The sequence below is a fragment of the Haloferax sulfurifontis ATCC BAA-897 genome, assembly GCF_000337835.1.
GTDB lineage: Archaea > Halobacteriota > Halobacteria > Halobacteriales > Haloferacaceae > Haloferax > Haloferax denitrificans.
Genome location: NZ_AOLM01000006.1, coordinates 1 through 55556, shown reverse-complemented (window position 1 = coordinate 55556; position 55556 = coordinate 1). Strand labels below are relative to the sequence as shown.

The 55556-nt window shown below is 56.5% G+C and carries 64 protein-coding genes and 1 pseudogene (1 of these 65 running past the window's edge); 25 read left to right on the top strand and 40 right to left on the bottom strand.

Annotation, left to right across the window (positions count from 1 at the left end; translation table 11 throughout):
* Positions 1–68: the start of a DUF2178 domain-containing protein gene (locus C441_RS04070; RefSeq protein WP_007273928.1), read on the bottom strand. 331 nt of this gene lie to the left of the window's left edge; only the first 68 of its 399 coding nucleotides appear in the window; it begins with the start codon at positions 66–68; its stop codon lies beyond the left edge, outside the window.
* 235 nt (positions 69–303) lie between these two features.
* Here C441_RS04070 and C441_RS04065 point away from each other — a divergent pair, with 235 nt between their 5' ends.
* Positions 304–1395, top strand: a complete 1092-nt coding sequence (locus C441_RS04065; protein WP_161618811.1) for a saccharopine dehydrogenase family protein — start codon at positions 304–306, stop codon at positions 1393–1395.
* A gap of 8 nt (positions 1396–1403) precedes the next feature.
* Here the strand turns inward: C441_RS04065 and C441_RS04060 are convergent, their stop codons facing one another.
* From C441_RS04060 to C441_RS04050, 3 genes are all read right to left on the bottom strand, one after another.
* On the bottom strand, positions 1404–2009 hold the full coding sequence (locus C441_RS04060; protein ID WP_007273926.1) for a TetR/AcrR family transcriptional regulator: 606 nt from the start codon (positions 2007–2009) through the stop codon (positions 1404–1406).
* A 64-nt stretch (positions 2010–2073) separates the two neighbouring features.
* Positions 2074–3543, bottom strand: coding sequence for a fluoroquinolone export ABC transporter permease subunit (locus C441_RS04055; protein WP_007273925.1), 1470 nt, complete (start codon positions 3541–3543; stop codon positions 2074–2076).
* Positions 3544–4482: an ABC transporter ATP-binding protein gene (locus tag C441_RS04050; RefSeq protein ID WP_007273924.1), complete on the bottom strand. Its 939-nt coding sequence runs from the start codon at positions 4480–4482 to the stop codon at positions 3544–3546.
* A gap of 181 nt (positions 4483–4663) precedes the next feature.
* Between C441_RS04050 and C441_RS04045 the strand changes: the two genes are divergently transcribed.
* From C441_RS04045 to C441_RS04035, 3 genes are all read left to right on the top strand, one after another.
* Positions 4664–5068 carry a DUF1648 domain-containing protein gene (locus tag C441_RS04045; protein ID WP_007273923.1) on the top strand — a complete coding sequence of 135 codons (405 nt, stop codon included), beginning with the start codon at positions 4664–4666 and terminating at the stop codon, positions 5066–5068.
* Positions 5069–5637: 569 nt separating this feature from the next.
* The gene (locus tag C441_RS04040; protein WP_152420688.1) at positions 5638–6123 is read left to right on the top strand and encodes a hypothetical protein; all 486 of its coding nucleotides are present in this window, start codon (positions 5638–5640) and stop codon (positions 6121–6123) included.
* Between the two features lie 96 nt (positions 6124–6219).
* Positions 6220–6864, top strand: coding sequence for a helix-turn-helix domain-containing protein (locus tag C441_RS04035; protein ID WP_007273921.1), 645 nt, complete (start codon positions 6220–6222; stop codon positions 6862–6864).
* Positions 6865–7360: 496 nt separating this feature from the next.
* Here the strand turns inward: C441_RS04035 and C441_RS04025 are convergent, their stop codons facing one another.
* The 6 genes from C441_RS04025 to C441_RS04000 all read right to left on the bottom strand — a co-directional run bounded on the left by C441_RS04025 (position 7361) and on the right by C441_RS04000 (position 12020).
* Positions 7361–7936 (bottom strand): hypothetical protein, encoded by a 576-nt coding sequence (locus C441_RS04025; protein ID WP_007273920.1) that lies wholly within the window; start codon positions 7934–7936, stop codon positions 7361–7363.
* On the bottom strand, positions 7933–8691 hold the full coding sequence (locus C441_RS04020) for an ABC transporter ATP-binding protein (RefSeq protein WP_007273919.1): 759 nt from the start codon (positions 8689–8691) through the stop codon (positions 7933–7935). Before C441_RS04020 ends, C441_RS04025 begins: the two co-directional genes overlap by 4 nt.
* Complete coding sequence (locus C441_RS04015; RefSeq protein ID WP_049920427.1) at positions 8688–9578, bottom strand: ABC transporter permease; 891 nt, start codon at positions 9576–9578, stop codon at positions 8688–8690. Before C441_RS04015 ends, C441_RS04020 begins: the two co-directional genes overlap by 4 nt.
* Before the next feature lie 327 nt (positions 9579–9905).
* The gene (locus tag C441_RS04010) at positions 9906–10352 is read right to left on the bottom strand and encodes a hypothetical protein (RefSeq protein WP_007273917.1); all 447 of its coding nucleotides are present in this window, start codon (positions 10350–10352) and stop codon (positions 9906–9908) included.
* Positions 10353–10476: 124 nt separating this feature from the next.
* A complete protein-coding gene (locus C441_RS04005) occupies positions 10477–11190 on the bottom strand; it encodes a hypothetical protein (protein WP_049920426.1) in 714 nt (237 codons plus the stop codon).
* 2 nt (positions 11191–11192) lie between these two features.
* Positions 11193–12020 carry a DUF6159 family protein gene (locus tag C441_RS04000; protein ID WP_007273915.1) on the bottom strand — a complete coding sequence of 276 codons (828 nt, stop codon included), beginning with the start codon at positions 12018–12020 and terminating at the stop codon, positions 11193–11195.
* A 120-nt stretch (positions 12021–12140) separates the two neighbouring features.
* On the opposite strand from C441_RS04000, the gene C441_RS19820 reads away from it, so the two are divergent.
* From C441_RS19820 to C441_RS20615, 9 genes and pseudogenes are all read left to right on the top strand, one after another.
* A complete protein-coding gene (locus C441_RS19820; protein ID WP_007273914.1) occupies positions 12141–12314 on the top strand; it encodes a hypothetical protein in 174 nt (57 codons plus the stop codon).
* Positions 12315–12455: 141 nt separating this feature from the next.
* A complete protein-coding gene (locus tag C441_RS03995; RefSeq protein WP_007273913.1) occupies positions 12456–13127 on the top strand; it encodes an SdpI family protein in 672 nt (223 codons plus the stop codon).
* A 68-nt stretch (positions 13128–13195) separates the two neighbouring features.
* Positions 13196–13980, top strand: a pseudogene (locus C441_RS03990) (ABC transporter ATP-binding protein).
* Positions 13977–15602, top strand: coding sequence for a hypothetical protein (locus C441_RS03985; RefSeq protein ID WP_007273911.1), 1626 nt, complete (start codon positions 13977–13979; stop codon positions 15600–15602). The pseudogene C441_RS03990 and the gene C441_RS03985 overlap by 4 nt, the downstream one beginning before the upstream one ends.
* Before the next feature lie 116 nt (positions 15603–15718).
* Positions 15719–16033: a hypothetical protein gene (locus C441_RS03980; protein ID WP_239640805.1), complete on the top strand. Its 315-nt coding sequence runs from the start codon at positions 15719–15721 to the stop codon at positions 16031–16033.
* A 215-nt stretch (positions 16034–16248) separates the two neighbouring features.
* A complete protein-coding gene (locus C441_RS03975) occupies positions 16249–17073 on the top strand; it encodes a hypothetical protein (RefSeq protein ID WP_007273909.1) in 825 nt (274 codons plus the stop codon).
* Positions 17074–17312: 239 nt separating this feature from the next.
* Positions 17313–17660, top strand: a complete 348-nt coding sequence (locus tag C441_RS18905; RefSeq protein ID WP_007273908.1) for an ArsR/SmtB family transcription factor — start codon at positions 17313–17315, stop codon at positions 17658–17660.
* Between the two features lie 109 nt (positions 17661–17769).
* Positions 17770–18498 (top strand): AzlC family ABC transporter permease, encoded by a 729-nt coding sequence (locus C441_RS03970; RefSeq protein WP_049920425.1) that lies wholly within the window; start codon positions 17770–17772, stop codon positions 18496–18498.
* On the top strand, positions 18491–18802 hold the full coding sequence (locus tag C441_RS20615) for an AzlD family protein (RefSeq protein ID WP_007273906.1): 312 nt from the start codon (positions 18491–18493) through the stop codon (positions 18800–18802). The genes C441_RS03970 and C441_RS20615 overlap by 8 nt, the downstream gene beginning before the upstream one ends.
* Before the next feature lie 22 nt (positions 18803–18824).
* On the opposite strand, the gene C441_RS19815 is transcribed toward C441_RS20615, so the two are convergent.
* Complete coding sequence (locus C441_RS19815; protein WP_007273905.1) at positions 18825–18989, bottom strand: hypothetical protein; 165 nt, start codon at positions 18987–18989, stop codon at positions 18825–18827.
* 133 nt (positions 18990–19122) lie between these two features.
* Between C441_RS19815 and C441_RS03965 the strand changes: the two genes are divergently transcribed.
* Entirely contained in the window at positions 19123–19554 is a 432-nt protein-coding gene (locus tag C441_RS03965; RefSeq protein ID WP_007273904.1) for a DUF7534 family protein, read from the top strand.
* Positions 19555–19739: 185 nt separating this feature from the next.
* Here C441_RS03965 and C441_RS03960 read toward each other — a convergent pair whose 3' ends face one another.
* The 4 genes from C441_RS03960 to C441_RS03950 form a co-directional block, all read right to left on the bottom strand.
* Positions 19740–20078, bottom strand: a complete 339-nt coding sequence (locus C441_RS03960) for a hypothetical protein (RefSeq protein ID WP_083874876.1) — start codon at positions 20076–20078, stop codon at positions 19740–19742.
* A gap of 228 nt (positions 20079–20306) precedes the next feature.
* Positions 20307–21125, bottom strand: a complete 819-nt coding sequence (locus C441_RS03955) for an ABC transporter permease (protein ID WP_007273902.1) — start codon at positions 21123–21125, stop codon at positions 20307–20309.
* Entirely contained in the window at positions 21122–21931 is an 810-nt protein-coding gene (locus tag C441_RS18895; protein WP_007273901.1) for an ABC transporter permease subunit, read from the bottom strand. Before C441_RS18895 ends, C441_RS03955 begins: the two co-directional genes overlap by 4 nt.
* Complete coding sequence (locus tag C441_RS03950; RefSeq protein ID WP_049920424.1) at positions 21928–22842, bottom strand: ABC transporter ATP-binding protein; 915 nt, start codon at positions 22840–22842, stop codon at positions 21928–21930. The genes C441_RS18895 and C441_RS03950 overlap by 4 nt, the downstream gene beginning before the upstream one ends.
* Before the next feature lie 98 nt (positions 22843–22940).
* Here C441_RS03950 and C441_RS03945 point away from each other — a divergent pair, with 98 nt between their 5' ends.
* Positions 22941–23696 carry a hypothetical protein gene (locus C441_RS03945; RefSeq protein WP_007273899.1) on the top strand — a complete coding sequence of 252 codons (756 nt, stop codon included), beginning with the start codon at positions 22941–22943 and terminating at the stop codon, positions 23694–23696.
* A 282-nt stretch (positions 23697–23978) separates the two neighbouring features.
* A complete protein-coding gene (locus C441_RS03940) occupies positions 23979–24755 on the top strand; it encodes a CPBP family intramembrane glutamic endopeptidase (RefSeq protein WP_161618810.1) in 777 nt (258 codons plus the stop codon).
* A gap of 235 nt (positions 24756–24990) precedes the next feature.
* Here the strand turns inward: C441_RS03940 and C441_RS19810 are convergent, their stop codons facing one another.
* The 5 genes from C441_RS19810 to C441_RS18885 all read right to left on the bottom strand — a co-directional run bounded on the left by C441_RS19810 (position 24991) and on the right by C441_RS18885 (position 28130).
* Complete coding sequence (locus tag C441_RS19810; RefSeq protein ID WP_007273897.1) at positions 24991–25164, bottom strand: hypothetical protein; 174 nt, start codon at positions 25162–25164, stop codon at positions 24991–24993.
* 200 nt (positions 25165–25364) lie between these two features.
* Complete coding sequence (locus C441_RS19455) at positions 25365–26402, bottom strand: DUF4350 domain-containing protein (RefSeq protein ID WP_152420687.1); 1038 nt, start codon at positions 26400–26402, stop codon at positions 25365–25367.
* Positions 26399–27334, bottom strand: a complete 936-nt coding sequence (locus C441_RS18890; RefSeq protein ID WP_007273895.1) for a S49 family peptidase — start codon at positions 27332–27334, stop codon at positions 26399–26401. Before C441_RS18890 ends, C441_RS19455 begins: the two co-directional genes overlap by 4 nt.
* 110 nt (positions 27335–27444) lie before the next feature.
* Positions 27445–27783, bottom strand: a complete 339-nt coding sequence (locus C441_RS03930) for a DUF7521 family protein (protein WP_049920421.1) — start codon at positions 27781–27783, stop codon at positions 27445–27447.
* Positions 27783–28130: a winged helix-turn-helix domain-containing protein gene (locus tag C441_RS18885; RefSeq protein ID WP_007273893.1), complete on the bottom strand. Its 348-nt coding sequence runs from the start codon at positions 28128–28130 to the stop codon at positions 27783–27785. Before C441_RS18885 ends, C441_RS03930 begins: the two co-directional genes overlap by 1 nt.
* A 443-nt stretch (positions 28131–28573) precedes the next feature.
* Here C441_RS18885 and C441_RS19450 point away from each other — a divergent pair, with 443 nt between their 5' ends.
* The 3 genes from C441_RS19450 (at position 28574) to C441_RS03915 (ending at position 30353) form a co-directional block, all read left to right on the top strand.
* Positions 28574–29227: a hypothetical protein gene (locus C441_RS19450; RefSeq protein WP_152420686.1), complete on the top strand. Its 654-nt coding sequence runs from the start codon at positions 28574–28576 to the stop codon at positions 29225–29227.
* A 233-nt stretch (positions 29228–29460) separates the two neighbouring features.
* A complete protein-coding gene (locus C441_RS03920; protein ID WP_152420685.1) occupies positions 29461–29811 on the top strand; it encodes a hypothetical protein in 351 nt (116 codons plus the stop codon).
* A gap of 119 nt (positions 29812–29930) precedes the next feature.
* Positions 29931–30353, top strand: coding sequence for a hypothetical protein (locus C441_RS03915; RefSeq protein WP_007273891.1), 423 nt, complete (start codon positions 29931–29933; stop codon positions 30351–30353).
* A gap of 140 nt (positions 30354–30493) precedes the next feature.
* On the opposite strand, the gene C441_RS03910 is transcribed toward C441_RS03915, so the two are convergent.
* A complete protein-coding gene (locus tag C441_RS03910; RefSeq protein WP_007273890.1) occupies positions 30494–31261 on the bottom strand; it encodes a hypothetical protein in 768 nt (255 codons plus the stop codon).
* Between the two features lie 126 nt (positions 31262–31387).
* Complete coding sequence (locus tag C441_RS19675; RefSeq protein ID WP_338041844.1) at positions 31388–32113, bottom strand: TFIIB-type zinc ribbon-containing protein; 726 nt, start codon at positions 32111–32113, stop codon at positions 31388–31390.
* 380 nt (positions 32114–32493) lie between these two features.
* Here C441_RS19675 and C441_RS03900 point away from each other — a divergent pair, with 380 nt between their 5' ends.
* The gene (locus C441_RS03900; RefSeq protein ID WP_049920419.1) at positions 32494–32679 is read left to right on the top strand and encodes a hypothetical protein; all 186 of its coding nucleotides are present in this window, start codon (positions 32494–32496) and stop codon (positions 32677–32679) included.
* Between the two features lie 33 nt (positions 32680–32712).
* Here the strand turns inward: C441_RS03900 and C441_RS18880 are convergent, their stop codons facing one another.
* The 6 genes from C441_RS18880 to C441_RS03880 form a co-directional block, all read right to left on the bottom strand.
* Complete coding sequence (locus C441_RS18880; protein WP_007273888.1) at positions 32713–33120, bottom strand: SWIM zinc finger family protein; 408 nt, start codon at positions 33118–33120, stop codon at positions 32713–32715.
* A 65-nt stretch (positions 33121–33185) separates the two neighbouring features.
* Positions 33186–34115, bottom strand: a complete 930-nt coding sequence (locus C441_RS03895; protein WP_007273887.1) for an ImmA/IrrE family metallo-endopeptidase — start codon at positions 34113–34115, stop codon at positions 33186–33188.
* Positions 34116–34188: 73 nt separating this feature from the next.
* Positions 34189–34527 (bottom strand): hypothetical protein, encoded by a 339-nt coding sequence (locus C441_RS03890; protein ID WP_007273886.1) that lies wholly within the window; start codon positions 34525–34527, stop codon positions 34189–34191.
* 98 nt (positions 34528–34625) lie between these two features.
* Positions 34626–35021, bottom strand: a complete 396-nt coding sequence (locus C441_RS03885; protein ID WP_049920418.1) for a DUF7567 family protein — start codon at positions 35019–35021, stop codon at positions 34626–34628.
* Between the two features lie 155 nt (positions 35022–35176).
* The gene (locus tag C441_RS18875; protein ID WP_083874872.1) at positions 35177–35437 is read right to left on the bottom strand and encodes a hypothetical protein; all 261 of its coding nucleotides are present in this window, start codon (positions 35435–35437) and stop codon (positions 35177–35179) included.
* 18 nt (positions 35438–35455) lie between these two features.
* Positions 35456–35947 carry a hypothetical protein gene (locus tag C441_RS03880; RefSeq protein WP_007273884.1) on the bottom strand — a complete coding sequence of 164 codons (492 nt, stop codon included), beginning with the start codon at positions 35945–35947 and terminating at the stop codon, positions 35456–35458.
* 549 nt (positions 35948–36496) lie between these two features.
* On the opposite strand from C441_RS03880, the gene C441_RS03875 reads away from it, so the two are divergent.
* Both C441_RS03875 and C441_RS03865 read left to right on the top strand, forming a co-directional pair.
* Positions 36497–38146: a sensor histidine kinase gene (locus C441_RS03875; RefSeq protein WP_007273883.1), complete on the top strand. Its 1650-nt coding sequence runs from the start codon at positions 36497–36499 to the stop codon at positions 38144–38146.
* A 1146-nt stretch (positions 38147–39292) separates the two neighbouring features.
* Complete coding sequence (locus C441_RS03865; protein ID WP_007273882.1) at positions 39293–39577, top strand: PadR family transcriptional regulator; 285 nt, start codon at positions 39293–39295, stop codon at positions 39575–39577.
* 256 nt (positions 39578–39833) lie between these two features.
* Here C441_RS03865 and C441_RS03860 read toward each other — a convergent pair whose 3' ends face one another.
* The 7 genes from C441_RS03860 to C441_RS18865 form a co-directional block, all read right to left on the bottom strand.
* Positions 39834–41633 (bottom strand): cation:proton antiporter domain-containing protein, encoded by a 1800-nt coding sequence (locus tag C441_RS03860; protein ID WP_007273881.1) that lies wholly within the window; start codon positions 41631–41633, stop codon positions 39834–39836.
* Between the two features lie 862 nt (positions 41634–42495).
* Complete coding sequence (locus tag C441_RS20675) at positions 42496–42699, bottom strand: hypothetical protein (protein WP_007273880.1); 204 nt, start codon at positions 42697–42699, stop codon at positions 42496–42498.
* A complete protein-coding gene (locus tag C441_RS03845) occupies positions 42696–44243 on the bottom strand; it encodes a TrkH family potassium uptake protein (protein WP_049920414.1) in 1548 nt (515 codons plus the stop codon). Before C441_RS03845 ends, C441_RS20675 begins: the two co-directional genes overlap by 4 nt.
* 37 nt (positions 44244–44280) lie before the next feature.
* Entirely contained in the window at positions 44281–44970 is a 690-nt protein-coding gene (locus C441_RS03840; RefSeq protein WP_007273878.1) for a potassium channel family protein, read from the bottom strand.
* Positions 44971–44975: 5 nt separating this feature from the next.
* Positions 44976–47252 carry an amino acid permease gene (locus tag C441_RS03835; protein WP_007273877.1) on the bottom strand — a complete coding sequence of 759 codons (2277 nt, stop codon included), beginning with the start codon at positions 47250–47252 and terminating at the stop codon, positions 44976–44978.
* A gap of 61 nt (positions 47253–47313) precedes the next feature.
* Entirely contained in the window at positions 47314–47733 is a 420-nt protein-coding gene (locus C441_RS18870) for a universal stress protein (protein WP_007273876.1), read from the bottom strand.
* Between the two features lie 2 nt (positions 47734–47735).
* Positions 47736–48191, bottom strand: a complete 456-nt coding sequence (locus C441_RS18865) for a zinc ribbon domain-containing protein (RefSeq protein WP_239640804.1) — start codon at positions 48189–48191, stop codon at positions 47736–47738.
* Positions 48192–48544: 353 nt separating this feature from the next.
* Between C441_RS18865 and C441_RS18860 the strand changes: the two genes are divergently transcribed.
* Both C441_RS18860 and C441_RS18855 read left to right on the top strand, forming a co-directional pair.
* Positions 48545–49288, top strand: coding sequence for an Lrp/AsnC family transcriptional regulator (locus tag C441_RS18860; protein WP_007273875.1), 744 nt, complete (start codon positions 48545–48547; stop codon positions 49286–49288).
* Between the two features lie 87 nt (positions 49289–49375).
* On the top strand, positions 49376–49552 hold the full coding sequence (locus C441_RS18855) for a zinc ribbon domain-containing protein (RefSeq protein WP_338041843.1): 177 nt from the start codon (positions 49376–49378) through the stop codon (positions 49550–49552).
* Between the two features lie 706 nt (positions 49553–50258).
* Here C441_RS18855 and C441_RS03820 read toward each other — a convergent pair.
* Both C441_RS03820 and C441_RS20670 read right to left on the bottom strand, forming a co-directional pair.
* Complete coding sequence (locus C441_RS03820; RefSeq protein WP_007273873.1) at positions 50259–51638, bottom strand: sodium/calcium exchanger membrane region; 1380 nt, start codon at positions 51636–51638, stop codon at positions 50259–50261.
* Positions 51639–51899: 261 nt separating this feature from the next.
* Positions 51900–52457 carry a DUF502 domain-containing protein gene (locus C441_RS20670; RefSeq protein ID WP_007273872.1) on the bottom strand — a complete coding sequence of 186 codons (558 nt, stop codon included), beginning with the start codon at positions 52455–52457 and terminating at the stop codon, positions 51900–51902.
* Between the two features lie 137 nt (positions 52458–52594).
* Between C441_RS20670 and C441_RS18845 the strand changes: the two genes are divergently transcribed.
* The gene (locus C441_RS18845; RefSeq protein WP_007273871.1) at positions 52595–52783 is read left to right on the top strand and encodes an HVO_2922 family protein; all 189 of its coding nucleotides are present in this window, start codon (positions 52595–52597) and stop codon (positions 52781–52783) included.
* A 66-nt stretch (positions 52784–52849) separates the two neighbouring features.
* Here C441_RS18845 and C441_RS20725 read toward each other — a convergent pair whose 3' ends face one another.
* The 3 genes from C441_RS20725 to C441_RS03810 form a co-directional block, all read right to left on the bottom strand.
* Positions 52850–53224: a DUF7521 family protein gene (locus C441_RS20725; RefSeq protein WP_449271540.1), complete on the bottom strand. Its 375-nt coding sequence runs from the start codon at positions 53222–53224 to the stop codon at positions 52850–52852.
* Positions 53217–53639 carry a winged helix-turn-helix domain-containing protein gene (locus tag C441_RS03815; RefSeq protein ID WP_049920411.1) on the bottom strand — a complete coding sequence of 141 codons (423 nt, stop codon included), beginning with the start codon at positions 53637–53639 and terminating at the stop codon, positions 53217–53219. Before C441_RS03815 ends, C441_RS20725 begins: the two co-directional genes overlap by 8 nt.
* Positions 53640–54310: 671 nt before the next feature.
* Positions 54311–55210, bottom strand: a complete 900-nt coding sequence (locus C441_RS03810) for an SOSS complex subunit B family protein (protein WP_007273869.1) — start codon at positions 55208–55210, stop codon at positions 54311–54313.
* Positions 55211–55556: the final 346 nt, after the last annotated feature.

Genomic DNA, 55556 nt, shown 5'->3' with positions numbered 1-55556 from the left:
CCGGAAAGCGCCCAGAGGCCGATATACAGGAGTCGATACGTGCGTTCGGTGCTGGTATTCGGGGACATGATGGATGTTTCGATCGAATGTAAAGCTTGCTTTACAGTAAAGTATACTTTACATCTTCTATTGAATCTACCGGTTGTCTCCCGACGGCCTCGGCGGGACCTGCCCATCATCTTACGTTGAGAACACGAGAACAATTTGTTTCCAACGTTTTATACCTTCTCCTCACGCGCTCTCGGCTATGGACCCTCACAAGACGTTCGCCCTCGGCACACGTCACCTTCCACGGGTGGTTCGTTGACCTACGAAGTCCTCGTCGTCGGTGGCTACGGCGTCGTCGGCCGTACCGTCTGTCGGACGCTCGCTGACCGTGGCGGCTATCGTGTAGTCACCGCAGGTCGCTCACCCGACCGGGCAGCTGCGTTCGCCGCCGATCACGACGGTGTCGTTCCGGGAACGGTGGATCTCAACGCCCCCTCAACGTTCGGCCCGGCGCTTGAGAGTGCGGACTGTGTCGTCGTCTGTGTGACGACGGATGACACGGCCTTCGCCAGAGCAGCGCTCGAACGCGGCGTCGACTATGTCGACCTCTCGCCGTCCGACGAATTCCATCGCGCGGTGGAGGGACTCGACGAGGTGGCCCGCGAGGGGGACGCGACGGCCGTCCTGAGCGTCGGGCTCTCACCGGGTGTGACGAACCTCCTCGCAGTGGACGCCGCCAACCGTCTGGACGACGTCGAGCGTGTCAGACTGGGTGTCCTCCTCGGTGTCGGGGAGGACGTGGGACGGGACACGTACGAGTGGGCGGTCGACCGCTCGTACGGGAGGTTCGCGATCCGCGAGAACGGCACCGACCGTCTCGTGGCCGCGCTCTCGGAGCCGTGGACGGTGACACTCCCCGGCCACGGCCGACGACGGCTCTACCGCTACGATCTCGCGGACCAGCACGCGCTCGCTCGGACGACCGGGTTCCCCTCGGTAGGAACGTGGCTCTGCTACGACTCGCGGCTGGCGACAGCGCTCCTCGTCGCCGGCGCTCGGACGGGGGTGACCGGAACGCTCGTCGAGCGGTTCGGCCGTAATCGTGTGGTCGATGGACTGGTGACGGCGGCCGACCGCTCGCCGCTCGGTGGCGACCCGTTCGTCGTGGTGGCGGCTGTATCCGGAACCAACGAGGGCCGTCAGAGCACCATTCGCAGGTGGGTCCGCGGCCACGACCAGGGACGGGCAACGGCGCTCGTTGCGGCCGCATTCACCGCGGCGCTTCTCGATACAGAGTACCCGACAGGTGTCGCTCACGGGCACGAACTGTTCGACGCGTCCACAGTCAAGCGGACGCTCCGCAATTATGGCTTTCGCGTCGGCGAGGAGTCGAGAACCCTCGACTGAATACTCCCCTACTCTTCGCTCACTGCCAGCCCCCGCGCGAACGTGTCGATGACGAAATCCCTGACCTCGGGGTAGTGGTCCACCCCGATATCCTCTTCGTGGAGGGTAAGGTACGGCACCGCGCCGACGGCACGCGCGACGAGTTCGGGGTCATCACCGTGGACCGCGCCGGCCTCCACGAACGGGTCTGTGAACGCCCGAATGGCTGCCACCTCCTCGGCTCGCTCGATCTCGCGTTCCTCGGGCGTCCGGTACTCGCGTAGCCGGTCGAGTTCGTCGGAGACGATGAGCTGGCGGACCAGCGGGTTTGTCTCAATCTCGTCGAACAGGAAGCGCAGAAACTCTCGGACGACGGTCTCCGGGTCGTCGCCCTCTGTCACGCCTTCCTCGGTCAGTCGGCGGGCGATAGCCTCACCCTCCGCGTCGAGGACGGCGAGATAGAGCGCCTCCTTCGAGTCGTAAAACTGGTAGAACGTACTCGTCCCGATGCCGACCTCGCCGGTCAGGTCGGCGATAGTCGTCTTGCCAAGCCCATACTGCGCGAACAGTGTACGCCCGGCGTCAAGCAGGTCTTCCTGGATGCGCTCGCGTTGGTCGTCGGTGAACCCCTTCATATCTCATTCCACGAATCAGGAACGGATATGTCCTGAGTTTCCGACCGGGGAGTCGTCTCCGTCATCAATCGGCCCGTCGGAGAAACAGCCGGAGGAGGCCGGCGATTAGTGCCACCTGAACGAGGAGGACGACTGCGAGGTAGCTCCCGATCGCGCCGAGCGCCGCACCGCCCAGCACCGCGACGGTCGCCTTCGCGGCCCAGTACGGCGGGAGAACGCCGGCAAGGAACTGAAGCGGTTCGGCGACGAGCGCAATGGCCGCGACGGGCGCGATGATGAGGAATCCGAGGAGTTTGCTCACGCCGACACCCTCGACGGTGTTGGCCGCGAAGCTCGCCATCAACAGGCCCGCGACCGCGGTGTGCAACGAGGCGACGAGCGCGATAGCAAGGTACGGGACCAGCGGGAGCGTCCCGAGGTTGACCAGCGGCACCATCACAAGCGTCGAGACGAACGCAAGGCCGAGGAACACTGCGCCGCGGTAGGCGAGGTAGCCCCGTCCAGTGAGCGGCGTTGCTCGGAGTGCCTGGAGGACGCCCTGCTCGCGGTCTTCGAGCATGAAGAAGCCGGCCGCGAACCCGAGCGTGCCGGCGGGGGTGAACAGGAACGCGGCGAGTATCTCGTCCGAGTAGGCGGCAAGGTCGACGAAGCCGACGGCGGCGTCTATCGGCGCGACGCCGAATCGAGCCAGCAGGCCGAGGAGGAACGGCGAGAGCCCGATGTAGACGAGCAGCGGGTCGCGGATCCAGTTGCGGAGGTCGGTCACGGCGAGCGTGGCGACGGGGCCGAGCGACCGCCCGGCGAGCAGACTCCCTCGTTCCACCTCTGCCGTCGGTTTCCGTTCGGTCTCACGAACGATATGGCGCTCGAAGGCTCGACGCGCCAGCACGTAGGCGACGCCGATACCGACGAGGAGGTAGCCGACGGCGTATGCCAGTTCCCACGCGGGCGTCGCCTCGAATGCCGCCCCGATGAGGACGAGCGAGGCCTGTGTCGGAAACAGGTAGAACAGCGCGCTCTCGACCACCGCGAAGTGGTCGAGGAGCGGGAGCGAAAGCGGGACGATGTAGACGATGGCAGTCAGGAAGTAGGCGTTCAGCGAGTCGAATCGGGCGACGGCGACGAAGCCGACTAGGACGAATAGCCCCGCGGTCAGCCCCAGCCCGAGCAGAAACCAGACGGGCTGGAACGCCGAGCCGTGGACGAACAGCGTGATGACGAGCGCGCCGAGGTTGGCGATGAACGAGAGTGAGAGCGTCTTCGAGACGAGATACTCGTCCGCACTCAGCGGGGATGACACCAGCGCGTGTAGCACCCCCTCGTTCTTCTCGAACAGGACGAGTGCACCGACGAAGTAGAACCCGAGGAAGCCGGGGTCGGCGAACAGCACCATCACCAGTGTGGCCGTCCGCACCGACTCAGGGAGGCCGCTCAGGCCTAATCCGAACAGCATCGTGACGATGGCGTAGACGGCGTAGAAGCCGTAGCGGAATTGCAGGCGGCTGTCCCAGCGCAGCATCGTGGAGACGGACATCTACACCAGCTCCCGGCCGGTGACCGCGATGAAGACATCCTCCAGCGTGGCCTCACTGGAGTGGATGCGTTCGACCCGTGTCGCGGCCAGCAATCGGTCGAACGCGGTGTCGGTCCCGATGGTCTCAAGATCAAACTGTGCCGTCTCCAGCACGCCATCGCTGCGGTACTCCACCTCGACCAGTGGCGCGCCGTGGCGCTTCTTCAGCGCGGCTGGCGCGTCCACGACGGAGATCTCTCCGTCGACGATGAACGCCACCTCGTCACAGAGGTCGTCGGCGACAGTCATGTCGTGGGTCGTGAGGAACACCGCCGTCCCGTTGGCCTGCAGGTCGCGGACGATATCGCGGACGTTCCGGGCGTTCGTCGGGTCCAGCCCCGAGGTCGGTTCGTCAAGGAACAGTAGGTCTGGGTCGTGAACCAGCGCCCGGACGAAGTTCAGGCGCATCCGCATCCCTTTCGAATAGGCCTCGACACGCTGGTCGGCGGCGTCGAGCAGCCCAACCATCGAGAGGAGGTCCTCCGGTTCGCGCGTCTCGCCGTCATACAGCGCCGCGAACAGTTCGAGATTTTCCCGCCCGGTCAGTTTCAGATACTGGTTCGGCGACTCGGAGGAAACGCCGACGCGTTGATAGTACGCCCCACCCCACTCGCTCACCTCGCGCCCGAACACGCTCGCTCGCCCGTCGTAGTCCTCCAGCAAGCCGATTAGGACCTTCTGTGCGGTACTCTTGCCGGCCCCGCTCGGGCCGAGAAAGCCGAACACCTCGCCCTCCGTGATAGTGAAGTCCAGTCCCCGCAGGGTCGGTTCGTCGTTCCCCGGATAGGTGAAATGCAGGTCCTCGACAACGACGGCCGGCGGCCCGCCACGGCCCGTGTCGTCGTCCGTCGTGTCGGCTACCGCACCGTCCGCCGCCGTCTGTGCGTCGGGCATAGTCATCAGTCACTTTCAAAAATACAAAACATTATCGTTCTCAAGTTCTCAATTACAGTATGAGACTCGTTAGAGCCGTTTCGACGCTCGGGATCGGCCACCGGCCTCGTAAGCATCAAGATCGACGACACCGCGACTCCCCACAGTTGCAGAAACGCCTATTCACCGCTCGAACCCTCCCGCGACCATGAGTACAGGCACTCTCCGGCTGGCCGACGTCGGGTCGCTCACCGCGGTCGCCCTCTCGCTCGTCCTCGGACTACTCACGCTCCCGGTGCTCCCCGCAGAGGTGGCCATCCACTGGGCCGCCGACGGCTCTCCGAACACCGTCGTCCCGGCACTCCCTGGTGTCCTCCTGACACCCGCCATCGCCCTTCTCGCGTTCGGCTACTTCCGTGGTGGGACCGTGATCGCAGGGTGGGAGGTCCGACTCGGCCCACGGGCCGGCTTGAGCGTGGTCGCGGGCGTAGCCTACCTCCAGGTCGCACTCAACCTCAGCCTCCTCGAGAACCCACTCCTCGCCATCGCGCCCGGCGCCGTGGCCATCCTCGTGGCGACGTACGGCGCACGTATCGGAGCCACCACTGGATGACCCTGCGAGGCGTGTACCGCAGGTGACCAGACCCGCTGGCCGCAATGGCATCCTCTCCAGCACGTTGCAGGAGTCTATCATTGTCACGCAGCACCCCGGATGGGGTCGTCAACCACCAGTTCGTCCGGGATTGGTGGCTGGCACGCAGCATCCACCGACCGAGTTCCTGTCTGCGTACCGTACCGCTGTTCGTTCCCGATCGACACCTGCCAGCGGTCGTACGTAAGGTGGACCCACTCGCTCCCCAATCCGGTGTCCCTTCCACATCAGCAAGCCAGAGAGCGCGAGCGCCGGAAACACCAGCACCTGTACCACGAGTTCGACGCTCGGGACGTCTCCCACCGGCGAATAGAGGTACACTCCCAACACCGTCGCCAGGACGAGGTGTCCGAGTTGCTGGCGCGAGCGCGACCAGATACTTCGTACGCTCATCAATCCATCCCGAGTACGCTACTGCCGTTGTTACTCATCGTCACACCTACCCAGTCCGTGAGCAGGCGTTTCCAGATTCACCCAACATGTTGGGCTAACATTCTCACCGAGATGACCGAACGATTCATATGGACAAGATGACCCGAACGACCCACTCGAACCGATCTGCCGAGACGTCTCCCGAGACGGCCACCAATACCCCGCAGACGAGCACTCTCGGCCCGCGTGCGTACCTCGTGTTCGCCGTGGCGACGCTCCTCGGACTGACCCACCACCTCGACCATGTGATACGGGGCAACCACGTCGGCTGGCCTATCACTCCCGAAGTGAATCCGTTCACCTACAGCCTCGCCATCTACCCGCTGGTGGTGCTGGGGTTCACGCTCTCGCTCACCGGCCGGGCCAGCGCGCGCTATTGGACCGTCGTGATGACGCTCGGTGCCGGGATGCTGGTGTTTTTCCACCTCTCACCGTGGGCGGTCGAACCGCCGGGGGACGTGATACTCCCCTACGCGAACCCGCTGTTTGGCTACCTCGCGTTCGCCGTCTTGCTCGCACTAATACTCGTGGTCGTGGTCGGGGCGCTCTACTCAGTTCTACTCTGGAGGCGAGAACTGGCGTAACGACTTGCCGCCCAACGGGTGGACAACTGCTATACGCCGCCGCTACCACGCAGGAGGTGTGACGTGTGAGCAGCCAGTCGACACGAGGGACAGCCGGTGATTCAGGCTCGGTTCCGCCTGTGGCTCCGCGAAGAGCTCTGGATCACTGAAGTGTCTCGGGCGTTCCCGGACGCGACCCTCCGGCTCCTCACGGGCGTCCCACTGGACGACCGGACGCTCGAACTCGGTGAGACGCAGGCCGAAGATCCGATGGCAGTCACCGAGGCTATCTGCGATCACCCGGACATCCTCGAACACGAACGGCTGCACTGCGACGCCGAGCGTGCGCTCTCGAAGTACGTGACGCGCGATCAGGCACTCTTCGAGTTCCTCGGGGCGAGTTCACTCCTCCCCGAGTTCCCGCTGGTCGTCGAGGACGGTGTGATGACGTTCGGCGTTACCGCGACTCGAGAGGAGTTCGACGCATTCGGCGACCGCCTGGACGTGAGTGGGTTTTGCTACGAACTGCTGTCGGTCACCCATCGTGAGGAAGGGGGAGGCCCGCTCACCGGCCGGCAACTGGAGTGCCTCACGGTTGCCGAGCGGATGGGCTATTTCGAGGTGCCACGAGAATGTACGCTGGCCGAGGTGGCCGACACGCTCGGGGTAGACCCCTCGACAGTCAGCGAGACGATTCGACGCGGGGCCGCACGGGTGCTAGAGCAATTCTTCATGGAGCAGCACCACTCGGGATGCCGGTGACCCCTGGAGCCAATCGTTCGAGACGGTGGGTGAGTAGCAGCTTTAATAGGTTGTCTGATCGCAGAAAATGAGCGTAATTGCGGCCCAGATAACCGCGAATATCATTATCCCAACCCCGAACAGATAGTACGGATTGGTAAAACCGGGACTGTTGAGGAACATCAGCAATGCAAACCCTGCTCCTAACAATATGACAACTGTACCCCGAACATTCGGGTGATTGGCTTCCTCCAAATAGTCCCGAACTGTCCCCATGACAATAGGATACTCATTATTTCCGATACCGATTGTGGTCTGTGAGATCTGGATCCTCTCTCAATTCGAGATCTGCTTGAACAGATTCTGACGCAACCTCGGATCGCGGCCATTTAGTCGAGAATTCACTAGAACGAAGTGCGACCGACTGCTGAATACATCTCTCTGTAGGTTGAACCCACTTCTTGTCAATACCCGAACCACGCGGGTAGATTGCTCGAACCATACAGAGTGGGCCATTTCAGAGGTGGCCGGTCTTCTCGAGGGTGACCGTGACCTCCGGCAGGAACGACTGCCACGCTTCGGATTCTTGGGTCGAATATTCGAGGATCGGAGGCTCGAACTCGCCCCGAACGTACCTGGTTCCCGCCCCACGGATGTCGTCACCGTGAAGTTCGTACGTCTCGCTGGCAGTTCCGCCTGGTTCGAGTGTGTGGATCAGCGGCGTGTCCTCCGTGCCGTAGTTACTGCGACTCGTTGCATCGACGTACTGACTCTCCTCGTATCGACTCGTCCAAAGGAGCGTCCCCCCGGCCTCTTCGGTCTCGAGCGAGGGGACGAGTTCCAGTAGTCCGAACGGCCAGATACCCGTGTTCCGTACCCGTATTGGCGCTTCTCCTTGATTCGTGACCGTGAATTCGAGACGGGCAGGGTGCTCAATGACGGCGTTAGGCTCCGTGATACTGACATCTAGTCCGACGGGAGCTGATGACTGACCCACCCGAACGTCCGTAACGGTGTACTCGGTCGCCCCCAGACAGCCCGAAAGACTTGCCATCGACGCGGCGGCAGCGCCGAGCAGCGTCCGTCGCCTCATCGGTCGGCCTCCGTGATTTCCTCTACAGGAACGTGTCCGTCCGTCACCGAGACGAATATCTCCTCAACCGTCTCGTCTGGTCCGACGCCCGTTTCAGTACGGAGTTCCTCGATAGAGCCCTCAGCGACGAGCCGCCCCTCGTGGAGAATACCGATCCGATCGCAGACAAGTTCGACCTGCCCGAGCACGTGACTGGAGAAGAACACGGCGACCCCACGTTCGTTCTCCTCGTGGACGATCTCCCGGACGGTCCGGACGCCGTGTGGGTCGAGCCCGGTGAACGGTTCGTCGAGGACGAGCAGTTCCCGCTCGCCGACGAGCGCCATCGCGAGCGCCAGTCGCTGCTCCATCCCTTGTGAAAACGTTGCCACGGACTGGTCGACCGCGTCCTCCAGTCCCACTCGATCGAGGAGCGTCTCCGGGCTATCACCGGCCCGTTTCGTGTCGATGATGAACTCCAGGTGTCGACGCGCGGTGAGGCCGTCGTAGAGGCTGTATCGATCGGGTAGAATGCCCAGCCGATCGTGGACGTCGACGACGTCTGTCAGTGGATCACGGCCGAGGACGCGGACACGGCCATCGGTGGGTCGGATGTAGTCCATGAGGATACCGATAGTCGTGGACTTTCCAGCCCCGTTGGGACCGAGGAAGCCGTAGATCTCGTCACGCTTGACGGCGAGATCGAGGTTCTCGACGGCGGCCATCGATCCGTAGCGCTTCGTCAGCCCCTCGGTTAGAATCGCGACGTCGCTCACACCGCATCATCTCGCGTAAAGAGGTGGCGAGCGAGTCCCAGCGGGACGACCAGCCAGGCGAGGAGTACGAGGAGACCGACGGCCTCGTGGAGGTAGACTGGGGCCGTACCGGGAGGGAACGTCGCCTCGACGACGTACGCGTTCGTCGACGTCTGAGGCTGGAGTTTCGTGAGGACGTGGCTGTACATGTTCGCGGAGTTGCCGACGCCGAGTAGCCAGTTCGAGACGACGTGATACGCACCCGCCGGGGAGAGCCGAAGTAGGAAGAACAGCGGCCCCGAAGCCGGCGGTTCGAAGGGATTGACGGGAATCCCGGTCATCTGCGTGAACACAGTCGTACTGATTCGTGTCCAGAACAGGACGAGCGGGAGGAAGACTCCCGCGAAGACGGCTCCGGCGGCCGTCACCGCTCTGCTGACGACGGCGGAGATTGAGACAGCTAGCGAGACGAGTACACCGATGTACAGGAGTGTCACGATGACAGTACCGAGGAACAGGAACGGATCGAAGAGTCCGTGGTCGACCAGTCCGATTCCAGCTATGACGAGAAAGGCGACGGAGACCGGCCCTGCGATACCGGCCGTCCGTCCGACGACTTTTCCGAGGAGCACATCAGTCCTCGTCAAGGGGAGTCCGAGAACGAACTTGACGCTCCCGGAGGTTCGTTCACCGACGATCGACTGGTAACTCAGGAGGAGAACGCCGAGCGGGAGGAGCACTGTTCCCGCGACCTGGACGTATCCAGCGGTTATATTCGACCCGAGGCCATCCCAGCCGACGTAGCTGGGCCGATAGCCCCAGAGGACGAGGAGGACGGCGAGCAGCCAGACGCCCTTGGAGGTCGCGACTGTTCGGGCTTCTTTGCGAGCAAGCGGGGACCAACGCATTAATCTGTCTAATTCTACATGAGTGATATATCTTGTCGAGTGTGCCTCATCGAGGGAAACGACGAGGCACTCGACCTGTACTATCCGTAAGAGACAGCTCTACGGATAAGCAAGACGAGTGCTTCGGGGTCAATCCCCGAGGTGGTTCACGGGAGATATGTCGCAAGAAAATTGATTAGGCGGTCGAGTGGTTTGTTAATCTGCGCATCGTCATTCTCATCTTCGTCCGACTGGAAGTCCGAATCTGAACGTTCCATACTTCCCAATTGGATTGTAGCTGGCTGTATCTTGTGTTGTCGGCGGGGTATATCGTCTCCACGACGCTCCTCAGCCGGGATAATACGCCAGAAACCACGCGAACGCGAAGAGAGCGGCAAGGATCAGCGTGCAGACGACGTACCAAATTGCCGTTACAGCGAGGACGATTCGACCGTCCAAGCCAGATTCGGTCGGTTGCCACCAGCCGTATCGCGGAACTACAACACTCCCAATTATCCACCCGCCGCCAGCGAGAACGAGTGTTACTCCGAGAAACCACCAACTGATCTGCACCCGTACGACGTAGTTCACGAGAGCACCAGCGAAGATGAGGGCGACGTGGATGAAGGTGAAGACACCCATTCCTCCGACGTAGTTGAAGACGATGTAGTCGAACGGCCCTGAGTCGAAGAGTCGTCGACAGTTCGAACTCACCAGCATCGGCGAGCAGAGAACGCCCATCCCGACGCACAATCCGACGAAGCTCCCGATCGCAACCGAGAGAATGGAGGGCATTACGAACGAAACCGGGAGTAGTCGTCAGAAACCACCCGCTCTGGCATCTCTATCGTTCCGTGGTCAATTGAGCAGGGTAATCGGTACGAGGCAGGATTTTCGCTGTGCATCCCTGAGAATCCAATCATCGACCACTCCCAAGTGCCGCTGTTAGCGCCCGAATTTGTCCCCAGCCGTTCTGCAGGAGTGCTGCGGGAAACCGCCGTCGCGCTCCAGCGAGTGCGTCTGTGAGGGCAGTCGGTGCGTTCTCGAACAGTCCGGTTCCATGCCCGACGAGAATTCGTTCGGGTGAGACATCTTCGAACGCGCCCCGGGGTGGAAAGAGACGACACAGGAGGTACGTCCCCAGTCGCTCCTCTCCGACAGTGAACAACGGTGCTGTTCCCAGCACGTCCGGGACGTACAGCGTTCCGTCAGCTTCGCGGTACGCGATAGCCTCGTCCCACCCAGGAAACGGCGCACAACGACGGATCTCGAATCCAGAGGTTCCGATATTCTCGACCACGTACTCGGAGGGATTCTCGATTTGCTCGGCTACACGAGAGAGCCACTGGGGGAGGAAGACCGGAACGTCGTGGCGGGCAGCGAAGGTATCGGCATCGCGGGCGTGGTAGTTCGAGAGAACGACGACGCCAGTCACCTCACCGAGCGTCTCGAGTTCGTCGTCGATTCCGGGGGCGTCCAGCGGGTCGACGACCCAGACACCGCCGTTGTCTCCGACGAACGCGTGACTTGCTCGCATCCCGGTTTCATCGGGGTATGCGAGCCATCCGAGGCCGCCGGACCACCGATCGATGATCACGGGATCTTCCGGCGCTCCCCGATCGTACATCGGCATCGTCACTTCTCGGGGAAGACGGAAGCCGGCTCTCGCGCTTCGAACGGCCCGACGCGCTCACCCGTCGTCGCGTAGCGATACAGCGCCGTCCTGACGATAGCCGTAACGGTCTGAGAACCAACAATTGCGGCGACGACGATGAGCCCACCGACGACGAGGGCGCCTGCTGCGATGGCTCCGTGAAGCACGAAGTAGCCGACGGCCAAGAGCACGAGGCCGGGGAGGGCTGCGATGAGGAAGATGAGACTGACGCCGAGCGTTGCGGAGACGCTCTCACCCCACGTATCCGTGAAGAGGGAGCCGCTTCGGCGGAGCTGTCGCCGAATCCCCGTCTCGTGGTCCAGAACGATGACGGGGACGATGAAGTACGTCAGGAGCGCCCACGCGAGATCGAACACGAGTCGTGCAACGCTGCCGATTGCTCCGAACTTCTCGTCGAGGATGTAGAGCACAGTGCCGAGGGTCGCCGCGACGACCGCCCAGAGCGCAATCTGCCGCCGGACACGCCACGCAGCAGTGAGCCCGTCTCGGACAGACGTCTGCTCGCCGTCGAAGACCCGTGACGCACAGTGGACGACGGCCGCGTTGAAGAACGTCGCCACGCTCGAGGAGATCGCAAACGCGCAGAACAGCGCTCCGTACTTGTAGAGGTCGTTGGTGAACAGCGAGTCAACAATACCAAACTGGAACGCGACGGCGGTGAGGACGGCGAACGCACTGCCCACAGCGAGCAGGCTTAGGGCGGGGAGTACCGCAAGGCTCGTATGCTGTCTGAACACGTCGAGGCTCTCGGTCGTGATGTCGAGACTACGTCTGTACTTGGAGGGCATGGTGCTGGCTACTCGTTTTCACGAGATAAATCACGGGGAGAGAACGCTGCCCGGCGGAGCACCACATTTCTGTGCTGCGTAGCGAGTAGTATTTCGTAGTACTCTCCGTCATCGGTGCTAATGGGCTCAGACGAAGCGAACGACAGCGTGGATGGGAAGATGATGGGTGTGGGTATTGCGATTGGGGCTGGTATTGGCGTTGCACTCGGAGTTGCGATGGACAATATTGCATCGGGTATCGCCATCGGGATGGGCATCGGTATCGCTATCGGCGCCGCGTTGGCGAGCCGGTAGACAGGGACATCTCCAGAGCGGTAGAGTGGTGTTGTGACCGTATCTACGCCGGGTCGTCTTCACACTCCTGACCGCCCCGCCCCACAATCGAATGACCCGTCCAGGACGCCAAGTTATCTGTGACGCTGTCGTACCACTCGTATGAACACTCGAGGTCGGTTCGCGCTGGCAGCCGGGTTCGTCATCCTCTCGGGCCTCGTGAGTCTCATCGCGGCGCCGTCACTTCCCGACCAGGTTGTCTCGAACTGGAACGCGACCGGCGACCCGAACGGAACGATGTCAAAGATGGTCGCACTGTGGCTCATTCCCGCACTGACGGCGGGCCTCGTCGTCGTGTTTGCCGTCATCCCCCGAATCGATCCACTTCGAGAGAACATCACCGAGTTCCGTCCCTACTACGACTGGTTCGTCGTCATCTTCACAGGGTATATGTTCCTCGTTCACGCCGGGATCGTCGCGTTCAATCTCGGGTACGAGTTCGACTTCGTCTACCTGATTCTCGTCGCAGCCGCCGGCCTTCTCTACTACAGTGGTGTCCTGGTGACACACGCGAGACGTAACTGGTTCGTCGGTATCCGCACGCCATGGACGCTGAGCAGCGAAGAGGTCTGGAGTCGGACGCATGCACTCGGAGGACGACTGTTCAAGCTCACCGCGATACTGACGCTGATCGGACTCCTGTTCGGTGACTACGCCATCTACTTCCTCGTCGTGCCGGCCCTCCTGACCGCCGCCACGACGGTAGTCTACTCGTATTACCTGTACGAGCGGATCGAGCAGCGTGGGGATTCGCCATCTGAGGCGGAGGTCTGACCTCAAACCGGTATCCTCGATGTCCGTAACGTATAGGGGGCGCTTCTCAGAACTATCCTGTAGTCTCCATGCCCTCCACAACTAGTTCGGTCGCCATCGAAGCGATCGATCTGACGAAAATCTACGGCTCCGAGACCGCACTCGACGGAATCTCGCTATCCATACCGGCCGGAACGGTCTATGGTTTTCTCGGACCGAACGGCGCCGGGAAGACTACTACCATGCGTCTCCTGACCGGGCTCTCAACTCCTACTTCAGGCGAGGCTCGTATCTCCGGGACGCCCGTCGAGGATCGCCGTGCACTCGTTCCACACGTCGGCTATCTCCCCGAAACACCACCGCTGTACGAGGAATTCAGTGCCCGCGAGCAGCTCGAGTACGTCGCCGACCTCAGAGACATTCCCCCTGAAGCTGCTCGGAAACATATCGATTCGCACCTCGATCGCTTCGAGCTCACAGACGATGCCGGGAAGCGAATCAGTTCGTACTCAAGGGAATGAAGCAGAAAACAGCGTTTATCCAGAGCGTCCTTCACGACCCGGACGTTCTCTTTCTCGACGAACCGACGAGTGGGCTCGATCCCCGGGCCGCACGAACCATCCGTCAGTCGATCACCGAGTTCGCCGACACGGGAACGACCGTTTTCCTCTCGACACATATTCTCCCCGTCGTCGAGGAAGTTGCAGACACTGTCGGCGTTCTCTTCGAAGGGCGACTCGTCGCCGAGGGCACGCCGGACGAAGTGAAAGAACGTGCCGAGACCGGAGCGGGCAGTACGCTCGAAGACGCCTTCCTCGCTGTCACTAGCGACGTCGACGTCGCCGCCGGGGCGACAGCCGAGGGTGACGGATGAATCTGCGCCAGGATCTTCGCCACGGCGGACGCATCGGGCGTGCTGAATTCATTCGAAGCGTCCGTGGTTATGCCCGAGACACTAGACGAATCCTCGGTCTCGCCGTTGCCCTCCTGTTCTTCGGCGGGAACCTGCTCTTTCTGCTTCCCCCGATCTACGTGCTCGGGCGGAGCGCCCGGTCAATTGCCACAATACCGTACTTCGAGCCAGCGGCGACACTCCTCCCGGTCGGTCTCTTCCTGCTCGGTGCGTTACGTACCATGGAGCGTCTCGGTAGCGTCGATACCGAGGATCTCCTCCTCACAACCGTACATCCCCGAGCCGTCGTCGTCGGTCTCATCACCGCGGAAATCGGGAGGCTGTTGCTCTGGTTCGGAATTCCACTCGTCGCGATCGCCGGAGCGTTCGCGGTCGGCCTCGGCTCACCGATCTTCCTCGTCACGGCGGGCATCGTAGTCGTACCGATTGTCTGTTGTATGGCCGTCTGGGGCTACGCCGTGGGTATCGGTGTTCTCCGCGTTCTCCGGCGACTGCCGACCGTTCGTCGCATGCTCAAAGTAGGCGGTGTGCTCGCACTCATCAGCATCGTCATCCTCTCGCAGGTCGCGGCGCGATATCTCGTCACCGGGACTGTTTCAATCGAAACCCTGCTGTCTCTCCTCTCGTTCGCCCCGCTAGTCGACTACCTTACTCTCAGCTTGATCGGTACACCGGTTTCGATCACGGTCACGCCGATGGCAGTGGTCGTCCTCGTGACGTGGATCGCGCTCACACCGGTCGGTCTGGCTGTCGCCGAGCGCCAAGCGACAGCACTCTGGTTCACCGATGATCCGGTTCGCACTGGCACAACGGACACGTCGTCGGAGACGGCCGTATCGTCGGGGGGATTCTCACCCCCGAAACCGTTCTCGTGGACCAAGGCGGGCCGCATCGCCTGGGGATACCTCCTTCGGGCCGTCCGGCATCCGCAGGAGTTCTCGCACCTGCTCATGCTGGTCTTCCTGGTGGGACCGATGGCCGGGACGTTCTTCCAGAGTTCATCGGGCGAGCGCTTCCCGCTACTCGTTGCAGGAACGGGCGTTCTATTCGGGGTGTACTTATCTGGAGCAACGTTCGGACTGAATCCCCTCGGTGACGATCGCCCGCAGTTCCCGCTGGTGCTCCTCACCGAGACGACTCCCCGAACGTTTCTCCGCGGACGGGTGCTCGCAGGCCTCGCTGTCGGCCTACCGTTCGCCATCCTCGTTCCGCTCGCCAGCATCGCAGCCGGAACACGACCACTCTACGGGATTACATTCGCGACCGTCGGGGCTTGGTTCAGCCTCATGGCTGCATTGTTCGCTCTGGGACTCGGCTGTGCGTATCCGATCTACGAGGAACGTGAACTCTGGGGCGCAGAGACCGTCGCTCCGTCGACGCTCGTACTCATTGCGTATTCGTTCGTCGTGATGGGGGGAACGTTCATCGGGCTCGGGATTACTTGGTTCGGGCTCACTGGCAATCTGATCGTGACTGGGATTCTTGTCGTTGGGCTCAGTGTGTACCTCCTTCCGACGGTCGGTCTTCCCATCCTCTCGTACTGGTATTCACAGCGGATATATCGACGCTACGTCCTCGATTGACCCCTCTCAGGGACTCGAAATCAACCTCCGAGAGAAGCTCTTATCACTCGACCGTCGAATTGTGTTCACTACCTGTGAATAAGCGATTATCGTTGGTTTCCGGAGTCGGAGTCGGTGTGTTGCTCGGCTACAGTTTTGGTTTCAAGCAGGGTGATCTGTGGATCGGGATCGTTCTCACGCTGGTTTGGACGATCAGTGGCTACGGGTTTCTCGCATTTCCACAATATCGGACCCGGTGGTCAGGTTCTCACAATAAATTCTGGTATACGATCCTCGGAGTCCTCACCCCGATCATAATGCTGTTTCCGCAACACAGTTCGCTTCTCACTGAAGGATTGACAGTAATGCTTCTCTTAGGTGGAATCTGGATTGGCGGTGTCTATGCGGGGATCGCCCTTGAACAGACATCGACTGCAGCCCCCGAGACGTGAATAACAGTACAACTCCAGGGTGTCATAGAAGCGTTGCCACGGTGATTTAATTTCACGATCTCAGAGGCAAATCAGCCGTGAGACTCTGCTCGCACGTTGAGCTACGGCGGTGACGCTGGTGGTGGCAAGGACGGCTGATGTGAACTGGCCGAACGGGCTCCCTAAGGGATTCCTTCCCCCAATATATAAAGTACATCCAAGCGGTGCAGACGAATATGGTTGAAGCGGTGAGTACTATTGTCGGGATACTTCTACTTGCTACCTCTTTGTGGTTGGGCTACCGAGCCATCACCGCCGGGATACTCTACCGATCTGTGTCGGCAATCGAAGACGAGAGTCCATCAACGCTCGTCGATGGCGAGACCATCGCCATAGAGGGGACGGTAAACGTCAGGAACTCACCGCCACTAAGCAACTCTTTTCCGATCAATGAGGCGAAGTCGATTGGTGCGTACGTGTGGCGGCTCAAGGAATCCGAGTCCTATAACTACAATCTTGATGCCGAAGAGCCCGGAGCAGATATGAATATGATTACGTATGCATCCGGGATTGAGGCCGGAACGTTTTCGGTCGACGATGGTCAGCGCGAGATTCGTATCAACACAGACTGGTTGGCTGAGACCCACGACAGCGCCGATATCACAACAGTGTCTCCGGAGTGGACGGTATCGACCCGGTTGTCGGAGCGTAGCTGGAGATCGCAATACATCCATCTGGAGGACCACTGGATCGCCAACTCCGTTGCCGATGTAGAGGGTCTCTTCGGTGCAGATGCCGCCGCCGAGAGCCGAGACGATGAGTATTTCGAGGCGAGAGCTATCCTTGACGGTGAGATGCTGGCGGTCTGCGGGGAAGTCACGGTTGATCAGGGCACCCCCGTGCTCCAGGGAAGCGACGAGACCCCGCTATTACTTTCGGATCAAGGGTTTGCTGAATTCAGTAGAAGTCTTCGCCGGCAGCTCCTAAAGTACGGACTGGCCTCGGGTGGGTTTGCGGTTATCGCCAGCCTCTCGCTGGCAAACGGATTGGAGATTGTATGAGATGCGCCGCTGTCGGTTGCTCAGCGAGAGACGGTGACACAGGAGCGCCACATACAGACGGAACACACGCGGCTGCTACTGGTACTGGTATCGCCCCTCACGATTTTACACCAAGAGAGTCCGTGCTGGTTCTTACCAGACTCTGCTTTGAACGATCCCTGTGTAGGTGTGAGAAGTCTTCTATGACACCCTCGTAGAACTCTGATAAATTTATAGTGTTTCAAAAAATTGCTCACATTATGGCAATTCCAAACTGGCTCTGGCCTGATGGTGAGTTAGGAACGGAGGTCCAATCGGATAATGTCATAGATCCCTCCGAACTTAAAGGCGCAACCGACACTTTCGCTGTTCTGTCACACCCCACTCGGCTTGAAATTCTCACACATTTATTTGACCAGTCGAGACCGGTTTCATACACGGAACTACGGAAATCAATTGCAATTCAGGATAAGGGTAGGTTCAACTACCATCTTCGACAGCTGGAAGATCTTGTGCGTCCTTGTGAAGGAAAGTACATTTTATCTCAACGTGGTGCGGAACTCGTCCAGAGTGTTCTGAGTGAGAAACGGCTTCTCACAGAAGAATAGCCACCACTGGAGAAACCAGTTTCTCCGAATCTTTACGGTGTTTTTCTTCTTCACAGATCTACTATGGTCGTTCAATCTATCAACTGGAGCCTCCACCAAAGGGATAGATATGGGTACTGATACTACGACATCGTCATCTACTACTGTCGATGAAGCCGTTCAATTTTCTCTAGAGGGTATTCGAGCTGGCTTTCTCGAATGTATCCCTGTCGCTCTTGGCGTGGCTGGTTATGGGATCGTCTTTGGAGTCCTTGCTCGACAAGCAGGATTGAGTATTGCCGAGTCCGGACTTATGAGCGCAACTGTCCTCGCAGGCGCAGCACAGCTGATCGCTATCAAGCTATGGGAAACCCCTCTTTCGGTGAGTACAGTTATCGGAACGACAGCTATCGTTAACCTTCGCTACGTGCTTATGGGAGCGGCACTTCGTCCTTGGTTCAAGCAGCTGTCTCCTCTCAAAGCCTATGTGAGCGTCTTCTTCACAGCCGATGAAAATTGGGCACTCACGATGGGGAAGCTCAAGTCCGGGGAACAACAGGGCGCCTATCTTCTCGGAAGTGGCCTCACAATCTGGTCGTTCTGGATACTCGCAACGATAATCGGTGCTGTTGCAGGTGGAGTTATCGGTGATCCAACCGAGTATGGACTTGATTTCGTTCTGACTGCTGTCTTCGTTGCTATCGCCGTAGAACTCTGGGAGGGGCGATCAAGCGTACTTCCATGGGGAACGGCGTTCACTATCGCTGTTCTTAGTGCGCAGTTTCTACCGGGACGTTGGTACATCCTTCTCGGCGGATTCGCTGGATTTTTGCTGGAGGTGATTCGATTCGATGACTAATCTTCAATTGGACCCATTTGTTGTCGCTGTAATCGTCGGAATGAGCGTCACGACATATTTGACGAAAGCAGGTGGATTGTGGTTGCTTAGCCGCATCAACCTCTCACAGCGGCTCGAATCAGGACTCGAAATACTGCCTGGTGCGATAGTACTCTCCATTCTCGGCCCAGAGTTAACTACATCTGGACCAGCAGAATGGAGTGCCGCCGCTGTTGTCCTCCTCATAGTGTGGCGAACAGAGAACGTGTTTCTCGCACTCGTCTGTGGAGTGGGGTCTGTTCTACTATTCCGAAATTTGATTTGACGAGATCGGGAGTACAGGGCAACTATGAACCGGATATTTCAGTAAGTATCGTCGGAATGACGACGCCGACACCAATGAGTATCGCCCACTGAATCCATTCGCTGTCGGTGAATTGGCCTGAAATGAGCCAGAGAGTCGTCCCTAAGACGACAAACAGGAGGGTGAGGCGGGTATCTTTGAGGACCATGGTTTCTCGACCTGCTTCAAGACATATGAATTTTGTACATTAAGTTGTCGTCTCGAACTATAACGTACCACGCAAGCGACTGAGTCTACTTTTTCACAGAAAGTCTATCCTTGTCTAAGGACGACGGTGAATCGTGCAACTCGTTCCGATCCTTATTGAACCATCCTTGTTGGGTGTGGCTTTCGCGCTGACAGCCGTTATCTACGTCGGGAATTTGGTCGCGTTGAGCTACTGGGCCCGCGCGGAGGCCAGGACACGTAATGGGTCGGCGCTCTGGACATTCATATTTCTCGTCGCAGGTATCGGACTGATCTACTACATCTGGATTCGCTATGTTCGGAACGACTGGGAGTCACGGACGGAACCAACCGACCGGCGTGAACGGTTGGTCACCGCCTACTCGCTAGCTGTCCTGCTTTCGTTTGTGGTCGGCGTATTCGTTACGCCGCCAGACCCGGTGACGCAGGTCATGGCTCTTCCACCGCTATTCGTCGTCTCGTTCGTCGTCTCATATCTGCTTGTCACGCAAGGATCGGTCGGCGGTAGCGGCGAAACTTCTGTCTAAGCCGTGAGGGTGTTACGTAGTTCGTGGAAGTGGATCAGCTAGCACTACCAGTCACCGACAAGACAGAGCGACGGAATGGACCTCTGGTTTTGTGGGATTTACACCCACACCGAGCAGTAGATTCGTGGTATCACTACCGAAAAGAACGAACTGTTGATCTGCGTCTACACAAGGCTGAGGGATTGTCAAACAATATCGGCGGAGCGCCCCGTCACGCGCTCGTAAGCGAGCTCAAGGACAGAGATGGAACCAATCACGACCAATGCTGCGCTCACGAGATTCCAACCCTCACTCGTCATTTCAGCGAGGCCGAAGATACCGATATAGACGCCGAGAAGTCGGTTATACGACGGAATACCCTCGCGGATATTGATAGACATCCCAGCCGCAAAGACAGCAACACCGAGCAGGAGGGCTAATGTCCTCGAAAGTGGGGGCTGCGCGAGCACGAGTATCAAGACCAGTACCAGTACGACGAACGTAGCGATGAGACTCCAGTAGTCAAAGCTGTCGTGGAGGGCCATACCAAAAATGCCGAAGGATGCGATATAAAGTGTTAGGTTCATACTTATGTTACCCACAGTTTCAATAGGATATGTGTCGGATCGATGGGGCTCAACAGAGCCTTCTCGGTGGCTTAGAGATGAAATCGGTGAGAATTCCTGGTTGCAAACTCGGCCAAACCTGGGAAATCAAGGAGAGATTTAGGATGATGAGTTTCCCTGCTCGTGAGAAACTCTTTCTCCCAGTTTTCACAAATCGCTTGTTTTGAACCGTAGATAGCCGAGTCCGATTGGACCGAAGCACCACAGAGCTAGCAATAGAATCGCCATCCACCAGTCCACGTAGAACGGCGCGCTACTACCGAGGTACCGTTCTGCCTGTCCAGTGTCGAACCCGAGTCGTAAGAGTCGGTAGTACGATTCACCGGGTTTTAACAGCTGGAATAGTAGGGCCCAGTTCGGCATATCACTCAATACAGTAAGGTCGAATCGATGAAGGATTAGCAGCGTCAGCGAGTGAAATCCGTTCCAGAATAACACTAGGAGAACGTAACTACCAACCGATCCGAGAGTAATCCATCGGTCGACGGTTGTAGACATCGAGAGTCCGATAGCGATCCCGATAAACGCCGTCCCGTAGAGTGCAGTTGCGAACAAGAACCACGGATAGAGGAGTGCCCCTTCAGTTCCATAGAGATATGCACCGAGAGCCCCGGCAATAGTGAGCGATCCGAGCGTCGGACCGAGTAGGACGATTGTGCGAACAACGAAGGTTCCGACGACGAGATCCTTACGAGAGTTCGGGAATCCCAACGTAAGGAAGAGGCTCCCACTCGTCCGCTCGTGAACGATGGACTTGTATCCCAAGAGGATTCCAAATACCGGTAAGGTCGTAGCGACCAAGCCAGCCAGACCCCCAATGAGTGGCACGAACTCTGGCTTCCCAAGATATGTATGGGCGACTGTGTATCCCACCATAAGGACCGTCAATAATCCGAACAGAAGCCACACAGTCACCGATCTGCTGGAGTCCTCAATATCTTTGTATGCAATATCCAGCCAACTCATGCGAGATCACGCCCTACAAACCGGAGGTATGTGAGTCCCACTGGTCCGACAGTCCAGAAAATCAAAAGCAACAACGCTACCCACTCGTTGAGATACCACGGCCCATCAATCGTAGTGCTCGGATCGATGAACCCTGTCGTCACACTTTCGTAACTGTGTCCTGGCTCAAGAGCGAACAAAAATCGTACTGGGCCTGGAAGTCGACCATCAATAACGCCAGCGGCGTTTAAGCCGATTTCAAGGGCAGTAGATATCATATCCCATACGATAGCGAATAGAAATACCAGTCCGAATCCAAGGGTGACTGCTCTTCGTTTGGTAGCGACAGCTATTGAGATTGCGATACCAATTCCACTCCAGACAGCACCGAAAAGAATAGTCAACACCGTAAACGCGAGAAACGGCAGTAGGTTGAGTTCACCAAACGGATATACGACGAGGAGGCCAGCACCAACCATCGCAAACGCGATGGTTACTGCCAAAATGCCAGTTCGACTCGTGTACTTACCGATGACGACATCTTTTCGACTTTGGGGCAAGGATAACGACAACAATATTGAACCCGTTTCTCGCTCACTCACGACCGCGTTATAGCCAAGTAAAACTCCGATAAATGGAAGCATCGTCGTGATGGGATCAATGAGAAACCCACTGAATCGAGCCGTAGTAATAGGCTTCGTACCCACCACTGGATAGAGATATCCGGCAAGGAGAACGGCGAAAACAAGCAAAGCGAGCAGTATCTTCACCGACCGAGCACTTACCGTCAATTTTCGGTCTCTGTGGGCAATCGTTTTCCAAGTCATCGCTGTCCAACATCGGTATATTTGATGAACATATCCTCAAGCGATGCTTCCTCAGTCCGGAAATTCACGACATCGATACCAGCGTCACGCAACCCGACGATGATATCCATCTTTGCCTCGTTCGAACAGGTGACTTCGAGTGACGTATCGTCGTGTGCAACTGCAGTTTCAACGCCATCGATGGTTTTGATCTCTGATATCGTCCCTTCTCGAAGTTGATCGACAGTGATCGCCAGCTTCGTTCCACCGCCGAGAGCGTCACGAAGGCCTTCGATTGTGTCGACTGCGACGAGTTTACCATTCTGGAGGATTCCGACACGGTCACAGACGGCTTCGACCTGCTCCAAGATGTGACTCGAGAAGAAGATCGTCGCACCCCGTTCGTTTTCTTCGCGGAGAATCTGTCGCATCTCCGCTGCTCCGTTTGGGTCCAAGCCGGTACTGGGTTCGTCGAGAAGCAATAGGTCAGGCTCTCCGACGAGCGCCATCCCTAACACGAGGCGCTGTGCCATACCTTTCGAGTACTCACTTGCCTTCCTGTGAGCATCTTCCCGAATTCCCACGCGATCTAAAATATCGAGAGGTGCGTCGTCAGCATTTTTTGATCGAATTGCATATTCGATGTGCTGACGACCTGTGAGCCGGTCAAAGACTGAGTAACCTTCGGGCAATACACCGATTCGGTTTCGTGCCGCGACACCATCTTTCTGACAGTCGTATCCGAAAATTCCGACTGACCCTTCGGTGGGTTTTACAAAATCGAGGAGCACATTAATGAAGGTCGATTTACCGGCTCCGTTCGGACCGAGAAACCCGAATGTTTCACCCTCTTCAACGGTCAGATCGAGTTGATCGAGTGCGACTTCCGTTCGATATCGTTTGGATACGTCAGTGGCATCTATCGCAGCCATATTGAAAAACCTCAGACTGGCATAATAATGTGAAACGCCAATGTTCTGACTCAGAAAATTAGAGCCAGCACTACATATACAACCGACAACCCTCCGGTATGGCACTGAAGATTGCCTCCTCCATCACTGGAGGGATTGAACGGGTGACGAATCGAACCGGAGTTGCATTGCTCGCAGGATATACGGTACTTGGGCTAGCCTGGCAGTTAATCATCAATAGCATTTTTCTCAAATATCTCCAAGACTCGGGGATAGTCAACGAAGCAACAGGGATGGAGGTGACTACTTCCGGTGGGTTCTTCGGAACGACCGCACCGCTTTCGGTGCTCGGAATCGGTGCAGTAATCTGTTTTCTTGCATTGACCTGGTACGGAGTATTTGCTATCAGAACGATAAACGCCAATACCAACCGACTTAATTCGAACTACCTCACGAGAAATATCGGATACGTACTTGCCAATTCGTTGCTTGGGGGGATAGTCCTCACCATCGTCATCTCCGTTGGCTCGATCTTGCTCTTTATCCCCGGTATTATCGCCTACGTGGCGTTTTTATTCGTACCGTTCCTAATCGCGATCGAAGATCGTGGCTTCATCGATGCGTTCCGAGAGAGCTGGGCGATGACTCGTGGTAACTGGCTCAAACTATTCGGGCTGCTGATCATCGTTTTCATCGCATTTCTAGTGGTTATGATTCCGAGTTCAATGTTCCTCGGGCCAGCAATCACCTCTGTTGTCGGGTCAACTATCGGGGCGTATGTGATGAATTTCGTTGTGATGCCTCTCTCGATTCTCATGTTAGGAATCTGGATTGAAGCATTCAATCAGCTCGATAGGAACGGGATGCAAGCATAATCTGAGAAGACGGAAAAACGACATAGTTTCTGACTCAGAGAGTTTCCTTCCAAGACTAAACACTCGCGAGAATACAGACATATGAAACCTGTTTCCGTACACGCCCACCGTTTACTGTATGGTTCCAATGATAATCGAGTACGCGCCACATGGAGGGCATTCGTCCCGTTCGCTCTCGCCGTTCTCGTACTCTTCGTCTCGCTAATTGTATTACGTCTCCTCGTAACACAGTTACAGATCCAGTACGCTGCCTGGATTGATCAGTTCGCGATCGGAGTTATGATGCTGCTCGCACTCGGCGTCGTTCTGGCTGTCGCCACGCGAGTTGATCAGCGTCCACTCTCATCATACGGTATCGCTCGTAGTCGACGATGGGTGACAGACCTGGGTGCCGGACTAATCGGTGGGATTCTCATGTCGGGGGCTCCGATAGCTGTCGGCGTCGCCCTGGGATACGGGACTATTACGGAGGTGTTTGCCAGCGTCGCAGGCGGGTCGACGGGACTCGTAATCATCGCGATCATCTTTGGCCAGATCTCGAACGTCCTCTATGAGGAAGTGCTCTTTCGGAGCGTCATGATCCAGAATCTCGCCGAGGGACTGAGTGCTCGTCTCGACAGACGTCAGTTTGGAATGATCGGTACGATTGGAGCGAGTTCTGTCGTGTTCGGATTCAGTCACGTCATCTTTGCGGGCGGTGGCGGAACCGAAGGGCGAAGCCTGCAATTGATCTTCTCAGCGGCTCTATTCGGTCTGGCGTGGTCGACTGCATATGTCCTCACGGGTCACATCGCACTTCCCGTCGGCATTCATCTCGCGTACAACCTCTCGAATGGCTTTTTGTTTCAGGTCAGCTCACAACTCTCGGCGGGGACTTCCTTCCCAGCACTGCTCCGAATCGGCGTGACAGCTGGAGGGTTCTGGAACTCGAACACGCTCACCATTCTCCGCTTCGGCGTTGCGCTCTTGTTCACCGTCGGGTGGGTATATCTTCACGACGGGACTCTTCGAACAGGCATTGACCGGCGTGCTCCCGACGACAACGGTGCAGAGAAGTGACAGACAGCGGTCTGGATTCATTCTCGTGACGGACATATCGCGACACTCAGCACCCTTACCAGGCCTGTCCGCCGACCGAATACCGATGATAGCAATTGGCTGCTCGATAGACTCCATCCACCGTATGACCGAGGTATTAGATTAGTTGTCCGAGTGGTCCGTGCTTAGCCGCTTGGACCGACTTAGAGACAGAGGCCGAAAAATTCAGTTGAAAAGCGGCCCAGTCCGGATTTTTCTACACTGCCTGTTTCAGAATCTGCGGTGTGATCACTACCTCAAGCACGGCGATGCCCAGTGCAACCCACCGTATCGTACCCTCGAGCAGAGTAAACGCGATGCCTGCGATGATTGCGGCGTTGATGATGCTGAGACCGTAACGGAGGGCCGGGCTTTCGAATGGGGAGGGCATACACGGATTCGTATTAACAAGCGGGGTATATCTCTTTGCATTATAGTCGTAGGCTACCTGAAAATCGCTCGGCACAATATTTCCTGTATTTAGTACAGTCAGCGCGGTAGAAGATGACGACTAATCTGAACAGTGCAAAAAAATACTGGCTGTGTAGCACAGCCCATATTGTGTGACAGTGACTTCCCTCTATGGCCTGCTTAGGCGGATGATGTCGTTCGATTCGCCTGTGATTGCTCAGGAGATGATTCTCCTTCGGCCATCGGCTCGAGGGCGTCTTCCTCGACACTACCACCGACGAGGAACTCGGCGAGATTACCCACGAATACCTCGTTATCCGCATCTCGAAGGTTCGCTCCTTCCAAGAAAGACGTATCCCCGACGAGTGCAACATTTCCACTCTGGGCAGCGACAGCATAGCGCTTGGCTGTGCCACCGTCCGACAGCTCTGTGTCGGCACTCGTTTGGAGAGCGATCGATGCATCGCTGGATGCGACCACGGGAGCAGTCCGGTGGAAACTTACCTGATCGACTCCCTCAGCAAGCGATCCTTCGGCTCCAGTCGCGTAAATCGTCTGGAAGTTTCCGTCGTTCTTCTCCATGTTGTATAAGTAGCCCGAGCCAGCACCGACACCGAATTGACTCGCCATCGGTGCGAGCGGACTGGGTGAACCCTGGCCCCCTCCACCAACCAAAGATGAAAGAAGTGCCTGAACCAGGTTCGTAGACTCGGGATCTGAGAGGACGAGAACTCGTCCGCCAGCCTCCGCGAACGTCTTTACGCCCGCTGCCTCGTCTGCGTCGAACTGTTCTTCGGGATTGATAACCACGTAGGCATCTGCTCCACGCAGAGACGCGTTTAGGTCTGCATCTTCATTTCCTCGGGTCATAGAGTTAGTCGAACTCGAGCCACTGGGGTCTCCATGGAATTGGACTTCATGTCCGTTTTCAATGAGGACACGTTCGAGAGTCCGTACTTGCTCAGTTGTCTGATCATTACCGTGAGCCAGATCGATGACGACTACCTTTCCCGTACTTCTAGAGTTGACAACAACCTCACCGTCCTCAGCTGACGTCTGGACTGAGGTACTACCGGGTGAGAACGAATCCGGCAATCCGGTATCGTGTGTCGATTGCTCGTGTTGGAAGAGGAGTGGTCCTGCGCCGGCCGCACCGACGATGACCACTGTGATTAAAGCAAATGTGAATAGACTACCGGCGATATCTCGCGGGTTCATTGACTTGCCTCCACAAACTGGGCTGAAGTACCCGTTTTATCTTCAGTCATCGACTGAGTGGTTCTGTTCGTATCAGCGACTTCGAGGGGGGTGACTGCCTTCTCATCAGGCACGCCATGAAGGGCGAGATACTGCGGCGTATCGATGTTCTCGAACGACAGAGAGGTGTTAGTATTCGATGTTTTACCGTTGTTTTCCAGTGTTACGACGCGATAGTCCTCAATATTTGCTCGCTCGGCAGCCTCGTCGATAGCAGCCTGTCGACCGCCAATCCCATCTGCAAACCCATTTTCGACAGCAATAATTCCGTTGTATACCTTCGCACGGCTGACTGTCTCTCTGTTCACAGTAAGTGCGTCTCCACGTTCTTCTAGTACCAGGCCGACGAACGTCTGTTTCATTCGTTCGACACTGTGTCGTACCTCTTCAGCCGTCCCTCCTGTTCCCTTGGTCGGAGCCGTCGTAACGATTCCCTCGATATTACTGAGTTGGATCGGAGGGACTGAACCATAGACACCAACGCTCCCAAGCTGGGAACTCGGTGTGGCATAGACGTAGTCGCTACCTAGAATTGCCATGTATCCACCCGAGGCTGCCTGGCCGGCGACATTCGCAACGACCGGTTTCTCGTCTGCCGTCTCTTTGACGGCTAGATAGAGCGACTCACTCGCGGCCACCGTTCCCCCAGGCGAATTGACCCGGAGGACGACGGCATCAACATTATCGTTATTACGTACTTGATGTAAGTCTTGAATGACCCTTTCTGCCGAAGCGGGAGTTATCGCACCGTCAAGGGTGACAACAGCGACTGTTCCATCAGGAGCGGACGTATACTCCCACGCGACAGGGGCTAAGACCCCGCCAGTGATGAGAGCCGCTACGACCGCAACCACATAGATTGCAGTTCGAGTCTGTTTTCGTATGGGGACCATACATTAGACGAATCACGAGAAAAGGAGATAATCCCCTGAGCAGTTTTACTGAGCGAGAAAATCGGCATAATGTCAGACCGTATTTCAATCAGTAGTCTTCAATGGTGCAATCAGGCCTCGATATACAGGGAATAGAGCAGGCTAGCGAGTCCGCAAAGTTCGACGATACGAGTCGAAACCGGAAGGTAGAATGAGTACATTCGTGGGCCAGTTTGGAAAGATTGACCGACAGCAGTCAACACGAGTGAGAGCGAGAAGGGAACGACCGTCAGAAAGGCAAGCCCGAGTGCGAGGAAAAACATGCGTCGACTATCGTTTCGTCGAGATCCACGGTACGCCTGAAAGACGATGAACACACTCATCGTGATGGCCAAGAGCGTCAATGCGAGCAGGACGAGGTAGTCGATCGCTGCTTGTTCAACGGCCATCTGTAAGAGTAGTTTGTTCATTATACTCCCTCCCACATATCTGTGAACCGGTCAGCGACGTCGGGTTCGCGCTCTTCTTCGAGATTGACGTGCAGTTCACCATCTTCCAACTCCACCGAGAGGCGACGGAGTCGAGCCTCGTAGATACTGTAATGATGTCCGTCTTCGGCCAACTCGGTACGTTCCTCGAGGAGACCACAGTCGACAAGTCGCTCGGCACGTCGATATATCGTGGGTAACGACGCACCACATTGTTCGCTCAGGGTTTTAGCGGACATCGGTCGTTCACTCGTAGCAGTGAGGATATCCCGAGCGTACGAGTCGTCGAGGAGTGCGAGTACCTCGACTGTCGGACAGTCCTCACTCACATCTATTGGTACAAATACAATACAGTAAAAGAGGCCTCTGATTTTCCGAGCTGGAAATTCATCCACTTGGACTATGCTTATCCCCCCGAACAGTATAGATGCCCACAGCAGTTCCCCCCGCTGTGCGCACCCATCCCTCCAGGCGAATGTCGGCCTTGTCACGGGCCGACACTCACCTTTCCCTCAACTGAACAATCCAAAGTAACATCGGTTGAACTATCAGGGTGACAACTCGGCGTTTCAATATGACTCTCAGCCTACGTCGCAGTATCTCGGATGGGGTGTCACGAGTAGCAACGAGAAATGGCCTGATTCTTCTCCTTGCTCTGATTCTCGGGTCGGTGTTACAAGCCGGAATCGTCCGGTTGGTCACAACGACATACCTTCCGCTAAATCCCGCTGTTCCTACCGCACCATCCGCCGCTTCCTCACCGGGTACCGAAATGCAGTCGCTCGTCGCTGCACCCGCAGCGCTCATCGCTGGACTAACCGGTGGTATCTTGACAATTCCGATACGGGTGATCGCCAATCGAACGTTAGTGAGCGAAAATACTCAAAAAATACCTGAAGAGTACATTTTCCACAGATTAGGATGGGCAAGCGTTCATAGTTTTCTCGCGTCGTGGGCCGTTGCACTCTCTGTTCTTATCGTTACGATCCTTTCTCTGGTCATCAGTTTTGGTGGATTATCGCTCGTTACCGATGGATTCGTCTCTGGGCTTGCTGATTCACTACCGGGAAAGATTATTCTCGGGGGGATAGTATTCGTATTGCTCGTTCCGGGCGCTCTGATCGGCGTAAGTCTGTTATTCACAGGGCAAGAGATCGCCGTCAGGGACAAGGGCGTGATTAGTGCTATCAAAGGAAGCTGGCGACTCACTAAAGGTGTACGTGGCCAGTTATTCCTTCTCACAATAGTCCCGATGCTTGTCCAAATTCCGCTCTCGTATTTGCTCTTCGAACATCTTCCTCAGTTTCTCGCAAACAGTATATCGATCCTCGAAAGCGCGGTAGTTAGTCTGGTAATGCTAGCAATCATGGCGCGTGCGTACAAACAATGCATCTCCACCGCGGATGAGAAATTGGTTTGGGACTGATTAGCGAATAGCAAGTCTGGCCACATTAGAGTGGCCCGAATTCGTTTAATGGGGTAGAGAGCGACGACATAGTAAGTTATCAGATTGAGAAATTTCACGGCGCTGAGTGCAGAGAGGATACCCCCACCTCAACCCACATGCGGGTTCAGGAGTGAATTGCGATTCGATTGCCTCTAAAGGGAAGTTTGGTTCGACACAGTGTTTATTCACGCACGGAGTGTTACTGAGACGCGATGCCTTCACTCAATTCATGGGTCGTCCGTCTCACGATGTTTCTCGGACTCGTCAGCGGGGGAGCAATCATAGTCACCCGCTTCTCGACACTGACAATCGGCACAGTCTCCATTCGAACGAGTTTCGTCGGTGGGGTACTTGCCGGGCTATTGCTCCTCCCGTCGGTTGTCTCTCACTATAAGGGTGGTGAACAGCGCAAGTCGCTGCAGTGGGGATTGTTCGCAGCCGGGATTCTGTTGTCACTCATGGACCACGCGCTCCTCCCATGGTTCGGTGCCCTCGCTGTCATCGGTAGTCTCGGGGTTGGATGGGAAGTCGACCGCAGGCTATTTGAAGAGACCTCGGTATGAGTGGGGGCTCTTCGTCTCTACTGGCCTCACGGAAACTATCAATGAGGTCGTTCTACGAATCACGCAGAACTGGAGAGGCACCGAGCAATTGACTAACATCGGAAGCGGATATCGTCTGTATGCTTCTTCCCTCCATCAGTCTCCGTGACGCACGCACCGCCGCTGCTCTCGGCGGTGGCCTATACGCGATCATCGTCATCTCGTGGCTTTTCTCGGCCGGCGTGTATTTCTCCTCTGGAAGTAGCCTCATGGTCGTCGTCGGCTTCGGGTACGCTCTGGTCGGAATGTTTCTCACAGCAGCCGTTCCTCTCTATCTGTTCGGCCGTCTCTCGCTCATCTCAGCACCACTCGCGACGCTCTGGGTGCTGGGGGAGACGATATATCAGTGGCTCTACGGTACGCATCTCCATCCACTCTCGTCGTACCTCACCGTCTGGCCCATCCTCCTTGGATTCGTTCTGATGATCATACTCGCGGAGGCAGTACTCAGACTCGGACTCGATCGGACTATCGGACGATTTAGCCTCCGTCCAATCCTCTAATCGACCCTTAGACGTGGCCGTCCTGTCGACTCTCTCCTTCTCTATAGGAGTGCCTGCCCGCATGAGCGAGACCCAGAAAGCCATCCTCGACGATGGCTGGGCTACTCAACATGCAGGAGTAATCCTTCGTCGAAACCGAGCTATATCTCGGGATCAGGGCCGGTGCTCGTAGGCGCTGACGACCGTGGACCACCGGAACCACCATCTCCCCGAGCGAGCTGCAGGTACGCCGCCGCCGTGATGCCGTAGACGAACGTGAACAGAACGCTGTTGATAACGACGGACACGACGTCACCGAGTGCGGAGGCACCTGCCAGCTGGAAGAGTGCCGGAACGGCACCGACGAACGCGCCGACGATCCCGGAGATGAGGACGATTGCGACTAGACGGAGCCGATTTCCCTTCGAGAGGCTCCAACTCCGCTTGAGTGCGCTAATCACGCCTCGATCTTCCACGCCAACCGCGAAGATGAAGACCAGGAAGCACGCCGCGAGGAACAGTCCTGGCAGGAACAGAAAGGCGAATCCAATCATGACGACGATGAACACGACGATACCGCCGACGAGCGTCGAGAGCGTGGCTCGACCGACCCGTCGAGTGTACAGTTCTGTCGGGAACGAAGAGAGCCGCGACAGCGGCCGTGCGAACGCGCGGGAGAGGACCACGAAGTAGACGCCACTGAAGAGGAACGTCCCGAGCAGTATGGCACCCGCAACGGTTCCAGAGACAGGTATGGTCAGTCCGATCACGTCGGCTGCCGCGGGCAGGGCTTCGGAGGCCAACAAGGTGTTGATCGACGTGACGAGCAGGATCTGCTGGGCGAGCAAGAGTATCAATAGGACGCCGCCGGTTCGAGTCAGAACTCGTCTGGTTCCATCAGTAATCGCGTCGATGAGCTGGAGGGCCATCACTCTCAATCACCGCGGGTGTGGGAAAAAAGCCTCGACACGCTTAAACGCAGATCCCGACGCCGGTATCGAATTCAACAAGTTAGCTCCATAGTTGAATAATAGTAATAGTAGTGCTAGCTACTCTCATATCGGTAGAAATGGCGAGAGGAGTGAAGCCAGCCCTATCACGATCATGAGCGCGCCAGCGGCCAGAAAGACGAGGCCACTACTCCGTCCCTCCTCTATCAGCGTGGCCTCCGACTTGTCCGAGAGGATGAAATCACCGTCGGACGTCGGCTCGTCGATTACGTATCCGCGATTGTCCCAGCCCGTCTCGGTCTCCCTAGCGGTTCCAAGGAGATAGACGTCCTCGCCTGGTTCGAGTGTGCCCTCGAGATAGCGCCGACGCTCGCCGGTGCTCAACGGGCCGATATCAACGCCATCCGGGAGGTCGAGTACGCCGGCGAGTCGCCGGACTTCGTCCAACCCATGTGCGAGCCGACGTTCACGACTCGATTGGTACCGACTCCGACTGTGCTGGGTGCGGAGCCGGGAGAGCTGCTGTCGTCGCTCGCCTGGGATTGGGGTCCCGTTAGCGTCGACGTGTCGGCCGATTTCGGTCGCGAGGCCGTGATCATGCCGCGTCGGCGTTCGCGGCGCGCCCACTCGTCTTCGCTCCTCGCGCTCGAACGACCGCCACTCGGGACCGTGGTCGATGCCATGCCCGTCGATGATGAGTCCACACGACTGGCACCGCCGTTCACCAGCGTCGGTAATGACTTGGCCGCCACACTCCGGACAAGAGGCGTTTCCACAGGATTTGCCGCACGATTCGTCGAACTGTCGCTCGTAGACATCTCGTGTCGACATCTCGAACACCACGAGACGCATCACGCCGCGCCCCGCACCCGTCAGGGGCCAAAAAACGCCGTTGTCGTCTCGAACAGGTTGGCTTCGGTTGACGGTCATTAAATGACTGAACCACAATACCAAACATGCTCGCAGGTGGATTACCGTTGCAGGCTCGTCGTGTCACACAAGACGTGCCCTGTTCTGCAACGGGCGCGAAATCGCGTACCAAGCCATCCGCGCCCACCCCTTGATAACTCCCTCGTGGGCCTCGTGCCCACCGAGTTTCGTACACTCGATACTCGTGTTGCTGGATATCTGTGAGTCACAGTTTGGGCTTGCGTTAGTAGGAATTTCTCACCAGGCGAACAGTTAACTGAGACAACAAATTACTATCTGGTATGAGTAGCTCACCATGGACGGCGAATTTTGCGACTGAAAAAAGCAGATGTGCAGCTGACGTCCAACACCTCCTCGACAAGTATCCCCAGCCGGTCGTCTACGAAGTCATGAGTGAACTGCTCCGTCGAGAGATGCGCGAGCAGTTTGCTGGTGAGTACGCCGCAGCCCAGCAGTCCGAAGACTGACGAGTACCTGGTGACGTACGAAACCTCACACGACTATTCAGATAGGTTGCGCCGCCCAGCATCAACGCAGTTCCAACAGGGAAGAGCTTCAGATAACTGTTCACACTCGCAGGGCAGGTCTGTTGTCTCGTCATCGCCGCTCGATGTTGACCCACCATCTGCGACGACACGCATCTGCACGGCGAGGTCGAGTACTCGTGGTCGAATCACGACTGCAATCCGATGTTTACACGGACTGTCACTACTTGCGTCAGCGGGACACGAACACGAATCAGGCACGCCATCCCGAATTCGAACCCGGTACTCGTGCGCAGCCGGGTCGGCATAGCTCTCGTTTCGCACGCGGATATCGCCGTCAAGTAGTTCGAACGCGAACGCCTCGTACTGCGCCCGCTTGAGGACGCGTGCAGGTGGATCGAATTTTGTGAGGACAGGTGTCATGATAGCTAACGCGCACTGCGCGCACCCCTCGGGGGCATCAAAAACCACGCCGGACGGCAGACGGATTAGACCGCGTCGAGTATCGACAGAATCTCTCCGGCCGTCCCACTAATCCGACCCAGTCGCTCTTGCAGCACGTCCGTCTCGTCGTCCTGCCACGCCGCGAGGTAGAACGCCGACCCACTCGTATCCAAGCCGAGATAGCGACCGACGACGTACGCGACGGCCTCCGCTTCGACCTCACGTTTCGCCCGCTCAGTTGCGTCGGTTATGTCGAAGTGCAAAATCGCGTGGGCGTACTCGTGGATGATCGTCGACGCGAGGTCCGCGCGGTTCGACCGGTCCTTCACTTCCACGAGTGGGGTGAGGTCCTGAACACTCCGCGACTGGCAGACGCCCTTTGCCTCCCCATGTCGCCACCCGTCGGGATCGACGATGCGGACGGTTACACCGAGGTCCGACGCAATATTGGTGAGATCATCGACGAGCGTGTCAGGCTCACCGGTCGCCGCCGTGTCCAGCTCCGGGAGTGGCTCGCCCTCTGTCTGCGAAATATCGAAGACTGGAGCGGGCTTGAACCCCACGAGCCCCTCTGACCACTCTTCGGGAGGCGTCTCGTCGTACTCACACTCGCTGTTTTCGTGATAGCTCGGTGCGTTCCCACACTCGGGACACTGCGTCGTGATGATCGGCGCCCAAATCCAGATCGCTGACTCACCTTCATCGACGTGTCGGTCGAACTCTTCTTGCCACGTCCGGTAGCCGGCGACCTTCGTCGCCTCAGGGCATTGGAGGTTGATGAGGAGGGTGTTGCGGTGAGAGTAGTCGTGGAACCGGCTCTGGATGTCCAGCCACGCCTGGAACTGCTCGCTCGCCCGAGCGTTGTCGACGTCGGCAGCGAGGTCCGCAAGCCACTGTTCGATCGTACGATGCATCTCGTCGTGTCGGGTGTCGGTCTCGTCGAACGACACCGACGGGGAACTCGTTGTTGCCATTGCTTTCAGTTCTGACGCGTCCCTCCAGGACGCGCCGCACCCCTCTGGGGCGCACAAAAACAGGCGGGACGACTTACTGGTCGGTGTCCTCGCGTTCGAGACTACGAAGGTACTGTCGGCACTCGCCGAACAGGCCGCTGGCAGTCGCTTCGCCGGTCGTGAGGTGTCGAACCCACTCAATCGCCCAGCAGTACACGGGGTCAGACTCACCTGCGCCGTGGATGTACCACCAGCGAGCCGCTTTGAGAACGACCAGTGGGTTCATCGGTGGTTGCTCGCTCAAGAGAGCCCACGTTATCGACTCAATTTCATCGGGAACGTCGGCTCGGGTGAACTCCGAACGATGCACGAGTTCGAGATCAACTGGAATCTCGTCGATCGAGACGTCTGACTCTGTCTGTTGGTGACTCATGGAAATCACGTCACACGGACTGTGTCTTCAGCCCGCACCCATCACGGGCACAAAAAATCTCGATGTCGCGCGGGTACCGAGGAGTCTCTCGATCGACGCTATGCGAGGTGCGACACCGCCTCGGGTTCGGATTCGTCAGCGAACTCGTTGCGCTCGACTGGCGTCCAGTCTTCGGTCGTGGTTGGTGCCCACCAATCGACGTGGTAGTCACCGGGCGCACCGAGAATCTTAACTTGTGCTTCGTCGTCGGGAAGCGGCCGACGGAGTTTCTCGTCGATGTGGAGATTCCACGTCGTTGTTGCGTCGAATGTGATGATGACCGCCTCATCGTAACCACGCGATTCAGGCGACTCACGACACGTCACACTGGTATTGCACTCTGTGCAGAACACCCCCTCGAAGGGAATGTGCGTGAACGCTTCCGTGCCACACACCGGACACCACAGAAACTCGAACAGTGCCTCGTCGTGACGGCACACGCGTTCGAGACTCATCGAATACTCACCTCCCTGGCGAGCATCGCGGGCGACTGGTGGTGAACGCGGGACAACTCAACTGCGAATGTTGGAATCGGCATCTGTTACTGCGCCTCCGCCCCTTCGGGCGGCGCAAAAACAACACCAAGCGCACCACCAGACTACTCGGTCGCTCAGTCTGTGTCTGCTGCTAACCTCGCGAGGACGTCGTCGTGTGAGACCGTTCGGACGCGCTCAACAAACGCACGTGCAGCAGCGCCAGTTGCAAACACCGACGCATCGTAGCCGACGGACCCACCGAACACAGTCCACTCGTCGGTCATCACACCGCCAGACAACGGCGTGTACTCAACTCGATACTTGGCAGTTGCGTCGTCAACGACGAGTCGAACAGCGAGACCACGATCAGGAAGCGTCTCTCTCAGGAGTTCCATCGGGCACAGCCTCCAAAGTCAGTAATGGACATCAGCGGGAACGATCCACAGATGGTCGTTGGACCCGACGAGTTGCTCAAGCCGCTCGCGATGCCGAACGCCGTCAGCAAACTCGTCGTAGAGGTACACCGCCGGTCCGCGGTACGCCCCGAGATTGTGGCACGCATGCCTGACGAGGTCCTCATCGCGCATGATCGCCGCAGCGTCAAGGTCGTCAACGCCCTCTCGAATACGCTCGAGATTCCGCTCGAACTCACGAGTGGTCGCCTGCCAGCCGCGCTCAAGCAGTTCTTGGCCGTCCTCCGAGGCAACGGGGACTGCAATCGGGAGGTCACCCCAGCGGGCGCTGCCGGCGACCGTTGTTGAATCGTCATCGAACGTCACATAGTAATCGAACACCGCTTCGGCCTGCGGGGCGGCCCCCACAAGTTGATCGAACACGTCGGCGGCTCGTGAGAGGGCTTCATCTGTTGTCGATGCGGTCACGAGTGCGTAGATTACCTGGTGCATTCGTCGTCACCTCGCCAACTCAGGAGTCGAAGTCTGTCCGACCCCCTGCGCCGGCGCCCATCGGCGGCGCACACAAACACAACCCACCACGACACACCAGAAATCACGAGTACGGGTGCTCTTGGGTCCCTATACAGTAGGACCCAATTTCACGGGTGACTGTTGCACGTGACAATGTTGTTTACTAACCAGTAGTACGCCACGGTATTCCTCAAGTGAGCTGACAACGTCGTCGACGCGATGCAACAACAGCCGGTAAAATCGTGGACTACTGTAGAGGATACATCACATTGACTCTGCTGAATCCACAGTCGCTGATAAATCGGTGAAACCATGCTAAACTCAGGGTGCAAGTCGGTCCCCGGTATAATATCCGCCTGAGAGCGCTGAGTCGCTCAAAATATATGCAGACTTAACGCCATCGGCTCGTCATTTTCCGATGATATTTCTCAACCCGTGCTGAATACAGAGCGCATGTCTCGCAGGTGATCCACACTACGTCACCGTCTATATCGGTAGACTATTAGTCGTTCCTCAGATACGCCCGCTATGGCAGCCGTACCAACATCGCCGCTCTTCCTCCTCTATGTTGGTACCTTCGCTGTAGCCGCCCTCGCCTGTTTTGCAAGCCTCACACGCCTCCACCAAATCACCGACTCCGACACGCGACGCGGCCTGTGGGCACTCCTCCTAACTAGTGGTAGCTGGGCGACCGCACAGGTCGGCTTTCTTGTTTCCCCCACGCCGGTCCTCAAACTCGGCTGGTATACGCTCGGACTGGTGGTAGGTCTCGCCGCTGTCGGAGCTTGGCTCTACTTCTGTTCTGCATACACCGGTCGAACCTACCACCACAATCCGACGTATCGCCGCCTCGCAGTCGGCGTCTACGTCGTCCTCGTCGCGGTGAAAATCACCAACCCTCTCCACCAGGAATACTTCACAACCACCGCCGTCACCACCCCTTTCCCCCATCTCTCCGTGGCTACCGGGCCACTCCACTGGACCGCGATGGCTTTCTCGTACGCACTCGCCTTCGTCGGCTACTTCATGCTCCTAGAACTGTTTACCCAAATCGACTATGACACACGCCCACTCTTCGCACTCGTCGGAATCACGGGCCTCCCAGTCGTGCTAGATATTATTGGGTACACCACGTCCTACCTCATCGACATCACCTACGAGCCTCTGGGAGTCGCTGTGTTCGCCGTCGGTGTTGCGTTTGCCTATATCGACCAGTTTGATGCCGTCCAACTGGCCGGCGAACGGGACGAACCCATCATCGCACTCGACGCGGACAACCACATCCGGGATACGAACCACGCGGCGCGGACCGTATTCCCCACGCTCAACGGTGCTGAGGGGGCTCAGTTGGAGCAGGCACTCCCGCATGTGGCTGCCTGTCTCAACAGCGACGACCCAATTCTGCCGGTCCAACAGTCGGATTTTACACGCTATTATCGGGTGACTGAGACGCCGTATGGGACAGTGAAGTCGGGGCTCGGTCAAACCATCGTCCTCACCGACGTGACCGAGCGTGAGCGGTACCGTGAGGAATTAGAACGGCAGAACGAACGCCTCGACCAGTTCGCTAGTCTAGTGAGCCATGACCTCCGCAATCCACTCAACGTGGCCACAGGCCAGTTCGAGTTACTGTGCGAGGAACTATGCGTAGCGGAAGAAAATGAGCATGCAGTAGCTGTCGAGCGAGCATTTGACCGGATGGATGACCTGATTGGCCAAATCCTCACGCTTGCCCGCGAGGGACGACCGGTTGAGCAGTGGGACGCTGTGTTACTTTCATCGGTTGCAACGGAGAGTTGGGGGATGGTTGAGACAGCCACCGCCGACTTACGAGTGGCTGACGACGTAGAGTTCAAGGCAGATACGGCACGGCTACAGCGACTGTTCGAGAACCTGTTTCGGAATGCCCTTGACCACGGTGGGCCCGATGTGACCGTTACGGTGGGGGTGCTTCCTGATCGAGTGGGGTTTTACGTGGCGGATAATGGGCCCGGTATCCCCGTTGAGGACCGTGATTCGGTGTTTGAGCCGGGGTATACGACGCGAGAGAGTGGGACCGGGTTTGGGCTTGCTATTGTCGCCGAGATGGTCGCTGCCCATGGGTGGACAGTACAGGTGACCGAGAGTGACACTGGCGGTGCTCGCTTCGAGATTCTCGGTATCGAAACCGTGGCGTGAAACAACTGGCAGTCCCAGGCCGCGCCACTGCTAACCACAGCAGTCCTACTCACCGTTAGTTCAGGAGGGTGAGATCGAATAAACGAGCCTTCTGTGATGAATGCACCCTCTCTATGTCACACGATTTCTGTTAGCTCTAAGGAACGCAACGGAACCCTCTGAACCGTCTCCGTACCAATATCAGGTATCTGGATCAGGTCCGTACTGCGGTGTCCGACACACGGAGCACTGCCAGACAGGCTCACCAGCCCACACTGCGGGTGGACTGTCGTCGCGTGAGTCGAACCGGTGCGGTGTCTGCTTACCACACGACTGACAGCGGAGCAATTGCCGTGTCGGCGGGGTTGACGACAACTGTGATGGTGAAGAGTTGGGAGACGCTCGCCGAAGCGCAATCGCCGGGACAATCCACGTCTCCGAGTCCGAGAGCAACCATTCACGACGGGAGTCCTCAGTAATCTGCGTCCCAGCAGCATCGTACCATCGCGAAAAAGAACTCTCCGTCGAAGGAGAAGCGGACCACAGCGAGACTGACCGTGCTTTCGCTACGAACCCACCCGCACGCGACCCAGTCGCTGGGACGACGTCCGGGAGGTGACCCCATCGAGTTCGGAGTGGCTCCGCGATCGGCTGTTCGAGCGCTGCAACAAGTGTACACTCATCGATGGGGGACGAGTGAGAACGCTGCAGTAATCGTGTGGCTGCAGTCCCTTTTGCGAGTGCACCCTGCGATGACTGTGACGGAACGAGCAGACAGATGATGCCGTGGAGTGATTGCTCGCGGGGACCTGAGGCGCGGTCTGGCCCCGAAACGTCTTGTTCGAGGCAGAACCGACACTGGCTCTGGGTCCGATGGATGGCCCGCTCACAGGTCTGACAGATGTCTGTGTCCAGATCGTCACCTGCGGGGTAGTCACGCTCCGGAATCACGTCGCCGTGCTCGGCGTGATCGGGTTCCAGCTGTACGTCGGGAATCTGCGTCGCTTCGCCATACGGTCGAAATTCCGCGGTCGGGTCACGGGAGGGCGGCATACCGCGTCGTGGCTGTACCTTCCAATATAAACGTTCGTCCAGCGAGGCCACTCTGAAACCCGACTGGAGGCCAACAAACGTATATGTATTCTCAGACTAGCTGCGGGCAGCAAAATGTACGATTTGACCGGGTTCCAACGCGACCTGCTGTACGTCACCGCCGGCTTGGACGAGCCACACGGGCTTGCAATCAAAGACCAACTCGAGGACTACTACGAGACCGAGATCCACCACGGCCGGCTGTATCCCAACCTCGATACGCTCGTCGAGAAAGGCCTCCTCGACAAAGGCGAAAAGGACCGCCGAACGAACGTCTACGCGATCACCGCTCGCGGTCGCCGGGAAATCGAAGCCCGCGACGACTGGGAACAGCAGTATACCAGCGAGATCACAACCTGACTGCTACGACGAGACGAGTCCGTGAGTAGAGCCAGCGCCAAATCATTGTTCAGACTTTGTTGAACCCTCTCGAAGTCTGGCGATCTACTGAAGACCGAGTTCCCAAATCCGTAGAAACCTGTGGAAAGACCGCCTCACCTCAATGTCAACGCTGAAGGATTCAACAGAGCTGTTGGCTTAAAAATCGCCGCTCGTAACCAGTCGGTAGACTTGATCAGGGAAGTCGGTTACAGCCCTGCCGTCACGTCAGCTTTAGTCACGGATTAGGATGACACCGCTCGATTGCAGCATGGACTGCGTCGCGACGGCCAACGAATGTGAGATGGTCCCCACGTTGGAGCGTTAACTCGGGAGTGGGGATTTGAGAATTACCGCTCCGGCTGACGAGCGCAATTAGCACTCCATCTGGAAGGTATTCATCGAGCTCCTTGATGGACTTCCCTACTAATCGATCTGATGTGACCTCAATTTCCTGTACGTCACCGGAACGGCCGAGTTCTGTCATCCACTCCGACAGTGCAGGGCGCTCGATGGCGTTGTCCATCTCGTGAGCGATCGCGTCGTTCGCCGAGATCGCTCGGACTCCCAGTTCCTCAAACGCTTCCACGTTGCCCGGTGTGTTTACTCGAGCGATCACCGTTTCGACATCGTAGTTCGTGTTCGTAAGCTGTGCAATGAGGAGGTTCGCGTCATCGTTTGCTGTGGCCGCGGCCACAATCTTGGCATTCTCGATTCCCGCTGCTTTGAGTACGCTAGTGTCAGTCCCATCGCCCTGATGAGCACTGAATCCTGCATTGCGTGCTGTTTCCACGGCATCTTCTTCCTTATCGACGATGACGACGTTTTCACCTCGATCCTCCAGTCGTTCGGCGAGGCCGCGACCGACGCGCCCTCCGCCAACAATGATTACACGCATGGGAAGTACGTTGAGTGCTTGTGCGATGTGGCGAGCAAAACCACCCTCGAAAACGACTGTCATGAGTATAACTAAAAATACCGACCCAACGAGAACAGTGGCCTGCTCTGGACTCGTCGAGCGAAGTTCGAGTGCAAATAGTGTCGCAACGCTGGCTGGAATAATTCCGCGGGGGCCAACAGCGCTCATGAACAACTGCTCGCGAAACGTGAATCGCTCTCCATAGGTACAGAACAACACGGCAATAGGGCGAATCACGAGGGTCACAGCCACGACGACGAGTATCCCACCCAGCCCGAGCGAAACGAGTTCGCTGAAGGATAACAACGTCGCGAGTGAGATAAACACGAAAGAGAGGACAATCAGTGTGATATCTCCTTTGAATGCCTCGATTTCGTCTTCGTGCGGAAGGTCTGAATTCCCAAGAATGAGGCCTGCAGCGGCGACAGCCGCGATTCCAGCTTCCGGTGCGATTGCTTCTGCGAGACCATACGTTGCAATTGCACCGATGAGGACGACCAGCCGCGCATTCTGTACGGCATTCGAGGGCGTCAAATCGAGATGTTTGAGGAGATACCAGATGACTGCGGCTGTGACTCCCCCTACTAGAACGCCAACTCCGAGTCGAGCAACGAACGACTCAAGGAGGGCCGTAAGTCCCGTGTCACCCAGTACAGCAAGGTCAAAGATGACAACGGCGAGAATCGCGGCCGTCACGTCGTTCACAATTCCTTCCGTTTCGAGAGCTGCTCCGACTTGGTCGCGAACTGAGATTACGTTTAAGATGGGTGTGATTACCGTTGGTCCAGTTGCAATAAGGAGCGCGCCGACAAGAAACGAGAGCGACCATGGTACACCTAAGGCGAATCGAACGACAGTAGCCGTAGCGACAAACGTGAAAAGCGCGCCGATTGTAACCAGTCGGAACGCTTCACGTGGGGCTTGCTGGAGTTTGTCAATTTTGAGATGAAATGCGCCTTCGAAGACGATAATCGCGACTGATATGCCGACGATACCGGAGAGCGGTTCTGGGCCACCGAACGAGTCAAGACCCACTAGGTTCAGACCCTCAGGCCCAACAGCAATGCCTGCGAGGATCAAGAAGAGAACACTCGGTATCGAGAGCCGATCGGCTAACATCTGAGCAACGACACCGAGCCCAAGGATGATTACTACAAGTGGAATGATCCCAGACCCAGCAGTCACGATTCAAACACCAAGTCGACGTTACTGATGGGAGGGTTAAATAAAAGGGGACTCTGGCAACGAGCCGATCGCAAGCGGAGTTTCTCCATTCAAAGTGATACTGACCTGGATTGGAGATCACTCAATGGAGATACGAACCAGAAATGTGAGCAAAAACAGAGCTAACCCCAGATATCCGATGAGATTTCCAACATCGGTCAGTACCGTGTGATTCTGTGCGAAAGAAAGGATGGCTACCCCAATCAGAATACAGACCAGTCCTGCCAGCATGATGGGCCGTATCCATCGATGGGTTGGCTCAATTTGCTGCGTAGATTTGCTCATTATTGAAATATTAGGTGCCGTGTGTAAAACATGATTGTCGGGTCAGAACGAGTTCAGCAGAAACGCAAGACTGGGCGGGAGAAGAAACCGTAATGCAGTCGCTCCAGATCCGAGCCCGACGTAGCTCATTAAGACGACGAATTGCGACCGGTCGTCTTCGAAACCGGTGAGAAAATGATATAAAATGAGCGACACCGTCGCTTGCACGACGAACAAGGATACGAGAGTACCTGTCAGATAGAACCCTGGATCTCTCGTCACCGAGAGAAAATTTGGTGGGGCCCATGTGCTCTTGACTACTGTAAGACCCCAACCAATCCCGACATAGCCAATAAAGAGAGTAGTGCTGACGAGCATTCCACGGGAGCCCCAGATAGCCGACCACCGTAGCCACCACTCAAGGACTCCAACAATACGAGCACGGGTTGAACGCGGGGGGATTTCACTGTCCATTTGTTGTTTTGTAGGGTCGTCACCCCCGGGTCCCCTGATACAAAACATACGCCACGAACACGGCAATATACGCGACGGCAATGCTCTCAGTTATGAATGACCGACCGAGGATGACGACCAACCCGATAACGAGTGGCCCAAGGAGCAGTAACGAGTCAAAGATTCGGTTATCCGCACCGGCCTCAAACACGTAGGAAATGAATGGGAGCTCACCCAATTTCATGAATACATGCCTCCACGTTGGAAGATACTTCGGAGCATCACGAGAACTGGAATGATTTCGAGCCGCCCGATCCACATATTGAAGAGGAATGTGACTTTTCCAATTGTGGGAAGCGACTCAGGTCCCGTAATTCCCGATGAGAGTCCTACGTTCCCCTGTGCGCTAGCAACCTCAAACACGACATTAGCGAGCGAGTACTCTGCAGGTGGAAGCGTGAGTAGCAAGACGAAGGTACCGACAACAAGGAACGTAATCCAGAGAACGACAATAATAGCCGCCTCCATGAATTCCCGACTGGCCTCTTCTTCATTCAGTCGTCGTCCATTGATGTTCAGTCGCCGGACCGCAGTTTCGGGATAAAAGACATCCGCGATGTAATACCGGATTCCTTTCGAGAGTGTCAATCCGCGAATAAGCTTGATACCTCCTGCGGTAGATCCTGCTGCACCCCCGACGAACATCCCAAACGTGACTGTGAGTTGAGCGTACGACGGCCACCGCCCGAGGGCGACGTTGGTCGAATCTACAGCGGTCTGAAACCCGGTACAAGTAGCCGCCGAGACGAACTGAAACAGACCGTATCGTAGGGCAGCAAATGGCGTCTGATACGGTCCTCCGAAGTACAGGAAGCCCCACAGGAGGGCAGATCCGAGACCCATGTAGCCGAACACCCACCGAGTCTGGAGGTCGGTGTAGAAATTCCGAAGGTCCCCCTGAAGGATAAGGTAATGGACCGGGAACGCGATGCTTCCCAGCAGCATAATCGGAATCAATACGAAATCGATCGCGACGCTGTCGTAGGTCGCAATCGAGTTGTCGGTAATTGAGAAGCCACCAGTCGCGAGGCCGGTCATCGCGTGATTGATCGCACCCCAAATCGGCATTCCAGCCAACCACAGTGCGAGAATGGAGACAAACGTGAATAAGATGAAAATCCACCAGATGGTCCGGACGGTCGAAACGATGCTCGGGTGAATCTTCTCGGAACGAGCCTCGCTTTCATATAGTGTCAGCGACCCGCTGCCAGGGCGCGAAAGAATCGCCGTCGTCAAAACGATAACACCGACGCCGCCGACCCATTCGGTGAAGGTTCGCCACCACTGAAGTGTGCGTGGCAGTACCTCTTCATTGTCTGTCATGGTGAGACCAGTCCCGGTGAATCCACTCATGCTCTCGAAAATGGCATTAAGTGGGTCAGTAAACGCTGCAAGTGTCGCTGTTTGAGCGGGGCCAAAGCCTGGGATACCGAGCTGAACACTCCACGCAATCAGGAGAAATGGGAGCGAGCCGAAGACGCCTACCGAAGCCCAACCCAATGCAGCAACAATCATTCCGTGGAGCCGACTGGGAGCATCAGCTTCTCTGAATGTTTGATACAAGATATGACCGGCCACCAATGGAATCGCTGCCGAGATGAGGAGTGCGGGAAGTGCATAATACTCTCTCCAGACGACCGGAACGACAAGCGAGACGCACATCAGCCCACCGAGTGCTTCCAAGATACGCCCGAGGTCTCGTCCGACTGTTGCAACGGACCTGTTCATAGCTTATCGATCTCTCCTTAGCAAGACAGACGATGTGTTAGAAATCAGCATGGTCTTCATAGTGGCCGAAGATGTCAGTGATTTCAGGGTCAGCGCCAACTCCAGAATAGACGGTCAACAGGTCTCCCACTTTGATGACTGTATTCCCACGAGGCGTGATGGGGTGTTCGTTCTCGTCACGCTCGATCGCGACAACGAGCATTTCATCGGTCAGGAGCCCTGCTTGGGCGGCTTCTTGGAGTGTTTTTCCTGCGACTGGTGCCCCGTCTGTGACTGTTATCTCGAAGACTTCAGCTTCCTCACCGATCCGCATGTAGTCAACGATTGCTGGACGTGCTACAGCTCGATAGAGGTAGTCGGCGATCAACTGTTGGGGGTTCTCCATTGTGTTCACGCCAATCTGTTCGAATAACCCCATGTGCTCCGGATTGTGGACGACTGACAGTATCGCTGGGATTTTGAACTCTTTTGCGAGAAGACACGTCATTACATTCGTTGCGTCCTGGTCTGTCGTCGAAATGAGCGCATCGGCCCGTTCAGCACCAGCGTCTATCAGCGTATCTTTCGTCGTGGCGTCGGCGTGCAGTACCAAACAATCAAACTGGTTAGCAGCTTGATTCGCACGTCCCTCGTCACGTTCAATGACAACAACCTCGTTGCCTGACTGCGTTGCAATGTCGATAAGTGGTGTTCCGATATCGCCAGCGCCGATGATGATAATGTACATATTGGTTAGACCTCCAGTCTCCGCATCAGGGCTTCACGAATTGACATAGGCGATTCTTCTTCTCCACGTGCCATCACGACTGTTTGAGCTAGTTCTGCACCGATTTTCTCTGGGAGTGATCCGAATACTGCCTGTGAAATCGTCCCCGCCCGCGTCGCACCGACACAAACCGTATCGTAATCTTGAGCAGCTTCAATGATGGCTTGCTCAGTATTCTCGGCCACAGACACCTTCGCATCGTAAGACATGTATTCGATTCCGGCGCGTTCAGCTAACTCGGAGATTACTGCTTCACCACGTTCGGTCGGCGAGAGTTCTTCGTCACTATCGCTCTCTGGGGACTGCACGTTGAGGAGCGTCAGGGATGCCTCATCAGCCGCAGCAACGAATTCAGCAGCACGTTGGGCAGCAACCGGTGCGTGGGGGCCCTCACCAGCAAGTACCATGATATCTCCCTCACCGCGACCATCTTCCGGACCGAGTTTCACGAGCGTTGCGTCACATGGTGCGCGTCCAATAACGGGGTCAATCGTCGACCCGAGGACGTGTTCACGCCTGCTTCGGGTACCTTGCCAACCAAGCAGGACGTGATCAGCATTTTCCTCTTCGATGACGTCAAGTATGACAGACCCAGCATTACGGCCGACAATCGCACGAGTCCTGAGTCCGATATCGAGGTCAGCGGCGATGTCCCGAGCAGAGTCCAGTAGTTCTCGTTGGCGGTCGACTCGTTCTTCCTCGAAGGTGAGGTCCTGAGAAAGTGAGGTTTGGCGTGGGACTTCGATGACGTTTACCGCGATTACCTCAGCGTGTTCACTTTCATGAGCATGTGCACTCGCCGCAGCCATTCGCAGCAGGTCACGCTCGGTCTTCGGATTCGCAACCGGGACAACGACACGATATCGTCCCTCACCGTTCACCATCGCAGTCGGTTCGGGAGCAATTGCTTCCCCAACAAGACTTTCGCTGAGTGCTCGGTCCCGTGCGTAAAAGAGGTACCAGAGCATACCGAAGACGACGATCACGCCGCCAATCGCCTGAACAATGAAACTCATCTGGACGAGAATCACGAGGCAAGCGGCGAACCCCAAGACGGGCACGATAGGGTACAGGACGCTTGGGATTTTGAAAGATGGCTCGTACGCCTCAGGGTCCGCGCGACGTAATACGACGACAGCAACGTGAACGAGAGCGTACGTCACGAGATACATGAAGCTGGCCACCTCTGCGAGGGTCCCAATTCCGACACCGATCGCGATCAACACGAGTGTAATAATTCCCGTGACTGTAATCGCCCGGTACGGCGTTCTAAACCGGTTATGAACCTCGTTGAGCCAGTTGACGAGAATTCGGTCTCGGCCCATCGCGAAATTAACTCGGGCGGCCGAGAGAATACTCGCATTCGCACTCGAGACAGTCGCAAGGACAGCACCGACAATCATCACTAGCGCACCGATTGAACCCATGAATTCGGTTGCCACGTCAGCAACCGGGATCTGTGAGCCAGCAAGGGCCTCGATCGAGAGTGTCCCCGTGGAGACGAACATTACCCCAACGTACATCAGCGTCGGGGTCACTACAGCCGCTATCATTGCGAGCGGGAGATTTCGACTCGGATTCTTGATCTCCTCGGCACTGGTTGCAATGACCTCAAAACCGATGAACGAGACGTAAACTGTCCCAATCGTCGCTGCAACGGCCGGCCAACCGTTTGGATTAAATTCACCAAGAGTCGGACCACTAAGGATACCTAACCCGAGGAACACGATGATAAGTCCAACAAGTGTGAGGACGATGACGTTCTGGAGCGCACCGGTTTCTTTGACCCCATAGTAGTTGACTGCAGTCAACAAGGCTGCCATCACGAGTGCCGCGATAGAGATGCCAACGTCTCCCCATCCGGCAAGGAACCCAATATACTGTCCAAGCCCCGGAAGCAGATACTGACCGAAGCCGATCATGTAGAAGGCCGACGCAAACGTCAGTCCAGCCCACATCCCCCAGCCGACGATACTCCCGAAGAACGATCCCAGCGCGCGGTTGACGTAGTAGTAACTACCACCAGCTTTTGGCATCCCGGTTGCGAGTTCCGAGAGAGAAAGAGCTGCCAACAACGAAACCAGACCCCCAGCGAAAAACGAGAGCATACTTGCGGGGCCTGCCTGCTCAGCAGCGATACTTGGGAGGACGAAAATCCCGGCACCGATCATCGTCCCCAACCCGATGGTGTACGCCTCGAGGAAGCCGAGGTCGCGGGCGAGCTCCTGTTCAGCCTCACTCATAGGAAACCTCCCCCGCCGTGTGCGTTATTCCGTGTTGCACATTTTTGCACCATGGAAGCATTCATTTATTTTCAGTCTGTTCTGGGAGCGAAATGACCGGACGGTCTGCATCTGTGATTAGCTTGAGCGCTGTATCACCCGATAAGAACTGAACGAGACGGCTCCCTCCCCGCGGGTGAAATGCGATAGCACTCGCATCCACATCGGCTGCGACGTCGATGATCGCAGCAACGACATCTCTGCTGTATGCAGTTTCCGTGTCGGCCTCCGGAATGAATCCACGAAACGCCCCAAATACGTCCGAAGCCCGCAGTTCTGCTTGTTCGAGGGGTAACTTGTCTGGTACTCCCCCTCCCTTCTCGATGACGTGAACGACAGTTACCTGTCCATATTCATAGCTATCAAGTACTCGTGCAGTTTCACGTGCGTCCTCTTCGTTTGCAACCGGGACAACGAGATGTTTTGTAATTGATTTTGACATGATTATTCTTCCGTCTCGACATTGTTCGGATTCTCAGTACCACAATGAGGGCAGACAGCTGCTTCCTTGTCGAGGATCCCTCCACAGGATCCACACCGAAGCTGCTCGGCATTATGAACGTCTCCAAGATATGCCCAATGCAAGGATTGTGTCCCGTCCATCCGATGCTCTCGGCGGACGTGATAGAGTGATACACGATCCGTACTCACACCGGAACCGTCCGATTTGGGAGGGTGTTTTCGCACGAGCGCGTATGCACCGTGGTTCTCTATTTTGAGGACCTCTCCAGCAGCTGTCGTCTCAATTTCCTCTTCGATCGGGGTTCGAAGCGCTTCGATACGGTGCTCCACGTACGAAAGTACGGATTTTAATTCAGGGAGCCCCAGCGAATTGAGTTGCTGAACAAGTGCTTCAGAGAGGTTATTAGGGGGTACTCCGCGATTATCTGCGTCACCCATACTCTCAACACCCACTTACAGCGACATGGGACTCATCTGGTTTACAGAGTGAATCTATTCCTAAGTTCCCCACTCGCGTTTCGTGTCTCATCGAAGAAACGCGAGTACACAACGAGGTCATATTTGTCCCCCACATTCCGCAGAGATAAATATTCACCGAATTTCTAAACGATTCCCAAAAATAATCTCGAATATCCTTCTTATCGTTCATCACTTGGTCTGTGGCCTCTTCTCCCTGCTAAGGGTGATTTCAGTTATTCAGTTCTCGTTTGATTACTGGATTACCTATCGAATCCAAACGAATACCAAGAGTAATTTAAAAGTTATATCGGAGCCTATCTCGAAGTATAAATATGACCCTTCAAATCGATACGATTGACGAACGGATCCTCTATTATTTGTCACAGGAAGCCCGTCACACGTCCGCACCCGATATCGCAGAGAAAGTTGACGTCTCGGCACCGACCGTGCGGAACCGGATCCGCCGACTCGAAGAGGCAGGTGTAATCAGAGGCTATCATGCTGATATTGATTACCAAAAAGTCAGCGGACGACTCACAAACCATTACGTCTGCAGTACGGGTTCCCGGGATCGCGAAGAGATGGCCCAGCGAGTCCTCGACTTGCCGGGCGTAATTAATGTTCGAGAGATCATGTCCGGCAAAGGTGATCTCCGGATTACAGTCGTTGGGACAGACACCGATGATCTCACCCGAATCGCACAGGGGATTACGTCCCTCGGTATTGAAATTGATGACGAAGACCTGGTCCACCGAGAATATTTCCGCCCATATGCCCCATTCGGTCCTCGAGATGAAAAACTAGCGTCCCCCGTCACAGGTGTTGCGGGACTGGCTGGGGATGCAGATGTCGTGGAAATTCTTGTTAGAGAAGATGCACCGATCGCTGGGAAAACGCTTCAAGAAGCGAACGAAGTAGGACTCATTCCCTCGGATGTGCTGGTCGTCCGAATCAATCGTGATGAAGGAACCATTACGCCAACTGGCCAAACCCTGATCAAGGAGAGCGATTTCGTGACGATTCATTCCCGATCCGGGGTTACTGAAGAGACATTGACCGCGTTCACTGGCCAGTGACATTGCGAAAATGCGGAACAAATCCACAAGCAACTACACCAAGCGATTGAGCCGTTTATATAGTGGGTAGTGTTCTAAGAAACGTTAATGTGTTTTGGGGTGCCAGCACTAGCACGGATGGGATTACTTGAGCTGCTTCGGCGAACAAGAAGAAGCGATGAGAGTACCCTGTACGAGTGTCGAGACTGTGGGACGTGTGTCTTCCCAGAGCAAGAGAAGTGTCCGAACTGTGGTTCGGTCGAAATCGCCTGCTACGAATTCTGACACACCGCACATTGTGCTTCCAGCATCAGTCAAAGTACAACTCGAGTCAGCTACCACGCCCTGAAGAGCGCGACATTCCAGTGTGGACTTCCGTTCTAACTACTCAAGGCAGTAGGCGAATACTCACGATTAAAGCTGGGGTTGAGCATACACAAGCGTTTAGCCATCTCCGTTTTTGAAGAACTATGGCCGCTCAATCGCTCCATGACAAGATTCTCGTTGACGGGAGGTGTGACAACAATTTCAGTCGGAGCGTACCTCCCGTGGTTGAAAATCAACCCGGACCTTCTCCCGGACGCTGAGATACTGTGCGTCTTATCTATCCGACTCGTCGCTCGCTGGATTTAACTCCATATTCGTTCCGGAGCTCGGCTGGTATCTCACTGCTCTCGGCGGAGTTTTGTTATCTGTCGCTGGAGGATGCTACCAATCATCAATGATGCAGAGGGCGGAAAGGACGGCGGTACTGAATGACTAACCTTCTGTACTGAGCGATAAGTGAGTTCCCTGTACGTAGCGATTTATTCTCCCACATTGAGTGCTGAACTAATGACCGGTTCGCGTCCTATACTCAATTTTACTCTACAACCCACGGTGCGGTGCCGTGGGAATCCCCTCCGTGAACGGCGGGGAGGATGTCAAGACACACCCGAGTTCACGTGTACCATGTTCTTGAGATAGTACTCGAATCATCAACATTTACTGTTCAATCAACCCTGTCTGGTTGCGTAGTATCACGGCCGATAGCTGTGCGAATATCAGAGACAGTGTGCGCAATGAGTTCACGAACACTACCCGTACGCATGAGAAACAACCCGATCCCAAAGAAGGTATAGACACCAGTGTAGCCGTACAAAATAAGAAGACCAATGTCTGCAGCGGCAGGCTCGGCATACGTTTGGATGACATAGAACTCAGCAACGACCTGTGAGACAAACAGGACAAGCAGTGTCACTGCCTCACGAATGCTGATCTCGAAATTCAGCAGAATAGCGAGCGCAAAGAGGCTCTGAGCAGCAGTAATCCAGATCTCGGCAGCTTGCTTTTGATCGAACGAAAGCGTCCCAATCTGACCGGCGGCGATAGAATACACGATCGCAAGGGTTCCGATAAGCAGTGTCCACTGATTGAGTTTCGACGAGATGAGTGCGTTAAACCCGGCGGTCGAGCGTGCCTTGTTTACGAGATAGGCAACGACGATGAGTTCGGGGCTCTCACTCGCCAGCGGTGCAAGCCACTGAATCATGAAGAACGGTGGAACGCCGAGGGCAGTGCCGAGTTCTTCGAGACCCAACGCGAATGGGTGGACAGCCTCGAAGATGACCACCCCGGAAAACGCGAACAAAAATAGGACCACTGCGACTCGGGGCCCCTTTGAGTAGGCCTGGAAATACGCAGGAACCCCAATATGTGCGTCCGTCTCCTCGATATCACCGCGAATGATGATGAGGATGTAGAGAGCGAAGAGTCCAACCAAGACGATCGTGTCGACGATTCCGATCCCGTTGCCCAGCGGAATGAAAAAGGCGTACGCTGTGGCTGCGAGCAGAAATGTGATTTCGAGAGAGATGTCACGATCGATCGCTACGGCGTCCGTGAGGAAGCCAGTGCGTTGGATGACTGCTGAGTCGCCGGTGCGTTTCGCCCGGTAGATCGTGAACAGGGCGATGCCAGACCATCCGAGGCCGATGAGGATTCGGTTCGCCCCCGTCATATTCGCGATGGCGAGATTGGCTGCCTCCATTCCGCGTGCGGTCCCCTCAAATGCACCAGCGTTCCATGCGTACAGTGCGTCGACAGCGTACTCGGGTGCGACGGCGAGAACTGCGAGAACTGCGATAGCGAACGCAGTGGGAACGTCTTTTTCGGCGGTTTCGGCACCCCACGCAAGCAGGAACGCCGCACCGAGGATTGCGAGACCACCAGCAAGGACGGCGACAGGAGGAGAAATGTTCGTATGTGGGTTTGTTGGGGTTGACGCTGGGTCGAGGTGATAGCCGTGAGTGACGAACAACGCGATGAATGGGAGTGTCAATAAGAGTGCCGCGGCAACAGCGACGAGCGGGTGGCGAAGACGTCCGATCATGGTTTCGTTCGACTGGTGAGCAGATCTTGATTACGTGCACAATCGTCTCTACTGGTGATAGAAGTCATGTCTGTACCCATGCAATACCCGAACAAAAACCACAAGATAACACATCACCCGTAGATCTCAGCGGTTTTGGGGCCTGTACGTTCGTTTTCGGGGTGATTGCGGTGAAGTGGTAAAATCAGCTCTACAACGCTGAATACATGATTTATGAAGCGATATCGGATTATCGAGTAGTTCTACGGGGAGAAGCGTGGCTTACACAGAGTCAGGTTCAGCAAAGCCACCGCTGAGGAGGCGAACTAATGCAGTTAGTACTGTCTGATCGCACTCAATCAGGGACTCTGGGGGGATTTCTGCAACGAATCCGGAAGTGACCTCTGGCGACCCAGGGATGAACACGACGACACGGCCATCAGCAGTTCGATTCCCAGTATCAAACGCCAGCATCCGAGAACCGTTCCACGCAGTAATTCTCACGACTCGTGGAGATCGATTTGAGTGGTTTAGTAGTACGTCAAGTGTTGTTTTCACCGCGTTATAGATGACACGGACAACAGGAAGGCGATTAATCCAATTATGAATGGTTTGATCTACTACCCTCCCAATCTGTGTTCGCATAATCGACCCGATGGAAAGGATGACAAGGGGTGGCAATACTGCTGTGACGAGACCCCGTAAAGCGGGCGACTCGATCGATTCAATTGCGAATAACACGTTCAATACGGAATAGACCCACCAAAGAAGACCAATGAGAATTAGAAGAGGCACGATTATCGCAGAACCTTTAACAAAGCTTTCGCTCAGAACGCTCATTCGAGGACTATTGTATCAATCATTCAATCGGCTCTGTAGTTGATTCGGTAGCTGTTCAGTCATATAGCTCTTCTACTGAATTTCAACTTCCGTAACTGGTGCACACAAGCTAACTGCGAGCCAAGAGAGACATAGACATGGCACGCACTTCACGGTTTGAACTGTATCAAGATACGGCCGGAGAATGGCGCTGGCGTCTCACTGTCCCAAATGGCAATATAATCGCCGACTCAGGGGAGGGGTACGCGTCAAAGCAAGGTGCAAAACGTGGCATTCAAAGTGTAAAGCGGAATGCCCCGCAGGCACAAACAGTCGTCTCAAAGTGATCTTAGACCTACTCAGAGAGAGCGCTCCCGAACATTGTCGGTCTATTGAGAGTGGAAAACGGAAGGTCACCACCGACTTCGGTCGTTAGACCACTCGAACTCTTCCCGAGTCCGTCGAGTATCGCCTTGCCCGATATTGTGTCGATATATGGAATAAAACAACATTAAAAACCCAAGGCCGAGGAAGACTCCTTCAATCGTTTGCAGTGCTAACAACTCTCGGCCAGTTAGATTATAATCACCTTTCAGCCAGAGTTGATAAACCGGCTCAACGAGCATACCGAGTGTCAAAAGCCCAAACCCGAGCGTCGCATTTCGAAATGACGGCCTATGACGGTTTTGGCGGTAGGCATAGTAGCTCAACAAAGTTAGTAGTGAACCAAGGACGAAAGTCACTAGATTTGCGATAGCGAACGTCCAAAACTCAGCTGGTTCAACCATGGTTTGTCTCGTCAAATGACCGGTCAGTTGCGTTTCCTTCGAGGTCAATCGTCCCGGATGGCTGTGATTGTTCGAACTCCGACCAAAACGACTCAAACTGGTCAACAAGGCTCTGTCGCATCTGAATATCGATATTATATCCACCGTCGTCGATCTCAAACACGACCCGCTTTAGTGTCGTTTCGAACGTCTTGAAATGGTGTCCATCTTCATCGATCTCCTGTTGCTCGGTGAGTAAATCATACTCAGCTAATTCATTCACTCGTCGGTATACTGTTGGTGGGGACACCTCCAAAATGTTCGACAGTTCGTCAGCTGAGAAGGCACGCTCACTCGTTAACACGAGAATGTGTCGGGCCAGTTGGTCCCCAAATAAATCAAAGATAGATTGTGGGTTCCACTCTTTGTTGACCATAGGTCTCGGCAAACTGTTGCATGCTAATCTAAAATTCTTTTCGGAACGGCGTAGACCCTCATTTCAAATCCCCTCGGTTGATATCCGAACCAGAGGCACCATCCTGAATTTCGCAGATTGTAACGCTGCGATGGGTATTATACGCCAAAGAACCCACGGTCGATGTGGTGTAGACGACATGGACTCACCGACCCCCACAAACACTAGTGCGAATGAGATCAGCTACACTACCATCGCACTTTCATTTGCACACCAATGGAAATCCTGGCTCATCGCTATGGGTTGCATTGCAATAACAGTATACGCACTTGGGGGTGGTGACGAAGCACCGCCAGGATATCCGCATTTCTTCTTAACGTTCGCGTTCCTGAGTGTAGTTCACGGAGTTGAGCAAACCGACGGCTTCCCCAACCCTGTTTCGCGGATCTGGCGCTAACATCGACTTGGTCCCTGCTGACGTACTTCTTTACAGTAGCGTTCCATCTTCACGTACAAGCGCTGTACCGCGGAGAGAATAGATACACCATTCTGGGTTGGATGTCAGAGTGGCGATTAGTAATGAACACGGTCGTGGCTGCGCGCACAGCGTCTGCGAGCACGGAGCGGAGGGTGGGGCGGTGGGGCCTGGGTCGGCCCGGCCACCAACAAAAAAAGAGGGCTGCCTCGCGCCGTTAGACGTCCCACCAAGCGTCGCGCTCGGGGAAGTGCACGGTCGTCCACCCCGTCAGGGCAATCGAGACGCGCCCATCGTACCAGTTCCGCGCCGCCCCGTGAATCCGCACGCGTTCGCCCTCACGAATCCACGGCACCTCTGAAGCCTTCCAACTCGTCAGCTTCACCTGCCCGCTTTCGTCTTCGAGTATCCCCGCTTGCTGAATCGCCGGCGACTCAGACTCCCACACCGTCGTTAGCGTCCCTTCAATGCACACTTCGCGTCGCGACACGCCCTCAAGCTTCCCGATTGGCACCATCGTCCCCGGTGCGCCCTCAAGTTCCTCGAACACGCTCACAGTTGCCGACATCATATCCTTGCCACCCAACACTGCCTCGCTCAGCCGCCGACTGATCGCCGCTCGCGACCACCCATCCAATTTCTCCGCCAACCGTGTTGCCTGAGAGTTCACCGCGCCCAACTGGTCCTGGGTGAGCTCCGTCTGGGGGTCTGCCCGGTCGGGGTCCGCCATCGGGTTCAGACTTGCCGCGCGCTTCTGGAACTGCCACCGTCGCTCAGCGCTCCGCTCGGCCGCAATCGCCCGGGACCGCGCCTCACGACCCTCTTGCGAGCCCAGTTCTGCACGCGCACTAATTTGTTCGAGTTCGGCTTCCCGCGCTCGAATGCGCTCTTCTTGGGCCAACGTCACGCCGTCAATCCGCTCGTCGCTCGTGTCTGCAATCCCGTCAGGGTGGTTCGCATCCACCTTTGCTTGGATCTCCTGTTGCACCGTCGCCTGGAACGTTGGCGTCTCGTCGACGACCTCAAACCCGTCTTCATCGACTGTCGTCTCATCCGCTTGCTCGAACGCCTGTTCAGCCACCGAAACTACCTTTCGACTGGAGTTGTTACTAGACATTGGAACTTCACCAAGTTTCGAAGGCGCTGACGCGCCGACGCCCGCGACCTTACTCGCGGGATTCTCACGAACCAACCTACTCGAGCCACGGCTCCGACGTCGACCGATGACGCCGTCACCGAGGTGCCCGCGCCGCGCCTTCACGCCGGACCCTGTCCGGCGCGGCGCGGCACCGACGGCACCCCCACAGACGAGTGCGGGGGCTGAACCTCGAGGTGAGCGCGCGGTCACCGCCATATACCCATCCGGTCACCGCGGGTCGGCGCCTCGCCGACCGGCGTCCGTCGGTAGACGCAACGGAAGCGGCCGCGGCGCCGAGGCGGCACGGCCGGGGGGTATACGGTGG

Bases quoted from the DNA above. Each gene is read 5' to 3' on its own strand.
- C441_RS04060 (WP_007273926.1), bottom strand. From the start codon at position 2,009: ATGAAGGGGTTCACCGACGACCAACGCGAGCGCATCCAGGAAGACCTG.
- C441_RS04055 (WP_007273925.1), bottom strand. From the start codon at position 3,543: ATGTCCGTCTCCACGATGCTGCGCTGGGACAGCCGCCTGCAATTCCGC.
- C441_RS04050 (WP_007273924.1), bottom strand. From the start codon at position 4,482: ATGACTATGCCCGACGCACAGACGGCGGCGGACGGTGCGGTAGCCGAC.
- C441_RS04045 (WP_007273923.1), top strand. From the start codon at position 4,664: ATGAGTACAGGCACTCTCCGGCTGGCCGACGTCGGGTCGCTCACCGCG.
- C441_RS04040 (WP_152420688.1), top strand. From the start codon at position 5,638: ATGACCCGAACGACCCACTCGAACCGATCTGCCGAGACGTCTCCCGAG.
- C441_RS04025 (WP_007273920.1), bottom strand. From the start codon at position 7,936: ATGAGGCGACGGACGCTGCTCGGCGCTGCCGCCGCGTCGATGGCAAGT.
- C441_RS04015 (WP_049920427.1), bottom strand. From the start codon at position 9,578: ATGCGTTGGTCCCCGCTTGCTCGCAAAGAAGCCCGAACAGTCGCGACC.
- C441_RS04010 (WP_007273917.1), bottom strand. From the start codon at position 10,352: ATGCCCTCCATTCTCTCGGTTGCGATCGGGAGCTTCGTCGGATTGTGC.
- C441_RS04005 (WP_049920426.1), bottom strand. From the start codon at position 11,190: ATGCCGATGTACGATCGGGGAGCGCCGGAAGATCCCGTGATCATCGAT.
- C441_RS04000 (WP_007273915.1), bottom strand. From the start codon at position 12,020: ATGCCCTCCAAGTACAGACGTAGTCTCGACATCACGACCGAGAGCCTC.
- C441_RS19820 (WP_007273914.1), top strand. From the start codon at position 12,141: ATGGGCTCAGACGAAGCGAACGACAGCGTGGATGGGAAGATGATGGGT.
- C441_RS03995 (WP_007273913.1), top strand. From the start codon at position 12,456: ATGAACACTCGAGGTCGGTTCGCGCTGGCAGCCGGGTTCGTCATCCTC.
- C441_RS03985 (WP_007273911.1), top strand. From the start codon at position 13,977: ATGAATCTGCGCCAGGATCTTCGCCACGGCGGACGCATCGGGCGTGCT.
- C441_RS03975 (WP_007273909.1), top strand. From the start codon at position 16,249: ATGGTTGAAGCGGTGAGTACTATTGTCGGGATACTTCTACTTGCTACC.
- C441_RS18905 (WP_007273908.1), top strand. From the start codon at position 17,313: ATGGCAATTCCAAACTGGCTCTGGCCTGATGGTGAGTTAGGAACGGAG.
- C441_RS03970 (WP_049920425.1), top strand. From the start codon at position 17,770: ATGGGTACTGATACTACGACATCGTCATCTACTACTGTCGATGAAGCC.
- C441_RS20615 (WP_007273906.1), top strand. From the start codon at position 18,491: ATGACTAATCTTCAATTGGACCCATTTGTTGTCGCTGTAATCGTCGGA.
- C441_RS19815 (WP_007273905.1), bottom strand. From the start codon at position 18,989: ATGGTCCTCAAAGATACCCGCCTCACCCTCCTGTTTGTCGTCTTAGGG.
- C441_RS03960 (WP_083874876.1), bottom strand. From the start codon at position 20,078: ATGGCCCTCCACGACAGCTTTGACTACTGGAGTCTCATCGCTACGTTC.
- C441_RS03955 (WP_007273902.1), bottom strand. From the start codon at position 21,125: ATGAGTTGGCTGGATATTGCATACAAAGATATTGAGGACTCCAGCAGA.
- C441_RS18895 (WP_007273901.1), bottom strand. From the start codon at position 21,931: ATGACTTGGAAAACGATTGCCCACAGAGACCGAAAATTGACGGTAAGT.
- C441_RS03950 (WP_049920424.1), bottom strand. From the start codon at position 22,842: ATGGCTGCGATAGATGCCACTGACGTATCCAAACGATATCGAACGGAA.
- C441_RS03945 (WP_007273899.1), top strand. From the start codon at position 22,941: ATGGCACTGAAGATTGCCTCCTCCATCACTGGAGGGATTGAACGGGTG.
- C441_RS03940 (WP_161618810.1), top strand. From the start codon at position 23,979: ATGCTGCTCGCACTCGGCGTCGTTCTGGCTGTCGCCACGCGAGTTGAT.
- C441_RS19810 (WP_007273897.1), bottom strand. From the start codon at position 25,164: ATGCCCTCCCCATTCGAAAGCCCGGCCCTCCGTTACGGTCTCAGCATC.
- C441_RS19455 (WP_152420687.1), bottom strand. From the start codon at position 26,402: ATGAACCCGCGAGATATCGCCGGTAGTCTATTCACATTTGCTTTAATC.
- C441_RS18890 (WP_007273895.1), bottom strand. From the start codon at position 27,334: ATGGTCCCCATACGAAAACAGACTCGAACTGCAATCTATGTGGTTGCG.
- C441_RS03930 (WP_049920421.1), bottom strand. From the start codon at position 27,783: ATGAACAAACTACTCTTACAGATGGCCGTTGAACAAGCAGCGATCGAC.
- C441_RS19450 (WP_152420686.1), top strand. From the start codon at position 28,574: ATGCAGTCGCTCGTCGCTGCACCCGCAGCGCTCATCGCTGGACTAACC.
- C441_RS03920 (WP_152420685.1), top strand. From the start codon at position 29,461: ATGCCTTCACTCAATTCATGGGTCGTCCGTCTCACGATGTTTCTCGGA.
- C441_RS03915 (WP_007273891.1), top strand. From the start codon at position 29,931: ATGCTTCTTCCCTCCATCAGTCTCCGTGACGCACGCACCGCCGCTGCT.
- C441_RS03910 (WP_007273890.1), bottom strand. From the start codon at position 31,261: ATGGCCCTCCAGCTCATCGACGCGATTACTGATGGAACCAGACGAGTT.
- C441_RS19675 (WP_338041844.1), bottom strand. From the start codon at position 32,113: ATGTCGACACGAGATGTCTACGAGCGACAGTTCGACGAATCGTGCGGC.
- C441_RS03900 (WP_049920419.1), top strand. From the start codon at position 32,494: ATGAGTAGCTCACCATGGACGGCGAATTTTGCGACTGAAAAAAGCAGA.
- C441_RS18880 (WP_007273888.1), bottom strand. From the start codon at position 33,120: ATGACACCTGTCCTCACAAAATTCGATCCACCTGCACGCGTCCTCAAG.
- C441_RS03895 (WP_007273887.1), bottom strand. From the start codon at position 34,115: ATGGCAACAACGAGTTCCCCGTCGGTGTCGTTCGACGAGACCGACACC.
- C441_RS03890 (WP_007273886.1), bottom strand. From the start codon at position 34,527: ATGAGTCACCAACAGACAGAGTCAGACGTCTCGATCGACGAGATTCCA.
- C441_RS03885 (WP_049920418.1), bottom strand. From the start codon at position 35,021: ATGAGTCTCGAACGCGTGTGCCGTCACGACGAGGCACTGTTCGAGTTT.
- C441_RS18875 (WP_083874872.1), bottom strand. From the start codon at position 35,437: ATGGAACTCCTGAGAGAGACGCTTCCTGATCGTGGTCTCGCTGTTCGA.
- C441_RS03880 (WP_007273884.1), bottom strand. From the start codon at position 35,947: ATGCACCAGGTAATCTACGCACTCGTGACCGCATCGACAACAGATGAA.
- C441_RS03875 (WP_007273883.1), top strand. From the start codon at position 36,497: ATGGCAGCCGTACCAACATCGCCGCTCTTCCTCCTCTATGTTGGTACC.
- C441_RS03865 (WP_007273882.1), top strand. From the start codon at position 39,293: ATGTACGATTTGACCGGGTTCCAACGCGACCTGCTGTACGTCACCGCC.
- C441_RS03860 (WP_007273881.1), bottom strand. From the start codon at position 41,633: ATGTTAGCCGATCGGCTCTCGATACCGAGTGTTCTCTTCTTGATCCTC.
- C441_RS20675 (WP_007273880.1), bottom strand. From the start codon at position 42,699: ATGAAATTGGGTGAGCTCCCATTCATTTCCTACGTGTTTGAGGCCGGT.
- C441_RS03845 (WP_049920414.1), bottom strand. From the start codon at position 44,243: ATGAACAGGTCCGTTGCAACAGTCGGACGAGACCTCGGGCGTATCTTG.
- C441_RS03840 (WP_007273878.1), bottom strand. From the start codon at position 44,970: ATGTACATTATCATCATCGGCGCTGGCGATATCGGAACACCACTTATC.
- C441_RS03835 (WP_007273877.1), bottom strand. From the start codon at position 47,252: ATGAGTGAGGCTGAACAGGAGCTCGCCCGCGACCTCGGCTTCCTCGAG.
- C441_RS18870 (WP_007273876.1), bottom strand. From the start codon at position 47,733: ATGTCAAAATCAATTACAAAACATCTCGTTGTCCCGGTTGCAAACGAA.
- C441_RS18865 (WP_239640804.1), bottom strand. From the start codon at position 48,191: ATGGGTGACGCAGATAATCGCGGAGTACCCCCTAATAACCTCTCTGAA.
- C441_RS18860 (WP_007273875.1), top strand. From the start codon at position 48,545: ATGACCCTTCAAATCGATACGATTGACGAACGGATCCTCTATTATTTG.
- C441_RS18855 (WP_338041843.1), top strand. From the start codon at position 49,376: ATGTGTTTTGGGGTGCCAGCACTAGCACGGATGGGATTACTTGAGCTG.
- C441_RS03820 (WP_007273873.1), bottom strand. From the start codon at position 51,638: ATGATCGGACGTCTTCGCCACCCGCTCGTCGCTGTTGCCGCGGCACTC.
- C441_RS20670 (WP_007273872.1), bottom strand. From the start codon at position 52,457: ATGAGCGTTCTGAGCGAAAGCTTTGTTAAAGGTTCTGCGATAATCGTG.
- C441_RS18845 (WP_007273871.1), top strand. From the start codon at position 52,595: ATGGCACGCACTTCACGGTTTGAACTGTATCAAGATACGGCCGGAGAA.
- C441_RS20725 (WP_449271540.1), bottom strand. From the start codon at position 53,224: ATGGTTGAACCAGCTGAGTTTTGGACGTTCGCTATCGCAAATCTAGTG.
- C441_RS03815 (WP_049920411.1), bottom strand. From the start codon at position 53,639: ATGGTCAACAAAGAGTGGAACCCACAATCTATCTTTGATTTATTTGGG.
- C441_RS03810 (WP_007273869.1), bottom strand. From the start codon at position 55,210: ATGTCTAGTAACAACTCCAGTCGAAAGGTAGTTTCGGTGGCTGAACAG.